The sequence below is a fragment of the Hafnia alvei genome (assembly GCF_964063325.1).
Lineage (GTDB): Bacteria > Pseudomonadota > Gammaproteobacteria > Enterobacterales > Enterobacteriaceae > Hafnia > Hafnia alvei_B.
The window spans coordinates 4315165-4372835 of the sequence record NZ_OZ061315.1 but is presented as its reverse complement, the minus strand read 5'-3'; the positions used below and the strand labels follow the sequence as shown (position 1 = coordinate 4372835).

Here is a 57671-nt window from a genome sequence, read left to right as displayed (position 1 = left end):
CTTCCACCGCGCGATAAGGCGCAGGTTCCGCGAGCGTTGCACCGTTTAGCTGGGTTTGCGCAATCGGGAACAGGGTGTCATTAATCAGCGTGGATTTACCTGAGCCAGAAACACCGGTGATACAGGTGAAAAGCCCCACAGGCAGCGTTAGCGTAACGTCCTTCAGGTTATTTCCGCTGGCACCAATCAGCTTAAGTACTTTGGTGGCATCGGCAGGAACGCGTTCCGCAGGCACCGCGATTTCACGTTTACCGCTAAGGAACTGGCCGGTGAGGGACTCAGGCACCGCCATGATCTCATCCACCGAGCCTTGAGCAACGACTTCGCCGCCGTGCACGCCCGCACCTGGGCCGATATCAATCACGTAATCGGCTGCGCGAATGGCGTCTTCATCGTGCTCCACCACAATCACGGTGTTACCCAGATTGCGCAGGTGGATCAAGGTTTCCAGAAGTCGCTCGTTATCACGCTGATGTAAGCCGATTGAAGGCTCATCCAGCACGTACATCACCCCAACCAGACCTGCGCCGATCTGACTTGCCAAGCGAATACGCTGCGCCTCACCGCCGGAAAGCGTTTCGGCAGAACGGGACAAGCTCAAGTAGTTCAGGCCTACGTTAACCAAGAACTTCAGTCGGTCGCCGATTTCCTTCAGGATTTTTTCGGCAATCTGCGCACGCTGGCCCTGCAGTTTCAGATCGCGGAAGAACGTCAGAGCATCACCAATGCTAAGATCTGAAATCACAGGCAGCGTGGTGTTCTCAACAAACACATGACGTGCTTCTTCACGTAGACGAGTGCCGTGGCACGATGCGCATGAACGGTTGCTGATGAATTTCGATAGCTCTTCGCGTACCGCAGAAGATTCTGTTTCTTTGTAGCGGCGCTCCATATTGTGCAACACGCCTTCGAACGGATGGTTGCGCACCGTAATGTCGCCACGGTCGTTGATATATTTAAACTCAATCGACTCTTTGCCGGAGCCATACAGCACGGCTTTCTGCGTTTTAGCATCCAAACTACCGAACGGCGCTTCCACATCAAAATGATAATGGTCTGCTAACGATTTCAGCATTTGGAAATAGTAGAAGTTACGACGATCCCAGCCGCGAATTGCGCCGCCGGCCAGTGATAGCTCGGCGTTTTGCACCACGCGATCGGGATCGAAATATTGTTGTACGCCCAAGCCATCACAGGTTGGGCAAGCCCCTGCTGGATTGTTGAATGAGAACAAACGTGGTTCAAGCTCACGCATGCTGTAGCCACAAATTGGGCAGGCAAAGTTTGCAGAGAACAACAGCTCAGGCGCTTTAGCGTCATCCATATCGGCAACAATCGCGCTGCCGCCAGACAGCTCTAGCGCTGTTTCAAAGGATTCCGCTAAGCGTTGTGCCATGTCATCGCGTACTTTGAAACGATCGACCACCACTTCGATGCTGTGTTTCTTCTGAAGCTCCAGCTTGGGAGGATCGGAAAGATCGCACACCTCGCCGTCGATGCGAGCGCGGATATAGCCTTGTGCCGCCAGATTTTCCAGCGTTTTAGTATGCTCACCTTTGCGATCTTTGACGATCGGTGCCAGCAACATCAGACGCTTACCTTCCGGCTGCGTCAGCACGTTATCAACCATTTGGCTGACGGTTTGTGCGGCTAAGGGAACATCATGATCCGGGCAGCGTGGCTCACCAACGCGGGCAAACAGCAGACGCAGATAGTCATGGATTTCAGTGATTGTCCCCACGGTTGAACGCGGGTTATGTGAGGTAGATTTCTGCTCAATGGAAATTGCCGGAGACAGACCCTCAATGTGGTCAACGTCTGGCTTTTCCATCAAAGAAAGAAACTGACGCGCATAGGCAGACAACGATTCGACATACCGGCGCTGGCCTTCAGCGTACAGCGTATCAAACGCCAGAGAGGACTTGCCTGAGCCTGATAGCCCGGTCACAACAATCAGCTTGTCGCGAGGAATGATCAGATTAATATTTTTCAGGTTGTGGGTGCGAGCACCCCGTATTTCTATTTTATCCATTAACGACTTCCCGGATGAAGAACCCATCTCATTAGGCTTACCTACCGCTGTTTGCTGATAAATCGTACACAGCGGGCAACAGCGGAGTACCTATTGGGATAGGCTCTGGATAATCTTGGTCTGCGTAGCGTACTCGGTCGCTTAAAATACGCTAAGACCAGTAACGGCGCGGCCTGCTGCGATATTTGGCGAGTTTAGTAGTACACAACGATGCTTGAAACGATCAATTATGGCACAATAAAACCTGAATGAATATCCAGTATATGAATGCAAAATTGTTCTATGCTTAAACAATTAAGGAATCCACTTCACAGAAGCGAACAGTGATGCTGTTAGGGCTCTGGCGTGATAGAATTAACGGTTTAGACTACGCGCTATAATTATTTTTAGTGTGTACAAATTTACTTCATCAGGAGAATCGAAATGGCCAGCAGAGGCGTTAACAAAGTGATTCTTGTCGGGAATCTGGGTCAAGATCCAGAAGTCCGTTATATGCCGAATGGTGGTGCTGTAGCCAATATTACTCTGGCCACCTCCGAGACTTGGCGCGACAAGCAAACCGGCGAACAGAAAGAAAAAACCGAATGGCACCGTGTAGTGTTGTTTGGCAAGCTGGCAGAGGTTGCAGGTGAATATCTGCGCAAAGGTTCTCAGGTTTACATCGAAGGTGCTTTGCAGACCCGTAAGTGGACCGATCAGGCTGGCGTTGAAAAATACACCACTGAAATCGTCGTAAACGTTGGCGGCACCATGCAAATGCTGGGTGGACGTCAAGGCGGCGGCGCTCCTATGGGCGGCGGTCAGGCACAAGGGCAGCAGGGCGGTTGGGGTCAGCCTCAGCAGCCACAGGGCAATCAGTTTAGCGGCGGTTCTCAGCCAGCGGCTCGCCCACAGAATGCGCCGGCAGCTCAGCCACAAAGCAATGAACCTCCAATGGATTTCGATGACGATATTCCATTCTGATTTCTGTTAAAGAAATCAGCTCATAGCCCTGCATTGCGGGGCTTTTTTTTGAGTGGAAATCGAGAATGAAATATATCTCGGGTTTGGTTTTAGGGAGAAGGCAATGATTAGACGTATTTCATGGATCGCCGGTGCAGGCTCATGGCTGCTACCGCTGGTATTGCTACTGTGGCAGTGGCTGACAGAAGGGCAGCATCAGGCAACGGTATCGCCAGAAGCTTATAACGCATGGAAGATGTCAGTGCTGTTTGCCGATTTTAGCTTTGCAGGTGCTCTGTCTTTGCTGGCAGTGTTGCTGGGGGCTATGGCGCTAGCTAAAACGAAAGAGGATGAGGTTTTGCATCCGGGCAAGCGCATGCTGGAATTACTGGTTTTAGCTCTGCCGATGATGCTCTGCCTGTTCATTATGGGGATGTTGTTGGTTCACGGTTAACACGATCTGCGCATTGGCTATCGTGCTAAATGTGGGATGTGGGCAAGCCCCTGCACAGCATTAGCGCAAGGGGCTCAGTGCCTAAAGTGACGTAAGTTCGTATTTTTTGATTTTCCGATATAGCGTCGCAATACCAATACCAAGTTCGTCTGCGGCCTGTTTTTTATTATTGTGGCGGCTCAGCGCTTCACGGATCATCTGCCGCTCCATATCTTCAAGCCCTGTTGCGCCGTGCTCTTCACATGCCGCCGCGCTTTGATAGGGGACATCCTCTCGGTAGCTGCGTATTACCTGCCCATTGACCAAATTTGGAGGGAGCAGCGAGATATCAATCACTTCTCCGCTTGGAACCACGTTAATCAAATATTCCATCAGGTTGCTGAGTTCGCGCACGTTGCCCGGCCAGCGGTAAAGCTTGAGCAAAGACATCACTTCTGGCGCCATGCCCGGATAAACAATACCGATACGTTTGGTGTGTAGATTTAAAAAGTAATGCACCAGTAGTTCAATATCACCTTGGCGCTCACGCAGCGGCGGCAGCGTCATGGGAATAACGTTTAGACGATAATAGAGATCTTCGCGGAATTTTCCGTCGGCAATGTATTGCTCAAGATTTTGGTTAGTAGCGGAAATAATTCTGATATCCACGGGGATCGGTTTACTGGAACCAATCGGTTGAACCTCACGCGATTCAATCGCACGCAGTAACTTAGCCTGCAGCGTCAGAGGCATATCCCCAATTTCATCTAAAAAAAGTGTTCCATTATTGGCCGCCTGAATCAGGCCTATTTTCCCATTCGCCGAAGCACCGGTGAATGCGCCTTTAACATAGCCAAATAATTCACTTTCTAGCAGTTGGTCTGGAATAGCTGCGCAGTTGATGGCAATAAATGGTTTGTTATTACGATCGCTCAGTTGATGTATAGCACGCGCCACCACTTCTTTACCGGTTCCGCTTTCACCAACCACGAGAATGCTGGATGGGCTGGGGGCAACGCGGGTGATCAGACGCTTTAAGGTACGAATTGGGCGACATTCCCCAACCAAATGTTCAATACGTGGGTCGTCAGGATTAAAATCAACGTTCATCGGTGAATGAGATTGATGAAATGCCATTAAAAAAAGCTGGTGGTCTTGAATATCATGCAGCTGACCAATAATAAGTTCCTGTTGTTCATCAAAGGAAATAATATGTTGCAGATGGCCGCTGGTATAATTTTGTTGAAAAGTAAGTGGCCTGATATTAAAGGTTTTACCCATAATTTGATCTTGAGACGCATTAAGCTGTTTTAATGCCGTGGGATTAGCAAATTTAGCTCTATTCTCATTATCAATAACCAGTACGCCTTGGTCCATATTCTCAATTAGGCTCATGAGTATTTTATTTATTCCGTCGCTACCTCCTTGGTTTTCTAGGAGCTTAGAGACAAAAAGATTGGATATATGGCGTACGTAGTCAGAGAATTCATGAATATTATCTTTTATTCTCTCTTGTTGTTCAGGCGTAAATGCCACCAAGCTGATCACTCCGATGCAGGCGTTTTGAAAAATAATAGGGATCCCAAGAAAAGCCTTCTCTTTGCAGCTGTCTTTGCTGGTACAGCCGTCACAAACCGGATCGAATCGCGAATGGATAACAACTTTTTCCTGCTTTGTATCAAGAACATATCTAAGCAATCTTGAGTTGCTATTGAGTTTTCGGCCAAAAAATTTCCCGTAGGGGCCAGTGCCCGATACTCGCGTCATATTGGCATCAACGATTTCGACTTCCAATTGTAAGACGCTGGCGAGCATTTTTGTGAAGCGTAAGATCGTCGGCTGAATTTGCATCAATATGGACTGAGCATTTATGGGTGTCATAATCAGAACCTTTCTCTAACGCTAAATTATTCGCGTTTATGGTTAGCGGGAATTATGTCCTTTTCACCCTACGATAATACATGAATAGAAAGTGTGGTTTGATAAACATCAATTGCCTTTTCTTAACTAGGATGAGTTTCTGTTGTTGGCATCACACTTTATTATCAAACTGATAAGGATATGGTTTTTGTTATCATTCTGGGTTGTCACTAAGCTGAGAATAACGTTTTTCTTTGCGGTGCTTGCAAAGTGAAATAGCTTTCTTAGTGAGTTAATAATGTAACTATTACTAATATTCATAACTTCACATGCTGATTTTGAATAAATAATGAGGCTTAGCTCACATTATCCCTCCTATTTCATACGTTATCTCTCCATTAATCACAGCTTGGCATAGTTATTGTTTAAGAGTTAACAGTCGCTATTCACGGCGAGCGTTGAACCACCCGCCATACGTGCGCCATAGCAGATTAAATCAAACGCCAATCACTTACTTTGTAGGGCCATAAGATGAGAACAGTTAACGAATTAATCAAGGATATCAACGCGCTTAAGTCGAATCTGCATGAAAAAGATTTTCTGCTGACCTGGGAGCAAAGCCCAGATGAGCTGAAACAGGTTCTGGATCTGGCCGAAGCATTAAAAACCATGCGCGCAGAAAACATTGCGACCAAGATTTTCAATAGTGGTTTAGGCATCTCCGTTTTCCGCGATAACTCCACAAGAACCCGTTTTTCTTATGCTTCCGCCCTGAATTTGCTGGGATTAACCCAACAAGATCTGGATGAAGGCAAATCACAGATTGCGCATGGTGAAACCGTGCGTGAAACCGCGAACATGATCTCTTTCTGTGCCGATGCCATTGGTATCCGTGATGACATGTATCTTGGCGCAGGTAACGCTTATATGCGCGAAGTGGGTGCCGCGCTGGATGAAGGCTATGAACAAGGGGTTCTGCCACAGCGTCCGGCATTGGTAAACCTGCAATGTGACATTGACCACCCAACGCAGTCGATGGCCGATCTGGCTTGGCTCCAAGAGCATTTCGGCAGCTTAGAAAACTTAAAAGGCAAAAAAATTGCCATGACGTGGGCGTATTCACCAAGCTATGGCAAACCACTTTCTGTTCCGCAGGGCATCATCGGTCTGATGACCCGCTTTGGTATGGATGTCACGCTGGCTCACCCAGAAGGCTATGACCTCATTCCAGACGTGGTGGCGGTGGCGAAACAAAACGCTGAATCCTCTGGTGGTAGCTTCCGTCAGGTGAACTCCATGGCTGAAGCCTTCAAAGACGCGGATATCGTTTATCCGAAATCTTGGGCTCCTTACAAAGTCATGGAAGAGCGTACCGAACTGCTGCGTGCGAACGATCATGACGGTCTGAAAGCGCTGGAAAAACAGTGTCTAGCAGAGAATGCCAAACATAAAGATTGGCACTGCACCGAAGAGATGATGAAGCACACCAAAGACGGCGAGGCGCTCTATATGCACTGCCTGCCAGCGGATATCTCCGGCGTGTCTTGTAAGGAAGGCGAAGTCACCGAAGGCGTCTTTGAAAAATACCGTATTGCTACTTACAAAGAAGCCAGCTGGAAGCCTTATATCATCGCCGCCATGATCGTTGCGCGTAAGTTCTCGAAACCGGGTCTGGTGCTAGAGCAGCTGCTGAAAGAAGCACAAAAGCGTATCAAGTAATACTGTCTGCACCGGCGCATCTGTCGATGCGTCGGTATCTCCGCCTCTGGCGGATACTCTCCTGATGAGGATGGGTTATGTCTGTTTTCTCTATGAAAGTGGATATTGCGCAAAACCGTTTTTTCAACGGTGAAACGTCTCCACTTTTCTCACGCGCAGAAGCGCAAAAGGCCCGCGCCTTCCACAAAAAAATAACGGGTTATCAACCTACGCCGCTCTGTTCTTTAGATGAATTGGCTCAGCTTTTTGGCGTTAATAAAATTTTAGTCAAAGATGAGTCTCAGCGTTTCGGTTTGAACGCTTTCAAAATGTTGGGTGGGGCTTACGCGATTGCACGTTTGCTGTGTGAAAAATACCAAATTGACATCAATACGTTTTCTTTCGAAAAGCTGAAGTCGACGCTGACAGAAAAAATGACATTCGCCACCACTACCGATGGCAACCATGGGCGCGGTGTGGCATGGGCCGCTCAGCAACTTGGCCAAAACGCCGTTATTTATATGCCGAAAGGCTCCGCACGTGAGCGCGTAGATCATATCCGCAATCTGGGTGCGGAATGCATCGTGACCGATATGAACTACGACGACACGGTGCGTTTAACCATGAAAACCGCCCAAGAACGCGGCTGGGAAATCGTGCAAGACACCGCGTGGGAAGGGTATACCAAGATCCCTACGTGGATTATGCAGGGTTATTCCACGCTGGCCGATGAAGCGGTCGAGCAAATGCAGTCGATGGGCATTCAGCGCCCAACACATGTCTTTTTACAGGCGGGCGTAGGCGCAATGGCTGGTGGCGTTTTGGGCTATCTGGTTGATGTCTTCGGCGCCGAAAAACTGCATTCCGTGATTGTTGAACCCGATCTTGCCGACTGTGTTTTCCGTTCAGGTTTAAAAGGTGAAATCGTCAACGTGGGCGGCGATATGGCGACCATTATGGCTGGTTTAGCCTGCGGTGAGCCAAATCCGCTCGGATGGCCACTGCTGCGCAACTGCGCCACTCAGTTTATCTCCTGCCAAGACAAAGTGGCTGCGCTAGGTATGCGCGTTCTCGGTAATCCATTGGGAAGCGATCCGCGCATTGTTTCTGGTGAATCCGGTGCCGTTGGGCTGGGCGTCTTGGCCGCTGTTCATCACCATCCAAAACGTGAAGAGCTGATGCAACAGCTGGGTTTAAATCATGATTCTGTTGTGTTGCTGATTAGCACGGAAGGCGATACCGACGTTAAACATTACCGAGAAGTCGTTTGGGAAGGGAAACATCCCGCCTGTAGCTGAAAGCGATGAAATTAACGACTTTTTGACCTTTATTTTCTCGCCGTAAGCGAGCTAACACATTGGAGTTTAAGAAAATGGCTAAGCAAGTTCCTTTCGAAATGGTGTTGGAAAAAGCGTATCAGTACAAAGATGAAATGACCCGCTTTCTGCGCGATATGATCGCTATCCCAAGTGAAAGCTGTGATGAAAAGTTAGTGGTGCAGTGCATTAAAAAAGAGATGGAAAAAGTCGGTTTCGATAAAGTCGAAATTGACCCAATGGGCAATATTCTGGGTTATATCGGTCACGGACCGCATCTGATTGCAATGGATGCCCATATCGATACCGTTGGGATCGGCAATATTAAAAACTGGAGCTTCGATCCCTATCAGGGAATGGAAGATGATGAGCTGATTGGTGGGCGTGGTGCATCGGATCAGGAAGGCGGCATGGCATCGATGGTTTATGCCGGTAAGATCATTAAGGATCTGGGGCTGGAAGATCAATACACGCTGCTGGTGACCGGTACTGTTCAAGAAGAAGACTGTGACGGCCTGTGCTGGCAGTACATTATTGAGCAATCTAAAATCCGTCCTGAGTTTGTTGTTAGTACTGAACCTACAGATTGCCAAATCTATCGCGGCCAGCGTGGACGCATGGAAATTCGCGTGGACGTGCAGGGCATCAGCTGCCACGGCTCTGCGCCAGAACGCGGTGACAACGCCATTTTCAAAATGGGCCCGATCCTTAACGAATTAAAAGAACTGTCGAACCATTTAGGCAACGATGATTTCTTGGGCAAAGGGACGTTAACCGTATCTGAAATTTTCTTCACCTCGCCAAGCCGTTGCGCCGTTGCTGATAGCTGCGCAGTCTCCATCGACCGCCGTTTAACCTGGGGTGAAACATGGGAAGGGGCACTGGACGAGATCCGTGCGCTGCCAGCAGTGAAAGCGGCAAACGGCGTGGTATCAATGTACAACTATGAACGACCTTCTTACACCGGTTTGGTATATCCAACCGAGTGCTACTTCCCAACATGGAAAGTGGAAGAAGACCACATCACGGTGAAAACCCTGAGCAAAGCCTACGAAGGGCTGTTTAACAAAAAGCCGGTTGTAGATAAGTGGACCTTCTCGACAAATGGCGTTTCTATCATGGGTCGTCATGGCATTCCGGTTATCGGTTTTGGCCCAGGCAAAGAGCCAGAAGCGCATGCACCAAATGAAAAAACCTGGAAAGACCATTTAGTGACCTGTGCTGCCATGTACGCCGCCATCCCTCTGTCTTACCTTGATGAACTGAAAAAATAATTAGCGTTTATTGCGTAACCCACTCCCGCCGAAATTTGGCTGGAGTGGTTTTTTCAGTATGGCATTCAAGGAAACCGAACCAATGAAAAAGCTGATTAAGAATGGCGTAGTGGTTAGCGCAGACGGTGAGGTTCGTCAGGATCTGCTTATCGAGAACGGAGTGATTGCACGTGTGGCAGCACACATCTCCGACGATGAGGCTGAAGACATCATCGATGCCAATGGGTGCTACGTGATGCCCGGAGGAATTGATGTCCATACGCATTTTAATATCGATGTTGGAATAGCCCGTAGCTGTGATGATTTTTTTACCGGCACACGCGCAGCGGCCTGCGGCGGTACAACAACCATTATTGACCATATGGGATTTGGGCCAGCGGGATGCAATTTGCATCACCAGCTAAACGCTTACCATCAATATGCGGCGGGCAAAGCCGTGGTGGATTACAGTTTTCACGGGGTGATCCAGCATATTGACGACGACATTCTCAATGAAATGTCATCCATGGTGCATGACGAAGGGATTAGCAGTTTTAAGCTCTATCTGACGTACAACTACAAGCTTGGCGATGCTGATGTGCTGCGCGCTTTGCAGCAACTACATAAGGTTGGCGCGTTGGCGACGGTGCACCCTGAAAATGATGCCGCGATTGCGCTACGGCGCGAGCAGTTTATCTCCGAAGGCAAAACGTCGGCGATGTACCATGCATTGAGCCGTCCGCTCGAGTGCGAGGCTGAGGCCATTAGCCGGATGATTAATCTAGCCCAGCTCGCAGGAAATGCACCGTTGTATATCGTTCATCTCTCCAACGGATTGGGACTGGACTATTTACGATTAGCGCGAGAACGGCACCAGCCTGTTTGGGTGGAAACTTGCCCGCAATATTTGCTGTTGGATGAACGTAGCTATCAACGAGAAGATGCGTTGAAGTTTATTCTCAGTCCTCCGCTACGTAATCATCGAGAGCAAGACAAATTGTGGTGCGGTATTGCTGACGGCGCTATTGATACAGTTGCGACCGACCACTGCACTTTCCCTTATCAACAGCGCATTACGATGTCGGACGGGAATTTTACCCGCTGCCCAAACGGCTTGCCCGGCGTCGAAAATCGTATGCAACTGTTGTTCTCTGAGGGTGTGATGACAGGCCGGATTTCGCCTGCGCGTTTTGTGCAGCTAACCAGTACCAATCCTGCTCGCTTGTTTGGCTTGTGGCCTCAGAAAGGCAATCTCTCTGTGGGGGCTGATGCTGATGTCATCATTATTGACCCACTGAAAAACGTTACCATTGAACACGCTCATCTCCATGATAATGCTGATTATTCACCCTATGAAGGCTATCGCTGCCAAGGTGAAATCATTGCCACGCTTTGCCGGGGTGAATGCGTATACCAAGACAAAAAATTTACCGGGCAGGCTGGCTTTGGTCGCTTTATTCACCGCCAACCTTTTGCTCAATCCACCATTATTTAATCGTTTAACTTACGTCACCAATATTTGCGAGGGATAGGATGAAAAAGAAAATTGTGCTTGCGCTGGGCGGCAATGCGTTAGGTGAAGGACTCGCCGAGCAAATGCAGGCGGTAAAATCGACGGCGAAAGCGATTGTGGATTTGATTGCTCATGGTCATCAAGTGGTGGTGACGCACGGCAATGGCCCACAGGTGGGAATGATCAATCAGGCGTTTGAAGCAGCGGCGAAAACGGAGGCACATACGCCAATGTTACCCATGTCTGTTTGTGTCGCGCTCAGTCAGGGCTACATTGGTTACGATCTGCAAAACGCGCTGCGTGAAGAACTGCTAGATCGTGGGTTACATACACCGGTTGCCACGATTATTACGCAGGTCATCGTTGATGCCAAAGATCCGGCTTTCGCTAACCCAACTAAGCCAATAGGCTCTTTCTTCTCGCAAGAAGAGGCGAAAGTGCTGACGCAAAATGGCTACATCATGAAAGAGGATTCAGGCCGTGGCTATCGTCGCGTTGTGGCTTCGCCAAAACCGGTTGATATCGTGGAGAAAGAAACAGTGGCCGCGATGCTGAATGCGGGACAGGTCGTGATCACGGTCGGCGGTGGCGGCATTCCTGTTCTGCGTGAAGGCAACCACTTACGTGGAGCGGGAGCGGTTATCGATAAAGACTGGGCGAGTGCCAAACTGGCTGAAATGATCGACGCAGATATGCTGATTATCTTAACCGCGGTAGAAAAAGTGGCGATTAACTTTGGTAAGCCTAATGAGCAATGGCTCGATCAATTGAGTATCGCAGATGCTCAGCGCTTCATTGAAGAGGGACATTTCGCCAAAGGTTCGATGTTGCCTAAGGTTGAAGCGGCGGTTTCATTTGCGGAGTCTCGGCCTGGTCGCCAAGCTCTGATTACCGTGTTGAGTAAAGCCCAACAGGGCATTGAGGGAAAAACCGGAACGGTGATTTCTCATTAAATTGTGAGGCAGTAAGTTCGCTCCATCTCTTTTCTTGATTCCATGCCTGAATAAAGAAAAAAGATGGAGCGATTGAGAAAGAACAAATTAGTGTTTGCGATCCAGTTTCATCATGGCTTCCAGAACCGCACCACCAATAGCACGCGCCTTATCCGAAACGGTAGTGTAGTCAGCCTCAGCGCCGCGCGGATCGATATCGCCAATTTTAAATCCGGCGCTCACTTCTAACCCTTCGCTTAATAAACCTCGCACCATCCCTGACAGCGGAGCAAACACCGGTGTTTCTCCGATATGCCCCATCACATCGCCTTCTTTAACTAAATCACCCAGCGCAACGCAGCAATGCATGATGCCTGAAGCGGGAGCACGAATAACACGGCGCGTGGTGTGACCGGCAATATTGCCGGGGACTCCGGTATTTGGTTGGGTATAACCTTGATAGATGACGCGGCCAAGATAGTGTCCACGGTTGGTTTCAATGACGGCGCCACAGTCATGCCCAGCATTAAATCCGGGGCCCAGAGCGACAGTTATCGGTGCCATATCTTTGTGGGTGCCTAAGTTTTGTTTCGCCAAAATAGCATCAACTAAAAAACGTGGTTTGAGTTCGCTGAGATAGCTGGCTTGCTCATCAACAAGCACGGGGATTTCAGCGCGATCAAGTATGCTAAAGGCCTCGTCGACGCTGCCTGCTTTTCTCGCCGTTACGCTTTCAACCGTCATTTCGTTATCGAAAATAGCCTGAGCAAACGCGACGGTTCGGCGGATGACGGTAGGCTTGGCAATGTCTAACATGATGACATGGAAACCGGCATGATAAAGCCGTAACGCGACGCCGGTGGCGATATCGCCAGACCCTCGAATGACGACGAGTTTGTCGCGTTTCAATCTCACATCATCCTGCTTTAACCCGCCAGCGGCATGATTTTTTATCTGTAATACTTCAGCCATGATGCTGACGGCAATCTCTTCTGGCGTTTCTGCTCCGATGTTGTAGCCAATCGGGGCATGCAGCCGTTCAAGATGCTCTTGCGTGATGCCCTGCTGACGCAATGCTTGTGTGAACGTTTGCACTTTTCTGCGGCTCGCAAGCAGGCCGAGATAGCTCACCGGCTTTTCGATTAAGACATCAAGGGCTTCTTTGTCTTGGCTGTTGGTTGCAATGATGACGAAGTTTTCTTTTTCGATATTTAGCTTTTCAATAGCTGCGCTGAAGGTCTCTGCATGAATCAGCGTAGTGCCCGCGGGAAACAGCGCCGGATCAAGACTGGAAGCGTAGGTGTCAGCAACGTGCAAATCGAAACCGAGCAGAGCTGCGGCCTGAGCAATCGCCCGGTTAACATGCCCCGCACCAATTAAAACTAAGCGGGGGCGGAGCCCATGAACGTCAATATAAACCGACATAGCCCCGCCGCAGTCAGAGCCGACGGCATCTTGACCATTACGCGCCATGCGTCCATGAAAAACACGTGCTTTGCGTTCAGATAAGGCTTCGAGTGCCTGATCAATGACCAGACGCTCGACCATGCCGCCACCGATAGTGCCAACGATGCTGCCATCGGCCAATACCAGCATTTGGCCTGAGTGGCGCGGTGTTGAACCTCGACTTTCAATAATCTGCGCTAAAGCAAAGGGTTTGTTTTCTGCTTCCAGTCGTGCTGCTTGTGCAAAAATGTTCATAGCAACCTCAAGATCCCCGTAATTATTCGTCAATTCCTTTGTGTGGTATGCGACTGACATAACTGGTGTGTAATTGGAGGTGATTCTTGAACTGCGCCAATCCAAATGGTGTCGAGCTCGGGCCGTGCATCTAGCAGAGCGGTCAGTAGGCCCAATAGCGCATTATCAATCTGATAAAGTCGATTAATAAACCAAACCCGTAGCGCTCGCGGCGGTGAGCCTTTGAACATTCCATCGGGGTGAGCAATGAATCGCTCAAATACCGAAATATTTAACCTATCTCCGGCTTTTATATCGCAAAGATCGGCAAAAATCGGCCAACGATGGATCTGTTCAGGGTCAGCGGGATTATTAATGACAAGGCCTCCAGTCAGTGCAATGACACATCTACTGCTTTGGGGGATGCAAGGTTCATGCCCTGCTGGTGCTTTGAGTAATCGCTGATGGGCGCCGTCTGCTTCAACTAAGATGACATCAAAGAGCTGAGCGGCTTGTAGCATGTCAGCTTGCTCAGTGGTAATACCTGAAACTTTGTGGGTGGCCGCGTTATATTCAGTGAATAGTGCTACGATCTTGGAGGCGCAAGGCGATGTTTCTTTCAACCCAACGAGAGTGTGCCAATATTCTTTTTCAATGATAGTGTGGGCCTGTGAGGCTTCTGGAAGAAACATATGCGTGGTGGTGGTGATTAATACGCTGAGGCCTTGCTGAGAAAATCGCTGGGCAAGCCAAAATAGCGTACTGGTTTTACCGCCGGCGCCAATGAGGCTGATCAAATATGACTTATTATTTTTTACGCTGAAAAGCACATCATTAAATAGTACGTCTTTATCAGAATTCATAAGCATTCATTAAAGGTTATGCAGAGAGGGAATGATGAATCAGAAAAGAGGAAAACATCCGTACGCGAATATATCTCCGGTTGAGAATTTGAAACCGCGTGAAAATGTTGACTGTATCATTACCGCTGCGGGCCTTTCCTCTCGAATGGGGCAATGGAAAATGATGCTACCTTATAAACAAGGAACAATTCTTGATTCAAGTATAGAAAATGCGAGGCAGTTTTGTAACCGTATTATATTAGTTGTTGGGTATCGCGGTGATGAACTGTATGAGCGTTATAATACTGAGAGTGATATCACAGTTGTTGCAAATAATAATTACGTCAGCGGATTATTTTCTTCTATACAGGCGGCAGGTCCGATCGTTAAAACAGATTATTGCTTTATCACTCACGGTGATATTCCTTGTTTGAACCGTGAGATTTTCCATCAGGTTTGGCTTAAACGTGGGCCATACGCGCTGTTGCCCTGTCACCAAGGAACGCCGGGACACCCCGTATTGCTGCCTCAAAGCATCATAAAACGAGCTTGCCAAAATGATGTGTCTGTATCATCAATGCGCGAGTTTTTGCTCGCGGGAGAGTATCGCTATCTTAATATGCCGCAGCCGCAAACGATTATGGATATAGATACACCAGAGGCATATCAACGATTACTAAAAATATAATGTATACGGCCGTGGGTTATTTTATTTCTTGCTGGATGTTTAGTAAGGAATAGATGTTTTAATTCTGTTTATCGATTGCGCTCTCACTTTTAAAAGTAGCGCTCATTATTTTTTATCAAACTGATATTGTATTATTCTAATTTGATAATTTATTCTTGGGTTAGATAATTTGCTAATTATTTGTTGCTGCCGCATTGATTTATATTCTCATTTGTTTAGTGAGCGATTTCACAAATAAAAAACACTATTCGAGTTGGCTCACGAAATTAGCTTTTTTCTTATGGCTAGAAAACCTTTGGCTCGATTGTTGCTCCCATATCTCCTATCCGTAGAGGATTGATAATCCTCTGCCATTTTACATTTGAGCATGTCGCAGCAAGGAGATAGTCATGGGAGATATTATGCGCCCCGTTCCTTTCGAGGAACTTTTGACGCGTGTTTTCGACGAGTATAACGAAAGCCACTCAATCTTCGGGATACCGGAACAGCAGTTTTATCGCAAAGACAATGACCGACTCATCAAGGTATTTGGCGAAACCTGTGAAACCCCTATGGGACCAGCCGCTGGGCCACATACACAGCTTGCGCAAAATATCATTGTGTCTTGGTTGACCGGTGGGCGCTTTATTGAGTTGAAAACGGTGCAAATTCTTGACCGCTTAGAGTTAGACAAACCGTGTATCGATGCTGAAGACGAATGCTTTAACACCGAATGGTCAACGGAATTCACGCTGCAAAAAGCCCATGACGAATACTTGAAAGCCTGGTTTGTTTTGCATTTACTCGAAGCTCTTTTTGACCCTCGCACGCAGGGCGAAGCCAAGTCATTTATCTTTAATATGAGCGTTGGCTATAACCTTGAAGGCATCAAGCAACCCGCCATGCAGAACTTTATCCACAGCATGATGGATTCTACCCAACATCCGAAATATGCCGAATATCAGTCCGTTCTGTCTCATTTCATCCGCACACAACTTGAATCGCGTTCAGCGCAGCTCAGCCAACTGCCGCAGCAAATTCCCGCGCAAATGGTTCATGGGGTCACGCTCTCAACCATGCACGGTTGCCCGCCGAATGAAATTGAGGCTATTTGCCGCTACATGCTGGAGGAGAAAGGGCTCAATACCTTTGTTAAGTTGAACCCTACGCTGCTTGGCTACCCTCGCGTACGTGAAATTCTCGACACCTGTGGCTTTGATTATATTGGCCTGAAAGAAGAGTCCTTTGAGCATGATTTGAAGCTAGAGCAGGCCATTTCGATGCTGCAAAGATTGACTGCCTTAGGTCAGCAAAAGCAACTTTGCTTTGGGGTGAAACTGACTAACACGCTCGGCACCATCAATCACAAAGGCGCGCTGCCGGGTGAAGAGATGTATATGTCTGGACGCGCGCTGTTCCCTCTGTCCATCAACGTGGCTGCCGTCTTATCGCGAGCGTTTAACGGTGAACTGCCGATCTCGTATTCCGGCGGTGCGAGTAAATTTAATATTCGCGATATTTTTGATACTGGTATCCGGCCTATCACGATGGCAACGGATTTGCTCAAGCCGGGAGGATATCTACGCCAGCTAGAGTGCATGCGTGAGCTGGATCAGTCTGATACGTGGGGCATGACCAAAGTCGACGTTGAGCGCTTAGAAGCTCTGGCGAAGAAAGCCGTTAGCATGGAATACACCCAGAAACATTGGAAAGCGCAGGATCGGATTGATGCGGGTGGCCCACTGCCGATGACCGATTGTTATGTGGCACCGTGCGTGACCGCCTGTGCGATCAAACAGGATATTCCCGAGTATATCCGTTTGCTTGGCGAACAACGCTACGCCGATGCATTAGAACTGATTTATCAGCGCAATGCGCTGCCTGCCATTACCGGACACATCTGCGATCACCAGTGTCAGTACAACTGTACCCGTATGGACTATGACAGTGCGCTAAACATTCGCGAGCTGAAAAAGGTGGCCTTGGAAAAAGGCTGGGATGAATATCAGAAACGCTGGCATAAACCTGCGGGCTCTGGCTCTAAGCATCCGGTTGCGGTGCTAGGCGCAGGGCCAGCAGGGCTTTCTGCGGGATATTTCTTGGCGCGGGCGGGCTATCAGGTCACTTTGTTCGAGCGTGAAGCCAACGCGGGCGGGGTGGTAAAAAACATTATTCCTCAGTTCCGTATTCCGGCTGAAACTATCCAGCATGATATCGATTTTGTTGCCGCACACGGGGTGAAATTTGAGTTCGGCTGTGATCCTGCATTAACCATGGATAAGCTGACTCAGCAAGGTTTCCGCTACGTCTTTATTGGGGTCGGAACCGACAAAAATAGCGGCGTGAAACTGGCGGGTGACAACCGCAACGTTTATAAATCACTGCCGTTCCTGCGTAGCTATAACCGTGGCGATAAACTCTCTTTAGGACGTCACGTTGCCGTTGTCGGTGCGGGGAATACCGCCATGGACTGCGCGCGTGCGGCGCTGAAGGTCCCCGGCGTAGAAGACGTGACCGTTATCTATCGTCGTACCTTGAATGAAATGCCAGCCTACCGCGAAGAGTATGAAGAAGCGGTTGAAGACGGCGTGAAGTTTATGTTCCTGACTAATCCAGAGCAGTTTGATGCCGATGGCACGCTAACCGCGCGGGTGATGGAGCTCGGCGAACCCGATGAGAAAGGCCGCCGCCGCCCAGTGGCAACGGATAAAACCATCAAGCTACGCATGGATGCGCTGATTACCGCCATTGGTGAACAGGCCGACTGCGCGGCGCTCAGTGCGATGGGCGTGCCATTAAATGCCGATGGTTGGCCTGCGGTAAACACCGAGACCGGCGAAACTCCGCGCCCTAACGTGTTCTTAATTGGTGATGTGCAAAGTGGCCCTTCTTCCATCGTAGCGGCTATCAGTACTGCTCGCCGCGCGACTGACGAAGTGCTCAAGCGTGAAAATATCCAGACTCATCACGGTGATAAGCAGTGGTCTAATGTCGATCCGGCCGAGATTTATCAACGTAAAGGCGCGATCAGCGTGTTGATGGTGGATAAAGAAGAGCGCGAAGCCTTTGTAGCTCAGGAAGCGCAGCGCTGTTTGGAGTGTAACTATATCTGTAGCAAGTGCGTTGATGTGTGTCCAAACCGCGCCAACGTGTCTATTGCCGTTCCAGGGTTCCACGATCGTTTCCAAACCCTACACTTAGATGCTTATTGCAACGAGTGCGGTAACTGCGCGCAGTTCTGCCCGTGGCAGGGGAAACCCTACAAAGACAAAATTACCATCTACAGCCTGCCAGAAGATTTTACCAACAGCACCAACCCAGGATTCTTTGTCGATAACGATAACGTCAGCGTACGACAAGGTAAGCAAATCTGGCATCTGCATATTGATAAACAAGGCCAGCTTGATGATGTTCCACCTGAGTTGGAAGACATGTGCCGCATCATTAGCCATGTTCACAATCATCATCACTATCTGCTTGGCCGAGTGGAGGTTTAATTATGCTGATCCTAAAAAATGTTACGGCGGTTCAGTTCGAACCTGCTTCGGTACAACACGGTATTGATATTGCGATTGAAGGCTCGCTTATTAAAGAGGTGGGCAGCCAGCTGGTTGCCAAATATCCGCAGGCGGACGTGAAAGATATGCAGGGTAAATGGGTTATGCCGGGCATTGTGTGTGCGCATAACCATTTTTACTCCGGATTATCGCGCGGAATTATGGCCAATATCGCTCCTAGCCCTGATTTCATCTCCACCTTGAAAAACCTGTGGTGGCGCTTAGACCGCGCTTTGGATGAGGAGTCGCTTTATTACAGTGGGCTAATTTGCTCGCTGGAAGCCATCAAAAGCGGCTGCACCGCCGTTATCGATCACCATGCTTCGCCCAACTACATTGCGGGGTCATTAAATACGCTGCGTAAGGGGTTTATTAAAGCAGGGCTGCGCGGTATGACCTGCTTTGAAACCACCGATCGTAACGGCGGCAATAAAGAGCTTCAGGCGGGAGTAGAAGAGAACATTGCCTTTGCTCAGTTGATCGATAGTGCGAAGAAACAGGGGAATGAACCCTACCTCGTGGAGGCTCATATCGGTGCTCATGCGCCCTTCACCGTGTCGGATGCGGGGCTAGATATGCTGCGTGAAGCGACTAAAGCCACGGGGCGTGGCCTACATATTCACGCGGCGGAAGACAGCTATGACGTATCCCACAGCCACGATAAGTATGGCAAAGATCTGATTGTACGCTTGGCGGAGCACGATCTGATCGACGCCAAAACGCTGGTGGCGCACGGTCTGTATCTCTCTGAGGCAGACATTCAGATCATCAACCAGCAGGATGCGTTTTTGGTGCACAACGCCCGTTCCAATATGAACAATCACGTTGGCTATAACCAGCGCATTGGCGAATATAAAAATGTGGCTTTGGGAACGGACGGCATAGGCTCCGATATGTTTGAAGAGCTGAAATTTGCCTTCTTTAAACATCGTGATGCCGGAGGCCCAATGTGGCCAGACAGTTTCACGCGTTTCTTATGGAATGGTAATCGCTTACTGGAACGTAACTTCGGTGCTCACTTCGGTTGCTTAGCTGCGGGCTACAAAGCCGATCTTACCGTGTGTGATTATCCAGAGCCAACGCCGCTAGCAGCCCAAAATATTGGCGGACATCTGGCATTTGGTATGGGATCGGGCAGCGTCCGCAGTGTGATGGTTGAAGGACGCTTCGTTTATGAAAACGGTCAGTTCCCGTTTGATGTAACGCCAATCTATGCCGAAGCCAGCAAGGTGGCGGCACGGTTATGGAAGCGGATGGATGAGTTAGCATAACTGTTATACCGCCCCTTATTAGGGGCGGTTTGTCCTTCTAAGGGCAAATAACAAGAGGATGAAAAATGATTGAGCAATTTTTCTGGCCAGAATCCATTAAGCAGGCGCTTGAACTCAAGCACCAGTTTCAGGATGAGGCGGTCTATTTTGGCGGAGGTAGCAAGTTAAACGCGACGCCGACCAAAACGACAAAGAAGTTCGGCATCGCTTTATCAAAACTCGGGCTTGATAAGGTGAGTTTGCAGCAGGAAAAACTACACATTGGTTCTCAAGTCACGCTACAGAAGCTGATTGATACCCCGTTGGTCCCCGATGCGCTGCGTGATGCTCTGGGATTTATCTACTCTCGCCATCTCCGTAATCAAGCCACCCTAGCAGGCGAAATTATCGCCAAGCAGAAAGAACGCGTTCTACTCCCCGTGTTGTTAGCGCTTGATGCGCTAGTGGTGGCGGCAGCAGGCGAAACTCTCCGTCTAGAAGAATATCTGGATAACGATCGTGACGATCTTCTGCTGGAGGTGATCCTTCCCGATCCTTATCAAAACTGTTCAACGCGTAAGATCGCACGTTCTGCCGCTGGCTTAGCCGTGATAACCGCGGCGGTAGCTACCGGCTCCAATGGTGAAATGAAAATTGCCCTTGATGGCGTGTCTGAACGAGCAATACGACTGCGTGACGTAGAGTCTCGCGGCCTGAGTGATGATGCATTAGAGAAGGCCGTGAGCGATGCCATTTCCCCACGTGCTGATATCGGAGGCAGCGAAGCATACAAGCGCTATATCGCGGGTGTTGTCGTTGCAGAACTGTTGGCTGACTGTCAGCAGATGAGTGAGGAAAAGTGATATGAATATTCGCTTTACGCTAAATGGTACCCCTCGCACGTTGTCATGTGAGGCGGGGGATAACGTGCAGAAAGTCTTGTTCAATCTAGGCCTACATTCTGTACGTAACAGTGACGATGGGTTTGGGTTTGCGGGTTCCGATGCCATTATTTTTGACGGTGTGGTGGTTAACGCTTCACTGCTGATCGCCGCCCAACTTGAGGGAACAGTGGTCCGCACCGCAGAATCACTGGGCACGTGGAATCAACTTAGCCCGGTACAACAGGCGATGGTTGATGTGGGGATTGTGCAATCAGGCTATAACGATCCCGCGGCTGCGTTAATTCTTACCGAGCTGCTTGAGCGCATCCCGTCACCAACGCGAACTCAGATTGATGATGCATTATCGGGATTATTTAGCCGCGATGCGGGCTATCAGCAGTTTTATCAGGTGGTTGAATTAGCACAGGCACGCATGGCCGATCCTTTCTGCCAGCAGGAGATCGCACCGGAGTTTCGCGATGATTTGCAGGTGGTGGGCAAGCTCTGCCCAAAGGTCGATTCTGCCAAAATGGTGCAGGCTAAACCTTGTTACGTTGAAGATCGTGTTCCTGCCAATGCCTGCATTATCAAGATGCTGCGCAGCCCGCATCCGCACGCGCTGATTACGCATTTAGACGTGAGTAAGGCAGAAGCATTGCCGGGTGTGGTACATGTGATTACGCATTTGAACTGCCCCGATATTTATTACACGCCGGGGGGACAAAGCGCGCCTGAACCTTCTCCGCTCGATCGTCGTATGTTTGGTAAGAAGATGCGTCATGTGGGCGATCGTGTGGCTGCGGTCGTGGCCGAAAGCGAAGAGATTGCGCTGGCGGCATTAGCGTTGATAGACGTCAGCTTTGAGGTGTTGAAACCGGTCATGTCGATTGATGAGGCAATGGCCGACGGTGCACCGCTTGTTCACGATGAACCTATTGTTTATGTGAACGGCGCACCGGCTGACCTTGAGGTGCAGAATCGGGGCTCGGCGACGCGGGGCGAGCACATGATTATCAACTTCCCGATTGGCGCAAAACCACATAGCAATATTGCCGCAGGCGTTCACGGCCGTATTGGGGATGTTGAAAAGGGATTCGCTCAGGCGGATGTCGTGATTGAACGCACGTATGAATCGACCCAAGCCCAGCAATGCCCGACAGAAACCCATGTCTGCTTCACCTATATGGACGGTGAGCGGCTGGTGATCCACGCGTCTACACAAGTTCCGTGGCATGTTCGTCGTCAGGTGGCGCGTTTAGTTGGGCTGAAACAAAATAAAGTCCACGTTATCAAAGAGCGTGTGGGTGGGGGATTTGGCTCCAAGCAGGACATTCTGTTAGAGGAGGTCTGTGCATGGGCGACCTGTGTGACGGGGCGTCCGGTCTATTTCCATTACACTCGCGAAGAAGAATTTATCAGTAACACCACGCGACACGTTGCCAAAGTGAAAGTGAAAATTGGGGCAACGAAAGAAGGTAAGCTTACCGCCATTGATATGGATTTCCGCGCCAACACTGGCCCTTATGGCAACCATTCGTTAACGGTTCCCAGCAATGGCCCCGCGCTTTCATTGCCTCTCTATCCTTGCGACAACGTCAATTTCCAAGTGACGACCTACTACAGCAATATCTGCCCAACCGGTGCCTACCAAGGCTACGGCGCGCCAAAAGGAAACTTTGCGCTAACCATGGCGCTGGCGGAGTTAGCTGAACAGCTCGATATCGATTTGCTGGATATGATCGAACTCAACCGTGTAATCGAAGGACAAGAGCTGAAAATATTAGGCGCGATTGGCGAGGGTAAAATGCCAACGTCGGTGCCAACGGCGGCGAGCTGTGCGTTAGAACCGATTTTGCGTAAAGGACGTGAGCTGATGAACTGGGGAGAAAATAAGGCTCCACAGGGGGATTGGCGAATCGGTCAAGGTGTGGCGATTATCATGCAGAAATCCGGTATTCCAGATATCGACCAAGCGAACTGCATGGTGAAACTGGAGTCTGATGGCACGATTATCGTTCATTCAGGCGGCGCAGACATCGGCACCGGATTGGATACGGTTGTCACTAAACTTACCGCAGAAGTGTTGTGTTGTTCTCTGGCTGATGTGCATGTTATTTCGGGTGATACCGATCATGCGCTCTTTGATAAGGGGGCTTATGCGTCCTCGGGTACGTGTTTCTCCGGCAACGCTGCCAAGAAAGCGGCTGAAAATCTGAAAGAAAAAATTCGCTTCCACGGGGCCCAAATGTTGGGTGAGCCTATCGACGATGTGGTGATCGTCAGCCCAAGCATCGTGCGGGGCAAGCAGGGTGAAGTGAGCTTCGCTGAGATTGCACATAAAGCGGAAACGGGAACGGGCTTTGGTACGCTGGTTGCCACCGCGTGTTATATCACGCCAGATTTTGCTTTCCCGTTTGGCGCAAACTTTGCTGAGGTTGCGGTCAATGTGCGAACCGGTGAGATTCGGCTCGATAAGTTCTATGCATTGCTCGACTGTGGTACGCCGGTTAACCCAGAACTGGCGTTAGGGCAAATCTACGGCGCTTCTATGCGTGCCATCGGACACAGCCTGACAGAAAAGCTGTTTTATGATGAAAACGGTAGCCCTATAACGCGCGATCTACAGACCTACGGGGCTCCAAAAATTGGTGATATCCCACGCGATTTCCGCGCATTTCTCGTGCCCAGCGACGATAAGGTTGGCCCATTCGGCGCTAAATCCATTTCTGAAATCGGCGTGAACGGCGCAGCGCCAGCGATAGCGACGGCGATCCACGATGCCTGTGGTGTTTGGTTGCGAGAATGGCACTTTACACCGGAAAAAATCCTCCGAGGACTGAATAAACTCGAGGCGTAAGCGTAATAAGGTGCGGGGAAATCATCTCCGCACCTCTACGATTCAATAGTTAACTAAGCATGAGCTTTAGTCTGGATTCAATTTAATCTGGGCAGGGTTTCTGCATGGTTTTTCCCGCATTTATTGAATCAGATATTCAATTTCTCAGTGGAGTAGAAAATGTCTGATGTACAGCAAGTTGCAGATAAAACCGTTAAAAATGAGTCCTTATCTTCTGGGGATTCAGAGCTTATTTATCATCTTGATGATAAGCCGCCGTTGCATGAAATGTTGATCGGTGCGGTGACGCATCTCCTCGCCATTTTTGTCCCCATGGTTGCTCCTGCGCTTATTGTCGGCACCGCGCTAGGGTTATCTCCAGAGGTCACCGCCTATTTAGTTTCTATGGCGATGATTGCCTCGGGAATTGGTACTTTCATCCAGGTAAATCGATTTGGTCGTGTAGGGTCAGGATTACTCTCCATTCAATCGGTCAATTTTTCGTTCGTGACCGTCATGATTGCGCTGGGGGGCTCGATGAAAAAAGACGGGCTCGACGAACAGGCGATTATCTCCGCCTTACTTGGCGTGGCCTTTGTCGGTGCTTTCCTCGTTGTTGCCTCGTCGCAGGTTCTTCCCTATCTCAAACGCGTGATCACACCGACCGTTAGCGGCGTTGTGGTTCTGATGATTGGCCTTAGCCTGATCAAAGTCGGCATTATTGATTTTGGCGGCGGTTTACCCGCCAAAGGCGATGGCTCCTTTGGTAGCTATCAAAATCTCGGTCTGGGTTTTCTGGTGCTTTGCGTGGTGATCGGTTTTAACTGCTGCCAGAACGCGCTGTTGCGGATGGGGGGGATCGCCATCGGTTTAATCGTGGGGTATGTCTGTGCGTTGTTTATGGGTATTGTCGATTTCTCGACCCTAAAAGATCTGCCGATTATCACTATCCCTCAACCGTTTAAATATGGTTTCTCGTTTGATTTTCATGCCTTTTTGGTTGCCGCTACCATCTATCTTTTAAGTATTTTGGAGGCGGTGGGCAGCATCACGGCAACGGCGATTATTTCTGAACGTCCCATTGTGGGGGAAGAATATGATCGGCGATTATCCGGCGGTGTGCTGGCGGATGGTTTGGTTTCGGTGATCGCCTGTGCTCTGGGTTCTTTACCGCTGACCACGTTTGCGCAAAACAACGGCGTGATCCAAATGACCGGCGTAGCTTCACGACATGTGGGGAAATACATCGCGGCGATATTAGTGATTCTGGGCCTGTTTCCGGTTATTGGGCGTTTCTTTACCACCATCCCCGCGCCTATTTTAGGCGGCGCAATGACACTGATGTTTTCGATGATTGCCCTCGCAGGGATAAAAATTATTCTGTGCGGCGGTATGGATCGGCGTGAAACCCTGATTGTGGCGACAGCTTTGGGGATTGGGCTGGGCGTTTCCTACGATCCGCAAATCTTTCGTATCCTTCCTGATTCTATCTATGTGCTGTTTGAAAATCCTATCTGTGCGGGCGGCGTGACCGCCATCATTCTTAACCTGCTGATCCCAAGAGTGAATAAGCGTGGTCAAGAAGATGAGTTGGAAGAACTGATTAAGCCGGTGACTGAGAATTTTACTCAAGCGAAATAGCGGTTTGTCACTCTGACATGCTAATGGAGAAAACATCATGTCTGAACAACATGCTTTGAAAGCGATACGCGGTAATTTTTTAGATATCGTCAAAACAGTAGAGCAGCCTGAGGAAATTGAATCTCATCTGCGCTTTATTGAAGACGGCTTAATGTTGCTCCGCCGCGGGAAAGTTGAGTGGTTTGGCACATGGCAGGAAGGAAAGCATCTGATTCCAGAGGGCATCCGCGTGCGTGACTACAGCGGAAAAATGATCGTGCCCGGCTTTGTGGATACCCATATTCACTATCCGCAAAGCGAAATGGTGGGCGCTTATGGTGAGCAGTTGCTGGAATGGTTGAATAAACATACGTTCCCCGCCGAGCGACGTTATAACGACATTGAATACGCCCGCGAAATGTCAGCTTTCTTTATCAAGCAGCTATTGCGCAACGGCACCACCACGGCGCTGGTATTTGGCACGGTTCACCCCGAATCGGTTGATGCGCTGTTTGAGGCCGCGCATAACATCAATATGCGAATGATCGCGGGCAAAGTGATGATGGATCGCAATGCTCCTGATTATTTGCTCGATACCGCTGAAACCAGTTATAGCCAAAGCAAAGCGCTGATTGAACGCTGGCACCACAATGGGCGTTTGCTCTATGCCATTACGCCGCGTTTTGCTCCAACGTCGACGCCAGAACAGCTGGCAATGGCGCAGCGACTGCGTGAAGAGTATCCCGATACGTATCTCCATACCCACCTTTGTGAAAATAAAGACGAAATTGAGTGGGTAAAAGCTCTGTATCCAGAACGGAAGGGCTATTTAGACGTTTACCATCACTATGGGCTAACCGGTAAAAATAGCGTTTTTGCGCACTGCGTACATTTAGAAGAGCCAGAATGGGACTGTTTGCGCGATACCGGATCGTCTATCGCGTTTTGTCCTACGTCGAATTTGTATCTCGGCAGCGGCTTGTTCAACTTGAAAAAAGCGTGGCATAAACAGATTAAAGTCGGCATGGGTACGGATATTGGCGCCGGAACCACTTTCAATATGCTGCAAACGCTGAATGAAGCGTACAAGGTGATGCAGCTTCAGGGCTGGCGAATGTCTGCCTATGAGGCGTTTTATCTGGCGACCTTAGGCGGTGCCAAAGCATTGGGGCTTGATGACATTATCGGTAACTTCAATATAGGCAAAGAGGCTGATTTTGTGGTTTTAGAGCCAACGGCAACGCCGTTACAGCAGCTTCGTTACGATAACTCTGTGACTCTCATGGACAAATTATTCGTGATGATGACGCTTGGCGATGACCGTTCGATCTACAGAACCTACGTCGATGGACAATTAGTGTACGAACGCACCTAAAATGTCGATATCTTTAGTTGAAATGACGGTTTATAGGCCAGATAATCGTTTGCCTTAAATAACCGTCCCATTTTTATAACTGATGTGCTTGATGGGGTAATCGTTTGCTTTGTGGTTTTGTAGCAAGCTATAGATACCGCAAATGGATATTGCAAAGTTACGGTAATAAGAAAAACGCAGGTTCAGGCGTTAGCAATCTTGAACAACATTATTGTCATCATGCGCAATGTTAAAACACTCAGAGGACATCAATATGTCTAGCAATTCATCTCAAGAAGGGTCAGCGGGTAAATCGGGCGGTTCGCTTGACGCTTACTTTAAAATTTCTGCTCGTGGAAGCAGCGTTCGCCAAGAAGTGCTGGCGGGGGTTACCACTTTCCTTGCCATGGTGTATTCCGTTATCGTCGTGCCGAGCATGTTGGGTAAGGCTGGATTTCCCCCAGGAGCCGTGTTCGTTGCAACATGCTTAGTGGCGGCTTTTGGTTCCTTACTGATGGGGCTGTGGGCGAATCTGCCAATGGCCATCGGGTGTGCGATTTCCCTGACGGCGTTTACCGCGTTTAGTTTAGTACTCGGGCAGCACATCAGTATTCCAGTGGCTTTGGGCGCCGTATTCTTGATGGGTGTTCTGTTTACCCTGATTTCGGTCACGGGGATACGTTCGTGGATATTGCATAACCTGCCAATGGGGATTGCCCACGGAACGGGAATTGGTATTGGCCTATTCCTGCTGTTGATTGCCGCGAACGGCGTGGGTTTAGTGATTAAAAACCCACTTGAAGGGCTGCCGGTGGCACTGGGGGCATTCACTTCTTTCCCTGTGATGATGTCCCTGCTGGGGCTGGCCATTATTTTCGGTTTGGAAAAACTGAAAGTCCCAGGCGGCATTCTGCTGGTGATTATTGGTATTTCAATCATCGGACTGATTTTTGACCCAAGCGTGAAGTATCAGGGGCTGTTCGCATTGCCAAGCCTATCTGCTGCCGATGGTTCATCGCTGATCTTTAGCCTCGATATCATGGGGGCATTGAAGCCGGTGGTGTTGCCAAGCGTGTTGGCGTTGGTGATGACGGCGGTTTTTGATGCGACCGGTACCATCCGTGCGGTGGCTGGTCAGGCAAACCTGCTGGATAAAGACGGCCAGATCATCAGCGGTGGCAAGGCGTTAACCGCTGACTCAGTGAGCAGCATTGTCTCTAGTTTTGTTGGCGCGTCCCCTGCTGCGGTGTATATCGAATCGGCGGCGGGTACGGCAGCAGGCGGTAAAACCGGACTCACGGCTACCGTTGTTGGCGTGTTGTTCCTGCTGATTTTATTCCTGTCCCCGTTGTCCTATTTGGTTCCGGGATACGCAACGGCACCGGCGCTGATGTATGTTGGTTTGCTGATGTTGAGTAACGTTTCCAAGCTAGACTTCAATGACTTCGTTGATGCGATGTCGGGTCTGGTATGTGCGGTGTTTATCGTACTGACCTGTAACATCGTTACCGGTATTATGCTGGGCTTTACCACCTTAGTGATTGGTCGTATTTTCTCTAATGAGTGGCGCAAGCTGAATGTGGGCACGGTAATTATTGCGATTGCGTTAGTGGCATTTTATGCAGGTGGCTGGGCAATTTAAGTTTGCTGCGTGAAAACCGATAACGTTTAGAAGAGCGCCTTAGGGCGCTCTTTTTTTTAAGTGATGAGCGCTTGCGGTCGCTATCTTCAACAGAAATAATACCATTGGTTACTTTCAGGTAATTCTCAGCCTATTTGCACACTTTCTCCTTTAGGACAAAAATCATAAGGTGATATGTTTGAAAGGGTATTTATAAGCAAAACGCGGTTGTATTTTGTAGTGAGACTAAGGAAAGCATGGAAATCTTCTTTACTATTCTGATCCTGATCCTAGTGGTGTCCTTATCTGGGGTGGTAACGCGTATGTTGCCGTTCCAAATACCGTTGCCGCTGATGCAGATTGCTATCGGGGCTCTGCTGGCATGGCCGCATTTTGGCCTGCACGTCGATTTTGACCCTGAACTTTTCCTCGTACTGTTTATTCCTCCGTTGTTATTCGCTGACGGGTGGAAAACGCCAACGCGAGAGTTTTTACACCACGGGCGTGAGATTTTAGGTCTGGCGCTGGTGCTGGTATTAATTACGGTGGTTGGCGTCGGATATTTCCTGCACATCCTACTGCCTGAAGTTCCTTTGGTGGCTGCGTTTGCTCTGGCTGCTGTGCTCTCTCCTACTGACGCCGTGGCGTTGGGGGGGATTGTGGGCAAAGGTCGCATTCCAAAAACCATTATGGGCGTGCTGGAAGGCGAAGCCCTGATGAACGATGCGTCTGGTCTGGTTGCGCTGAAGTTTGCTATCGCCGTTGCAATGGGAACGATGGTCTTCACCGTAGGCGGTGCGACTCTTGAGTTCCTTAAGGTCGCTATTGGTGGTCTGTTCGCCGGTGTTGCTGTGACATGGTTATACAGCAAATCGCTGCGTATCATGAGTCGCTGGTCCGGTGATGATCCTGCCACGCAAATTGTATTCTTGATGCTGCTGCCGTTTGCCAGCTATCTGATTGCTGAACACGTAGGTGTTTCCGGTATTTTGGCCGCGGTTGCCGCGGGGATGACCATCAGCCAATCGGGCGTGATTCGTAATGCTCCGTTGACGATGCGCCTGCGCGCTAACAGCGTTTGGGCAATGCTCGAATTCGTGTTTAACGGCATGGTGTTTATCATGTTGGGGCTACAACTGCCGGGAATTTTGGAAAGCTCCATTATTCAGGCGGAGCGCGATCCTACCATCCAGACATGGTTCTTGTTCACCGATGTTGCGTTAGTGTACGGCGTGCTGCTGGTATTACGCTTCCTGTGGCTATGGTGCATGCGTCGCTTAAGTTTACGCTTCATGAAACGTAACCCGCTGCAGTTTGCCAGCTATAGCCTGCGTGATCTGTGGATTGCGTCGTTCGCGGGGGTACGCGGTGCCATTACCTTAGCTGGTGTGCTCTCCATTCCGTTGTTTTTGACCGATGGCACGCCATTCCCTGGTCGATATCAGCTGGTGTTTATCGCCACCGGGGTGATTTTATTCTCGCTTATCGTCGGGGTTGTCGTGCTGCCATTGCTGCTGAAAGGCATGGAGGTCAACGACACGAATACCTACCGAGAAGAAGAGACGATGGCGAAATCGGTTACGGCAGAAGTCGCGATTGAAAGCCTGAAGAAAATGCAGGAACGCTTGGAAGTCGATACCGAAGAAAACATCGATCCTCAGTTGCTGACAGAGGTGAGCTCGCGCGTGATCGGGAGTTTGCGTCGGCGCATTAGCACCAAGGAAAACGCCGAAGAGATGCGTAAGGTTGAAAACCTTGAACGTCGCTTCCGTTTAACCGCGCTACGCGCTGAGCGCGGTGAGCTTTACCACCTGCGTGCCACACAAAAAATCAGCAATGAAACGTTGCAGAAACTGCTGCACGACCTTGATTTGCTGGAAGCGTTGCTGGTGGAGAAGAGTGGGTAAGGTATCTTTATGTATGTGGGGGCGGTGTAATGTTTCGGCCACCGGTAAGTATTAAAACTCCTATGTAATCATTGATGTTGGTGTCCGACAAGGGAGTACCAGAGCGTACTCCCTTGACCCGCGCTCTTTTTACCGAGTCGTTTAGCCGACCGGTTTCGGAGCGTACATCCTGTACGCCCTCAGCCTGCCACCAGCATCCCTGCTGGTGGCTCTAAAATTCATTTCATCTTACAGAGAAAGACAAAAGGTATTTTTGTCTTGGTAGAGAGAGCCGCCGGTACAGGGATGTACCGGCGGAGTTTGGGGCGCCCTGGATGGGCGATACCAAACCGGAGCGGAGATGGCGTCTCGGATAAAAGCGCGAGGATTGAAGGGGCGCGCGCTGGCGCCCCTCATCGATCGCCGACCTCAGTGGTTACATGGAAACACTGCTGCTAGTGGGCGAGCTAAATTTGATTCTCATCCAACATAAGTCTGGCGAACCTTACACCTGATCTTACATATTATTTTTAGATAAAAACCTTACTTCAACGTTATCCACTCGGGATGCATTTCCCCGTTCGGCCAATATTCACGGCAGCGCGCGATCCACGCTTGAGCGCTGTGCGACAAATATCGCCCCTCACACCAAATCAAACCCAGCTCCCACATCAGTTTTGGCTCTAATGGCAGCCAAAGTAGGGTCTTTGGATCGAGCCGTTGGCAGATAGGCTCTGGCAAAATTGCGATGCCTACGCCAGCCTGAACCATGGCGGCGAGAAAGTCCCACTGCCCGCTGCGAACCGCAATCTGTGGCGTCACGTTATGAACCGCAAAGGCCTGCATTAGCTGTTTATAGAGCGCGAAATCCTCGTTGTAGATCAGGATATTCTGCTCAGCGAGTTCGGGCATAGCGATGCTGGTGCGCGATAGCCACTCTTCGGTGCGAGGGACTAAAACGCACAGCGGATGGCTGAACAGCGGTAGCGATGCGATGGCGGCATCGGTATCTCCTGAAAGCGCCGTTAAGGCGAGATCGAGTTCACCCGATAACACGGCCTGTTCAACGGTAAGCCCGCCAAATTCGGAAATAATCAGCTCGATTCCTGGATAGTTATGGCGAAATTCATTAATTAATCCGGCCATTTGGGTACCGACCATCGGTGGAATACCTAACTTAAGCTGGCCGCGTTTCACCGTGCTGATATCTTCTAGCTCTGATCTTAATTGGCTAAATTGATCCAGTATGGTTAGGCCGCGTTGATAAACTGCTTGCCCACTGTCGGTAAGATGTAAACGGCGTCCTTCACGGATGAGCAGCGTGCATCCCAGCTCATCTTCCAGATGGCGGAGCATTTTGCTGATGGTTGGCTGGGTAACAAACAGTTTTTCCGCCGCGCGGGTAAAGCTTTGTTGGCGTACCACTTCTACAAAATAGCGCAGCGTTCTGACATCCATGGTGTCTCCATAAGAGCATTTTGTTGATGGGATAACAAAGTATGCCAATTTGGCATAATGGCAATAATATTAATTCATTTTATGCAGGTATTGTTTACTGCCTATACTGTGCGCTCATTCACACTTTTCTCATTCTGAGGTTACCATGTCTCTGGCGTTGCGCTCTTGCGCACCGTTCGTCCTAAGCCGTTTACAGGTGCCTGTTCAGGTCGCTTTGTATGCTGCATTGTTTTTAGCTGCACAATGGGTGGTGGTTCAATTCCACCTTCCTCTTCCCGCCAATATCGTGGGTATGTTGATGCTGCTGGCGATGATCGTTTTACGCGTTTTGCCCATCAAGTGGGTAAAGGCGGGTTCGCGTTGGTTATTGGCTGAAATGTTGCTGTTTTTTGTTCCTGCCGTGGTTGCGGTGGTGAATTACGCTTCGTTATTAATGGTAGAAGGTTGGCGGATTTTTGCCGTGATTGCAGTCAGTACCTCATTGACGCTCGGTTTGACGGCGCTGGTGGTAGATCGGGTTTATCGTTTTGAAATTTACCTACAGCGTAAAAAGCAATCGGCCGCCTATAAGCGAGATCGCGCATGAGTAGTTTAAGTATCAGTGTGCTTTGTCTGTTGATGACGCTAGCGCTCTATTTTGCCAATAAGAAAATATACCGTCGTATTCATACCATTTGGATGATGCCGCTGGTTTTGACACCGCTGATTTTAGTGCTGTTTTTGGTAGTCACACATGTTTCCTATCAGGATTATATGGGAGAGAGCCATTGGCTGCTTTGGCTATTGGGCCCTGCCACTATCGCGTTTGCGGTACCGGTTTATGAAAACATGGCTGTGATTCGCCGCCACTGGATGTCGTTAAGCGCAGGCGTTATTACGGCAACGGTCGTGGCGGTGAGTAGTTCAGTTTGGTTGGCTCGGCTGTTAACGTTGCCAGAGGAAGTACAGCGCAGCTTGGCTGTGCGTTCAATCACCACGCCATTTGCGTTGGAAGCGGCTAAGCAACTGGGCGGGCAACCTGATTTGGTCGCGCTGTTTGTGGTGATCACCGGCGTTTTCGGCATGGGCGTTGGCGATATTTTATTCCTACGTTTGGCGGTGCGCAGCGGTATGGCGAAAGGGGCAGGATTGGGGGCCTCGTCGCATGGCGCAGGAACCGCGAAAGCCTATGAGATAGGACAGACCGAAGGCGTGGTTTCAAGTTTGGTTATGATGTTAGCGGGGGTGGTTACCGTGGTTTTGGCCCCGCTGATCGGCCATGTGATGTGGTCATGAATTTTAATAATAAGCCTGTATAAAACAGCGCTATAGCTGCAAGAGTTTGCCTCTGCCTAGCACCCGCACGGCAGAGGTTTTTTTTGCCCTATTTTCAGCGCTGCTATTGGAACATTTTTTCCAAATACTGGCTGAGACGCGCGCGTGAAGTGAATCCGTGTGGAATACCAACGAATGCGGTATCTACCGCATGGGGATCCTGAGGGAAACGCGTATAGGCTACGCTGCTGCGTAGTGGCTCTGCGGGATGCGCAAATTTCAGACTTTTCTGCCCGAGCGCAGGGTGGATAACCAGTGCGGTTCGGCCCATTCTGGCCTCACGGTTAACATAGACATAGTGATCGCCTTTATGAAAACCATAAGCTTTATCGGTCACGTAATCTCTAATAAACCCAGTTCGTTCAAGTACCTGTGCGACTTCGTCAGGGCGTAAATACATGCTGACTCTCCCATTGTTCTCTCTTATAGGCACAGACCATAGCGGATTGAAAATGTGGGACAACCGGACTTTTCTGGAAGAGAGATCCCGCATGGCGCTCTGCGCAATGAGAATGATTAGCCCTGTTATGTGAAGCGTGGCAAGAACATAAGTCTGATACCTATCTACACTAAGCCTCGTAAATTCCATTCGGTAACCCTTCAATTTGTATAAGGAAACGGGCAAATGAAAAAAACAACTAAGGGCTTTTTCTCATTGAGCGCATTGGCGTTATTTATTCCGCTGGCGGCTCAGTCTGCGGATGTTTCTTCCGCTGCGCCTGAAGGTTACCAGCTAGAACAGGTTCTGATTTTCAGCCGTCATGGTATCCGTGCGCCGCTGGTGGGATATGGCGATATTTTGGCAGAATCGACGCCACATCAATGGCCAGTATGGAAAACGGAAGGAGGATTGCTGACGCCTAAAGGGGCCGAAGTGGAAACACTCTTTGGCCAATATATGCGTGATTGGCTCGCCCAAACCGGTATTTTGCCTGCGGGCGCTTGCCCAACCGACGGTGCCGTATTTGTTTATGCTAATAGCCTGCCTCGCACCATTGATACCGCGAAAAGCTTTGTTAGCGGGGCATTTCCCGAGTGTTCACTCAAAGTGAATCATCAGGCCAAAATTGGCACTATGGACCCGACGTTTAACCCAATAATCACTGCTAAAGTCACGGATGAGTTTAAACAAAAAGCTATCGAGTCGATTAACCAACATGCGGGACAGGGCGGGATAGAAGGCCTTAACGAACGCCTGAAACCTAACTATGCGGTACTTCAGCAGGTAATGGACTACGGACAATCGAAGGTCTGCACCGAGAAGAAAACCTGCTCGTTGGCTGAACAGCCAAATACGATCAATATCGTTCAGGATAAAGAGCCCGGTATTACGGGTCCGCTACGCGTAGGAACCGGCGCATCTGATGGATTTATGCTGCAGTATTACGAAGGATATCCGCTGAAAGAGGTGGCTTGGGGACAAATTACCGATGAAAAACAGTGGCAGCAGTTGGAGGAGATAAAGAATCTTTATCATGAAACCCTGTTTGGTTCCTCGGCGGTAGCCCAAAATGCGGCGGCACCTTTGATGCGTTTCGTTAGCGCAACGCTGGTGGGAACGCCAGATAACAATGTGCTGGCGGCAGACGCCCATAAAGCGAAGGTTGCGGTGCTGGTGGGGCATGATTCCAACATCGCGTCTTTGCTAGCCGCCATGAAAACAGCCGATTATGAACTGCCTAAGCAGTATGAGAAAACCCCGATCAGCGGGAAAATTGTTTTCCAACGTTGGCATGATAAAAACCACAATCGGGATTTGATGAAGATTGAATACGTATATCAGTCAACCGATCAAATCCGCAATGCTACGCCGTTATCATTATCATCACCGGCCCAGCGTGTGATTTTACAAATCGATGGCTGTAAAATTGATGCTAACGGTTTCTGCCCAATGGATGATTTTAAAACCGCGATAGCGAAAGATATTCAAGGACAGTAAAGATAATCTGCCTGAGCACCGTGCATATTTTTCGTGCTCAGGCATTAAGCTTGTTTAGGAGCGCATTTATGCTCTCGAATCTGAGATACTTTGTCATCTCTATGATGTTCTGATACTTTGTCACGATAACTTGTTACTGGATACTCGTATGTTTACCCATATCGCCTTATCGACGCTGAATGGCTTGGAATTGATGGTATATAACTATGTCATCAAAAATAAAGATAAGGTGATGTATATGACTATCCGTGAGTTAGCGGATGAAGCGGATGTTTCCACCACCACCATATTACGCTTTTGCAAGAAAATGAATTGCAGCGGTTATTCTGAGTTTCGTATTCGTTTTAAGCTTTATCTTGAACAAGAAGAGAAATTATTATTGACCTCCGGGGCGAGTGAAATAATGAGCTTCTTTAAAAGTATTCACAATGATGAGTTTGAAGCACTTATTACGCGCACGGCGGAACAAATTGCTGAGGCGGAAAGAATAATATTTGTCGGTGCCGGCACGTCGGGCACGTTAGGGAAATATGGCGCACGTTTTTTCTCTAACGTCGGTAAGTTTAGTAATTATATTGACGATCCCTATTATCCTATTAGCACGGATATGTATAAAAATGCGATTGCGATTATTTTATCTGTTTCTGGTGAAACGCCGGAAATATTAAAGTTGGCAAGTCAGTTTAGCCTGCATCACTGTAAAATTATCAGCATTACCAACAGCGAAACCTCTTCTTTAGCGCGCATGGCGGACTTCAATCTTTCCTATCACATGCCACAAATCCTGATCGCCAGTGAATATAATATCACCACTCAGGTTCCTGTTATTTATATGCTAGAGGCAATAGGAAAGAAATTAGCAAAGAATATCTCTAGTTAATAATTGAGACATTGATCTATTAAAAAACAACGTGTTTCTTTAACGTGACAAATCACATTTGTGTTTTTTTGTTATATCGTGACATTACTTAATTCTTTGCTACTATCCGAATTATAAATCATGAATATTCCCCTGCCGTTTATTAAAAGGGGTTTCTGTTCCTACAGAAGGACTCATTCTATGGCAATTAATTATGCGGACTCGGCCAAGGAAATTGTAAAATTAATTGGTAGCGATAATAATGTGATTAATGTCACACATTGTGCAACGCGTTTACGATTTGTATTAAAAGATAATTCTCAAGTAGATAAAGAAACCCTTAAGCGTGTTAAAGGCGTTATTACGGTTATTGAGTCTAGCGGGCAATTACAGGTAGTGATTGGTAACCATGTGGGTGATGCCTACCGAGAAGTGCTAAAGCTGATTCAGGTGGATGAAAATGCCGCCGTCAGCGCACCTAACGTCGGTATTGTTAGCCGTCTGATGGATATCATTTCCAGCATTTTTGCGCCTTTTCTCTACCCGCTTGCCGCATGTGGTGTTCTGCAGGGGCTGATTTCGCTGTTTGCCGTTTTAGGCTGGATGGATCCTGCCAGCGGAACCTATCGCATCTTGAACTTCGTTTCATGGACCGGGTTTACTTTCCTGCCTGTGATGGTGGCTTTTACCGCCGCGAAGAAATTTAACGTTAACCCATTTACTGCCGTTATTGCCGCCTGTGCGCTGGTTTGTCCTGACTACATGAGCATGCTGACAGCCAACAAGATCCTGCTGGTGAATTCTGCCGATCCGGCAATGCAGGAACTGATGAAAGAAGCGGTGAGTAATCCACAGATTGCCCGTGTTTTAACCGAAGTCGTAGGTATTCCGCTTAGCGCAGATCCACTGACGTTTTTAGGCATGCCGGTGCAGTATTTGAGTTACACCTCGGCGGTTATTCCGATCATTTTGATGGTGTGGATGATGTCGTACGTGCAGCGTTTCTTTGAACGTATTCTGCCGCTGGTGATCCGCAATCTGTTCACGCCGATGTTCTGTTTGGCGATTATTGTTCCTCTGACACTGCTGGTATTTGGCCCGATTGGCAACATGATTGGCGGCGCCATCGGCGGGGTTTACAACACGCTTTATCATCTCAGTCCTGTGGTCGCCGGTTTTGTGGTTGGCGCACTGTGGACACCGTTAGTCACCTTAGGCGTGCATTGGGGGATTACTCCGGTCACCGTCGGCAACTACGCTACCTTGGGCTACGACACCTTTACCGGTCTGCAAGCCTCAGCCGTGTTTGCCATGGCGGGCGCAGTTCTAGGCGTTTACCTGAAATCTAAAGATGCCGAGATGAAGCGCGTTGCGCTATCTGCGGGGATGACGGGTCTGTTCGGGATTACTGAGCCTGCAATTTATGGTGTGGCACTGCGTTTAAAACGTCCCATGGTGTGTGCTTGCATGGCGGGTGCGGTCGGAGGCGCCATTGCCGGTTCCTTCAATGCGGTATCGTGGAGCTACTGTATTCCTGGGATCGCGGTGCTGCCGGTGTTCTTCAAAGAAGGGCATCTGCCTCAGTTCCTCGGTTTCGTCCTGTCGATAAGCGTGGCCTTTGTCCTTGGTGCCGTATTTACCTGGTTTGCCGGATTTAAAGAGGAAATTCCAGCAGCAGTGACAGATACCAAAGCAGCGGCGCAGCCTGAAGTCGCTTGATTACGTAACAAAATTCATTAAAGAAGAGAGCAACAGCATGAAACAACAACGGTTACCGGATGATTTTCTGTGGGGCGGCGCGGTCGCGGCTCATCAGGTTGAAGGCGGCTGGGATCAGGGCGGCAAAGGGCCAAGCATCGTTGATGTCTTATCCAGCGGATCGCATGGCGTCGATCGCGTGATCACCGATGGCATCCAAGACGGTTACCTTTATGCCAACCACGACGCGGTTGATTTTTATCATCGCTACAAAGGTGATATCGCGCTGTTTGCTGAGATGGGCTTTAAATGTTTTCGTACCTCAATTGCGTGGTCGCGAATCTTCCCCAACGGGGATGAAGTAGAACCGAATGAAGCGGGGCTACAGTTTTACGATGACATGTTCGATGAGCTGTTGAAATATGGTATTGAGCCAGTAATTACGCTGTCGCATTTCGAAATGCCGTGGCATTTAGTTAAAGAGTACGGCGGTTGGAAAAATCGCAAAGTCGTTGATTTCTTTGTCCACTTTAGCGAAGTAGTGATCAAGCGTTACCAGCATAAAGTGAAATACTGGATGACGTTCAACGAGATCAATAACCAGCGTAACTGGAAAACACCGCTGTTTGGTTATTGCTGCTCTGGTGTGATTTACACCAATGAGCCTAACCCCGAAGAGTGCATGTATCAGGTACTACATCACCAGTTCGTTGCCAGCGCACAGGTGGTGAAGTTAGGGCATGATATTAATCCTGCGCTACAAATCGGCTGTATGATTGCCATGGTGCCGCTCTATCCGTACTCGTGCCATCCTGATGATGTGATGTATGCGCAGGAAGCGATGCGTGAGCGTTTCCTGTTTGGCGATGTGCATATGCGTGGCTATTACCCTTCGTACATTCTTAAAGAGTGGGAACGCAAAGGGTATCACATTGAAATGCAACCGAATGACAAACAGATTCTGTTAGATGGATGCGCGGATTACATCGGCCTGAGTTACTACATGAGCAATGCGGTGCAGGCAAACTCGGCGGGAACAGGAACGGCGCTGGCGGGTTTTGAGGGCTCGGTGCCGAATCCGCATGTGAAAGCGTCAGAGTGGGGATGGCAGATCGATCCTGTTGGCCTGCGTTACACGCTGAACATTTTGTATGAGCGCTACCAGAAACCGCTGTTTATCGTTGAGAACGGGTTTGGTGCGGTAGACAAAGCTGGTGCCGATGGGCAAATTCACGATGATTATCGTATCGCGTATTTAAAATCCCACATCGAACAGATGAAAAAAGCGGTAATCGACGACGGCGTTGAGCTGATGGGATATACCCCATGGGGTTGCATCGATTGTGTTTCTTTCACGACCGGCCAATACAGTAAGCGCTATGGCTTTATCTACGTTGATAAACATGATGACGGCACCGGCACACAAGAGCGTGCTAAAAAGCAAAGTTTCGATTGGTATAAGCAAGTGATTAAGAGCAATGGTGAGACGCTGTAGCGGATTGATTTAAATAAAAAAACAAAAAAGCCATCTGCAAATAGCCGATGGCTTTTTTATGTCTTCAAATCAGACGATTTTATTTTTTGCTGAGTGAATTGAAGATGGTGAACTGCTTGCACACATAGGTTTGACCACCCATTGTCAGATTGTATAAGTCATTGCCCGGTGTGCCCGGATAGCCCATTTTGATGCCGAAATTGATGGTGGTATTCGATGGATCTGGCGTGAACTGTTTGGTTTTCTCATCGTAATTAGACAGCACATACTGCACTTTCTCGCTCTCGTCGTCAGTACGATTCCCGTAATAAATCTGCGATGCCTTGCTGATAGGATCGGTAATTTGCAACACCATCACATTCTCGTTGCTGATGGCGCTGGAGAGCACTTTAAACCCGCCGCAGGTGGTATAGCCTACCGCATGATAGTTGCCGATCATCGGCTGCGCTGGCGTTGCAGCCAAGCTGGCGAACGGTGAGAGAACGAATAAGGCTAACAGTGTTTTCTTCATGAAATTGTTCTCAATGGTTAAAAATTAAACTATTCAGCGTGTTAAGCTAATTCGCTTTTATTTGGTCAGTATTTGGACAGCAGTAACTTGGACAACAGATTCTATAAAATCTTCGATATCTGTCCAATTTGCACTGCAAGAATTTATGTCTAGAGGCCGGGGATTGGGAAGCTTTTCTCGTAATTTTAAAGGTAAAGATATATAAATAATCTATAATTCAAATAGATGCTGTGATGAGTGTTATTGTCTGAATATTTCAAATTGAAAACATCAGCAACACTTTTTAGGAATCAATGACGTTCAGTATTGCGCTCAGTAGCGAAAAAACGCTTCCCAATTAAGGTAATGCGTCTTTTCGATTGCTTTATCCGGCAATTAGTCCTGCATCAGAGCACTCCGACCGCCGTCCATCACAATGGTGGTGCCTGCGATAAACCCAGCGGCGGGGCTGGATAAGAACAGGCATAGTTCGCCCACTTCTTCAGACGTTCCAATACGGCCAACAGGATGTTTGGCGATCGTTTCCTGCCGCGCTTTTTCTCCGTCGCCGTGTGAGTCAAACCAAACCTGATTTCCCGCAGTATCAATAAAGCCTGGCGCGATCCCTACGCTGCGAATGGCCGGGCCCCATTCAATGGTGAGGCTTTGTACCAGCGAGAGTAACGCGCGCTTAGTGATGTTGTAAGGCGCACAGCCCGGCATGGTTGAAAAGGCATGGTTCGAGGTCATCACCAGAATAACGCCCCGTGATTTCTCTAACATCCCACGGCAGCACTTCGCCATATACCAGTGTGAACGTAGGTTAAGATCGAGATTGTGGTGCCAATCTTCCAGTTCACAATCAATGCCTTTGAAGACGTTTTTACCCGCGTTGGAAACCAGTACGTCAAGACGACCAAAACGAAGCTCAACGGCGGCAACAAATTCGCTGATACTTTCGGTGCGGGTGATATCAACCGAGTAGTAACAAAAATGCTCGGGATAGTGCTCTAAGAGCGCTTTGGCATGAGGGGCTTTTTCCAATGAAGAAAAAGCACAGCCAATGACGATATCGCCGTTTTTTAAGAATGATTGCGCGATGGCGTGGCCGATGCCTTGGCTGGCTCCGGTCACGATGACAACGCGCGGCTGCTGGGCTGGTGTAGACATAAATACTCCGTAAGCTTAAAGAGCAAATGTTGAAATGAAACTGTCGATCATCAGACGATCTTGCTCTGTCAGTGACCAACCAGGGTGGCGACAGTAATCACTGGCGATGATCCCCCGGCGCTGTAGGATCGTTTTCTCCACCTGAATGATGTATTCGCAGTGCGTCATCCAGCGCTGGATCCACGGCAATAGTTGCTGATGTAATTCCTGCGCGGCGGCTTTTTCCCCTTGCTGCCAGCGTTGATAAATCTGCACATAAATTTCACTAAAGGAGCAACCCGGCATCACGCCTTTGCCTCCTGCCTCGAGCATTTGCAGCATATAAAGCCCTGCATAACCGTTGAGAACGCAGGCCTGCGGTGCCTGTTGTAAAAATTCGCGTGTGTAATCCACCGGCGGATTGCATTCAATTTTAAATACCGCGTGTGGATAGCGAGTGGCGACGTCGGCTAATTGTTCGGGCGTGATAGCCAGCCCGGTTTCGCCCGGCGCGTATTGCACCATAACCGGAATGTTGACCGCTTCTAGCACTGAGAAAATATGATGTGAAATCGCTTCAGGGCTCGGTTGTAGAAAGAATGGCGGCAACAACATTAAGGCGTCTGCCCCCCGCTTTTGATAGTCGCGAGCTCGCTTTACGGCAACCTCAGTGCTGTGGTCGGTGACCGAAATAGCGCGAAAAATGCCGCTGCCACGAAGGTCAGATAAAAACTGATTGGAAAGCAGCAAGCGCTCGTTGTCATCCAGTTTAGGAAACTCACTGGCGATGCCAAATAGGGTTAATCCTTGAATTCCCGTTGCTGCCAGATGTTCTAACATGCGGCTAAAGCTTGAGTAATCAGGCTCGCCCTGTGGCGTGAAAGGCATGGCTGCAATTGGATTGACGCCATAGATATCAGTTGGTTGATACATGATTACTTACTCCTCATCTCGGTCTGCAAGCACGGCACCTTGTGCCGCAGGTAGCGCCCAGCGGCGGTATAAACGCAGGAATCCGCGTGGTACCTGTTTTTCAATCGGTATCCAATGTTGACGGCGTTTTGCCAACGTGGCTTGGTCAACGTTCAACGTGAGCTCGCGGGTCGGAATATCGATGGTGATGCTGTCACCATTCTCCACCAGCGCCAGATCGCCACCGTCACTGGCCTCAGGTGAAATGTGGCCGACAAACAGCCCACGGTTGGAACCTGAGAATCGGCCATCGGTGATCAGCGCGCAGCTGTCAGAAAGCCCTATGCCCTCTAGATATTTCATAGGCTTATACATTTCTGGCATACCTGGCCCGCCTTTAGGCCCTTCATAGCGCAGAACTAGCACGCTGCCAGAAGCGATCTCGCCGGAAAGAATGGCATCAACCGATTCCTGTTCGCTGTTGAACACCACCGCAGGGCCGGTGAAGGTCATCAGGTGTTCAGGCACGGCGGCTGGTTTGACGACGCAGCCGAGCGGCGATAAGTTGCCATGCAAGACTGCCACGCCAGCCTCATTACGTACCGGAATGGCCAATGTGTGAATGACTTCGGGGCGATGACTGGCGGAAACCTGAGCCAGCCATTCGCCTTTGGTTTGTCCATTTACGGTGAGCGCGTTGAGATCCATCAGCGACGCGATCTCTTTTTCAACCGCAGCGACGCCGCCCGCCTCCCAGAAATCGATCATGTCGTATTCTGATGCTGGGTAGAGCGACGCGACGAGAGGAACCTGATGGCTTAACTTATCGAAGTCGGAGAGGGGGAGATGGCCGTATTCCCCCTCGTAGTGGATGGCCTGCAAATGCAGGATCGCGTTGGTTGAACCGCCGGTTGCCAGCAGATAAATCATGGCGTTGCGGATTGACTGCGGCGTGATAATTTGCCGTGCATTGACACCGCGCTTGACTAAGTCAACGGCGGTTTGCCCCGTGCGGAAAGCGCATTCGCGGCGCGCTTGAGATATGGCAGGAAGCATGGCGCTGCCCGGCAAACTCATTCCCAAAACCTCTGAGATACTGCACATGGTATTGGCGGTGCCATACATGGTGCAGGAGCCCGGACCGGGTTCAGCGATGTCTTCGATATGTCGGAATTCGGCTGCGTCAATTTCGCCACGTTTTTTCCAGCCAATGGCCTCGGTAACGATATTGCCGTCCCAATGCTTGCCGTGATATTCCGCTGGATACATTGGACCGCCGTTAACCAAAATAGCCGGAATATCTAGGCGCGCTGCTGCCATGAGCATCGCGGGGACAATTTTGTCACAGGAACCGAGCAGCACCATGCCGTCAAAACGGTGGGCGCGCATCATCACTTCGATTGAGCTGGTAATGACTTCGCGGGCCGCAAGAATATAACGCATGCCCAAATGACCTTCGGCGATACCGTCGCAGGGCGCGATGGTGCCAAAGACCATGCCAACGCCGCCGGCTTCATCAATCCCCTTTAGCACTTCGGCGGTAAGATCATTGAGATTCGCATGACCAGCCGTGGCGTTGGTATAGCTGTTCACGACCGCAATCACCGGACGCCGTAACTGCTCATCCGTATGCCCCATTGATTTGTACAGCGCGCGCTTAAGCGCACCGTCATCACCGCTTAGTACTGGGTTAAAATGACCATCACCACAGGTGCCACAGTTTTTACATCCACTCATAAACTGCCTCTTTTCAATAACGATACAACGCCCACCGTGCTCTGCATTCAGGATCTGCCTGCATCACGGCGAGGATTAACCAGCTTGGCTGGTAACAAAAACATTAGGGGGGCGCACAGCAATAGAAATGCGGCGAGGATATACAGCCCAACGTTGGTGCTGCCGGTGTTGTCTTTAAGCCAACCAAGAACCGTTGGGCCAAAGAATCCGGCCAGATTACCCACCGAGTTAACTAATGCGATGCCCGCAGCGGCAGCGGTGCCAGACAGCAACGTACCGGGAAGGCTGATATAGGTTGGGATCAGCGCTAACGTGCCGGACATCGCCAGACATATCCACGCCATCATCCATACGGTTGAGCCGCTGCAATATGCGCTGAGCGTAAGCCCCACTGCGCCCAGTACCGCAGGAATGGCAATATGCCAGCGCCGCTCGCAGTGCAGATCGGAGTGACGGCTGTTCCACACCATGAAAATGGCACCGAAAACATAAGGTAGCGCGGCGAGTAAGCCGATATGGAAATCGTCACTCACACCGGAGCTTTTAATGATCGAAGGGAGCCAGAAATTGATGCCGTAGTAGCCAATATTGAAGCTGAAAAAAATCAGCGCCAGTAGCCAGACATAGCCATTACGAAACATCATTTTCAGGCTTTGTGGTGGCTTGCCGGCGTTCGCTTTCAGATTGCGTTGACGGTCGGTTTCAAGATCGTCGCTGACGACCTGTTTTTCGTCATCGCTAAGCCAACTGGCCGATTTCACGTCGTTGTCGAGATAGCGTAATACCACGAAGGCCAGCAAAAATGAGGGGATTGCTTCGACCACAAACAGCCATTGCCAGTTATGCAGGCCTTCAACGCCTTCAAACGCTTTTAGAATAAAACCAGACAGCGGGCTACCGATGATGGTGGATAGCGGTGTGACGAGAATAAACAGCCCCAGCGTGCGAGCTGAGCGCCATGACGGAAACCATAGCGTGAGATAAAACACGATGCCGGGGAAGAATCCTGCTTCTGCCACGCCGAGCAAAAAGCGAAGCACGTAGAACTGAGTGGGGGTTTTTACGAAGATCATCAATGCAGAGAGAATGGCCCAACTGATCATGATCCGCGCGATCCAAAAACGCGGGCCAAAACGCTGCATCAGCAGATTGCTCGGTAGCTCAAACAGAAAGTAGCCGATAAAGAAGATCCCCGCGCCAACGCCGTACACGGTATCGCTGAAGTTGAGTGCGTCCTGCATATGCAGTTTGGCAAAGCCGACGTTCACGCGATCTAAATAAGCGAAGAAGTAGCACAGGATTAAAAAGGGGATGAGGCGGCGGGTTATTTTGTTATATACCGCGGCGATCCTTTTTTCATTTTCAGAGGTATTACTGATGTCCAAAGCTGTCATGGGTGACCTCGACGAAACAAAAATAATCGTGAATTAAAAAATAATCGTGAGTTAGAGCGCGCTGCCGATGCTTCTCAGCGGTGAGCCAGACATCAGTTTTTTCTCGATGTTTTCCAACGAGATATTTTTAGTTTCAGGGACAAAGAGCAGGGTAAGTACGATGCAGACCACGTTGAGTCCGGCATAGAGCCAAAACGTGCCCGCGCTACCGATGGTGTCGATGAGGGTGAGGAAAGTGGCGCCAATGATCATATTGGCGATCCAGTTGGCCATGGTGGAGCAGGTGACACCAAAATCACGGCCTGCCAGCGGTTGGATCTCGGAGCAGAGTACCCAGATAAGCGGGCCTGCGCTCATGGCGAAGCCGACGATAAAGATCAGTAATAGCGTCACGGCGGTATATTGCTCTGTGGCGCTGGTGATGCCGACAAAGAACATATAGCCCATAGATGCCATGCAGATCGCCATCACGCTAAAGCCGAGTTTGAGGATCGGTTTACGTCCCCAGCGATCCACCAAGCCAATCGCAATAAAGGTGGCGAGTACGTTGGTGAGTCCGGCAATAACAGTTCCCCACATTTGCTGCTCGGTAGAGGCAAATCCAGCAATGGCAAAGATCTTCGGTGCGTAATACATGATCACGGTCATGCCGGTGAACTGCTGCATAAACTGCAACAAAATGCCAAGGTAGGTGGAGCGGCGGAAATGGCTATTGGCGCGAAATAGCTGCCAACCGCGCTGCTTTACCTGCACGCTTTGGCGAATAGCTTCGAGTTCGGTATGGGCTTCCGTGCGGGTGGAGCGAAGCAATAACAGAACTTTTTCAGCTAGCGCATGTTTGTCTTTCATCATCAGCCAGCGAGGACTTTCCGGCAGCGTCAGTACGCCGAGAAACAGGATCAGTGCGGGGATGGTGATAACCCCAAGCATCCAACGCCAGTTGCCGCTGGCGCTGAGCGCCGTATCGGATAAAAAAGCGGCCAAAATCCCAATAGTGATCATCAGCTGATACAGGGAGATCATGCTGCCGCGGATGTGTTCTGGCGCAATTTCAGAGAGATAGAGCGGGGCCACAAATGAGGCCACGCCAACCGCCGCGCCGAGTAAAAAGCGCGAAATAATCAGCGTCTGCAAATCCCCCGCCAGCGCACAGCCAATCGAACCGACGACAAATAAAACAGAGCCGATGAGCAGCGTTTTTTTACGTCCAATTCGGCTACACAGCGGGCCACTGCATAGTGCGCCGAGTGCCGCGCCTAACATCATGATGCTGACAACCATCTCCTGCTGGTGGCTGCTAAGGGCGAATTCTTTGGCTAAGAACGGGAGCGCTCCGGCAATCACGCCCATATCGAGGCCAAAGAGCAGGCCAGCCAATGCGGCTAAAAAACAGATCAGCAATGTTTGCCGATTGGTGTGGGGTACAGACTGCGGAATTGAATGCGTAGTCATGGTAAGCCTCTAAAATAATTAATTGTTTTAATGAGTATTTAGGGTGAACAGCGTGGCTCGTTGTCCGGTGTAGGAGGTTTGATAACGTAAAAGTGCACCTTCAATGTTTGCAGGCTCGACGAGCCCATCAAACGCTGAAGTGATGTAGAGATCGCGTAAATCCGGCCCGCCAAAGGCGCCGCTTGTCGGTTGAGTGACGGGGAGTGAATGAGTGGCCAACCATTCAGGTGCGGCATCGCCCAAGTGGTAAGCCGTAATACAGGAACTTCCCCAGCAGGCATTGAGCAATATTCCGTTATGCGTCAGCGCTGAACCGTCGGCCATCAATGAGGAAATCGGCCATTCGTGGAGCGTGGTTTTGCTCATACGTTGAGCATCGCAGCGGCAAAAACGATGGCGAAAAGTATCGGCAAACTAAGCGTGTTCGCCGTGCCAGACCAACGTATTGGGAACATGCTGTCCGCTGAGCATTATTTCCGGCTGGGTGCTGCCGTAGGCAAATCGATACCAACTGCCGATGGCTACCTGAGCGTTTTTGTCCATGGTGCTGAACCACAGCGATCCATCGGGCGCAATGGCTGCTTCATTCGGCCGTGTTTGATTATCTTCAGGCCAAGCACACAATGCGCGATGGCTTTGTTGGCGATAGTCGTACAGCATGACGCCCTGCGTGGTGACCAATAGAAATTGCTCAGGCTCGGTGGTGAGCAACGCGGCGCTACAGAGAAAAGGTAATTTGTGGATCTCAATACGTTCATCCTGCTGCGGCCAAAACCGCAGCAGGCGGTGCTGCAAAATATCCACCCAGATGAGTGACTGAGAGCGGAAACACCACACCGGAGACTCCCCGAGCATGGCGCGGTAATTGCCGACGATAGACGGGTTTTGCAGCGCGTTTGAGGTCATTTTTTATCTGCCTGATGCCAAGCGCCGTGATAGGCCAGCGCTCGTTCACGTAGCGTGGTTAGCGAAATGCCTGGCTGATATAAGCCGCCACCTAAGCCAAAACCACGCGCGCCAGACTGCCTGTAGCTACGCATTTGCTCGGCGTCAGGATTAATGCCGCCCACAGGAAGACAAACGGCTTCTGCGGGTAAAACGGCTCGCATCGCTTTGACGATGGCTGGCGTTATCAATTCCGCGGGGAAGAGTTTCAGCGCACTGGCACCGGCACGCAGCGCAGTAAACGCTTCACTCGGCGTTGCAATGCCGGGCAGACTGGTAAGCCCTAACTCACAGGTGGCGCGGATGACCGAAGGATCCATGTTCGGTGAAATAATTAGCTGCCCACCGGCGTCAGCGACCTGATGAACCTGATGCTCGGTTAGCACCGTTCCTGCACCAACGAACCCACGGCTACCGACGGTCTTCGCCATAATCTCAATAGACTCGAATGGCTGAGGGCTATTAAGCGGCACTTCCAAATAGGTAAAACCGCATTCAAGCAGCGTTTCCGCCACGCCCTGTGCTTCTTTGGGCGTAACCCCACGCAGAATAGCGATTAGCGGCAATGAACACTGCTGCCAGCGAGATGCAAAGCTGAGATAGTTCATGCAAATGCTCCGTCTAAGGATTGATAGATTTTGTTCATGCCGTGGATAAAGCAGCTATCACCATCGACAGAGGTCAACGTGATACCCATCAGGTTGGCTGCGCGCGTATAGCGCTCAGAAAGTGCGGGTGAACCGACGATCCATGCTTGGGTTTCAGGCAGCGCTGCCAGCTCAGAGCCAATGAGCAATCCTGATAGATAGCTAGCAACCTGAGCCGCGCTGATTGCACCGCCGAGTTTTAACGTGCGTGCAGAGAAGAGGGCGTTGCTGAGATAAGGGGCGGTTTGTGCATTCTTCACTCCAAGGGTAAAGGCGGAGTTATCTGCACCAGATTCAGGTACATCCTTGCCTAGTAGTGAATGATTCAGCATGACGGCGTAGATTTCGCCGGTCATAAAGGTGTTGAAGTGCAGAATATGGTCGCGCTCAAGCGTGGCATGCTTGCTGTGCGTGCCCGGCAGAATAACCAGATGGTGTTCCTGCGGGTATTGCGCTGCCAATCCAATCAGCTGAATTTCTTCACCACGCATGACATCCGGTAAACCGAAGGCGTTGAAACCACAGGCTCCGGCGACAATTCGACAGGGGCTTCCCCATGAGGTAACAACCTGCGCGGTTTGCTGAGCAAAGCGTTGGCCGCTGGCGGGCAATTCAACATAGGGCACTTCTTGCCAGCCCTGCTGTGAACCAACCATCCCAGCCATCAACAACGGAAGTTTAGGGCGTTGCGCCAACCACGGTGCAATCAGAGATAAAAGCGTCGCGTCAAATTGCCTATTGGGTATGCTAAGTAGCCCGCAGTGCGCGCTGACGGAATCAATGCATTGGTTATTGTTCATCAGGAACGCACGAAAATTCGAGGTTCCCCAATCGATAGCAATCCAGTGGTTATTCATTCTTGACTCACAAAATGCCAATTCTTGTATGACAAGAATAATGGCGAATAAATAACCTTAGATCTGTGAGGGAGATCGAAAGTTAGTTACGAGTGAGGAAGAACGATGAAAAAAGCTTAGAAAAAGTGCTGATATTTTTCTGGGATTTCACGCCAAATATGCTTATGGGCTGCGCTCAATAGGATGTGACGCATACATTCACGGGCTGTATTGGCCTGTTTTAAGCGGATTGCTTCAAACAAATCGCGATGTTGTTGGACGGCATCTTGGGTTAACTGAAGATCGTCTTCCAGCGTCTGCTTGAATGACAGCAACATGGCGGCAGAAAGAGCGTTGCCCACGGAGGCGAGAAAAGGGTTATGGCAGGCGCGCAGCACCGCAGTATGGAAGGCCAAATCGCCGCGTTCAAACTGTTCTGCGGAGTTATTTTTTTGCCCCGCCTGCATGGTGCTCCAAGCATCTTCGATGGCGGCTAAATCATGTCCGTTGGCATTCAGCGCCGCCATTGCTGCAACGTCGGGTTCGAAAATGAGACGCGTGAGCATCAGTTGTTCAACCAGTTCGGATTCAATGCCAACGTCTTCTAGCCATGAGAGCACTTCGGCATCCAGAAAGCTCCACTGCTCACGTGGTGTGACCGTGCTACGGCGTTTGGCCTGAATCAGCAGCATTCCTTTGGCCCCCAATACCTGAAGCGCATTTCTTACCGAGGTTCTCGATGCGTCGTATTGCTGTGCCAGCTCATGTTCACCTGGGATCGCCATGCCTTCAGCCAGTTCGCCACGAATGATGCGAATAGCCAGATCACGAGTGATTGATTCAGAAACAGAGGACGTTGGTTTGCTCATGACTTTCTCGGTGGTCACTGTAAGTAGAAAATAGGGTTCAGATTGAACGGGATAAACATCATGCTCGGGCTATCTTAGCATTGTTACTTCTGGGGGACATTAGTGAGAAATGAAGATGTTACAGATGAACAGATAGCAAAAAGGCGCTTTATCTTGCGATAAAAGCGCCTTTTTTCAATACGTTAACTGATTAGTATCAGTTCATGCCGTATCTTGAAAAATTATGTTTTTCTTCGTTCGCCGCTGCCATGTTTTTTATTGGTTACAAGTTAAATTAATTTACGCATACGGGCGTCTATAATTTTGGTGTCGTATTGTATGTTTTCTTATTACTTTTCTAATCAGGCATTCAGCCACGATGATGAGTGGGATCAGAATTATAGAATCCATAACCAAAAGTACCAGCACATAAGCCTCATCTTCAGAGCTATTGATAGACGAGATGTAAGGCAAGTTTCCTATGGTAGGCCAATGAGCATCTACCCATGAATTAAAAATGCGAAAGCTACCAAATATGAATTCAGCCAATAGGTAGGCAGTAAACCGAGAAAAATACACCGCAAACCTAGAAAAAATACAATGCACTATCTCTCCTGACGCTGAGATTTTAACGCAATGAGCTTCCTAAGCAGAAATTCAGAAATGAAAACTGCAGGTATCGCCAATACAGAGGACACAAGAATCAGCACCAAAAAGTAGGCATTATCTTCTGCATTATTTATTGAAGAGATATAGGGTAAATTACCAATGGTAACCCAATGAGAATCTACCCAGTGATTGAACACGTGTGACTGAAGTGGAATACTAAATCTGGCCACCTGAATAGAGGTGATATCATCGCCTCATAGTCAAAACAGGTGACATTATGACCGGACGTAACAGACGCAATTTTAGCCCCGAGTTTCGCCTCGAAGCTGCCCAGCTTGTACTCGATCAGCACTACAGCGTTGCCGCCGCTGCAACAGCAATGAATGTCGGTAAATCCACGATGGATAAATGGGTTCGCCAGCTTAAAGAAGAACGCGCAGGGAAATCCCCAAAGGCCTCTCCGATGACGCCTGAGCAACTTCGCATTCGTGAATTAGAAAAACGACTACAACGTGTTGAAATGGAAAACGATATATTAAAAAAGGCTACCGCGCTCTTGATGTCAGACTCCCTGAACAATTCTCGTTAGTTGAGAAACTCAGGACGCGGTTTCCTGTTGCCTTTATTTGCAATGTGTTCGGGATCCATCGCAGTAGCTATCGGTACTGGCTAAGCCGACCGCAGAAACCTGATGCAAAACACATCGTTATACTTAGCCTTGGTTCGTGAAGTTCATCATGCCAGTAATGGCTCTGCGGGGGCCCGGAGCATTGCCGATATGGTCAGCGCAAAAGGTGTTCCGTTGAGTCGCTGGCGGGCCAGTAAGATAATGAAAGAGCTGAATATTATTAGTTGCCAGCAACCGGAGCATCGCTACAAAAAAGCCACAAAAGAGCATGTGGATATCCCTAATCATCTGGATCGCCAGTTTGCAGTAACGGAACCTAATCAGACCTGGTGCGGCGACGTGACCTACATCTGGACGGGCAAACGCTGGGCTTATCTGGCGGTTGTTCTGGATTTATTTTCTCGCAAGCCAATAGGCTGGGCGATGTCGTTTTCTCCGGACTCAGTTCTGACAGGAAAAGCATTAACGATGGCCTGGGAAACCAGGGGAAAACCGGCTGACGTTATGTATCATTCTGACCAGGGAAGTCACTATACCAGCAGGGAATTCAGACGGTTATTGTGGCGTTATCGTATAAAGCAAAGCATGAGTCGACGAGGGAACTGCTGGGACAACAGCCCAATGGAACGATTTTTCCGCAGCCTGAAATCAGAATGGGTCCCGAACTGTGGATACGCTAATTTTAGCGAAGCAAATAGATCAATAACGAATTACATCATTGGTTATTACAGCCAGCTCAGACCCCACCAATATAACGGTGGCTTAACACCCAATGAATCAGAGCGATTGTTCTGGAAAAACTCTAAAACTGTGGCCAGTTTTTGTTGACCACTTCAGACATTCCCACTGCATTGACGAAAACCAGATAAGCCACAAATCGCATGAGATAAAGAGCAATCCTGTTAAACACACGGCACATTCATATCTCCTAGTACCGTCACTTCTCCATAAGCTCGCAAGCTGCTACCTGATATTGGCTGCATATGGGCAGCTAATAAAGCATGTCTTAGGGTCTGAAAATCATGCTGATTAAAAAAGGTTATGCAGCCGTCAGAATATCCAGAGCTATCCGGCCTCAATGGATGCAGGCGAAAATTTCCTCTATGGGTATAGTCTAACCATGTACCATCATCTAAAACACCATCTTGTCGATATAGCGCAAACCATTCATCATAATTATTTCCAGTCCATAGCGTCTGAAACTCATTTCTAACCCTTGTACGAATGCCTCCCCTTGGCCGGTCTACAATCCAATACTTACCCGTAGGTATTGCGCCGTTCTCTCTGCTAGCACAGCCCGCTTTATTGGTATAAGGGGCTAACCCAGTAAATATAGGAAAGATGCCAACACCGGCACAGTACAACAAGATTGTTTTCCCATCGGGTGAAACCTTATCTAGATCCATTTGGCAATAAATCATAAATCGCCTCACGCTACTGCGTTTGAGTTCCATTCATCGGTATAAGTGATATTGCCATCTAAATATTTCCATGTGATTTTAGCGTATCTCATACCTAACGATTCTCGAGGTGTGGACAGCTGCCCTTCTGGTGATTTGAAATTATGCATGGTTGGGTGAATGCTGGTTATTCTCACATTCTCCATGGTCATGTTTAAGAATTCTTCCTCCAGCCCTGCGCCGTTAATTCGATACCATTTAATGATCGCCTTCTGGATGTTTTGTCCGGTGGATACTGCGCGGTATAGGTAAGGCGTGGATTTATCAAAATCCTTTTCTATACTCATCACATTGTGAACGCGAGCAGAGGTTAACCGCCCTGTGTTGCCATCGGTCGGAACGGTCAGGCCGTGGTTGAAACTTTGAATTTCAATACTACCCTCACGACCGACAACCTCAGAGCCGCCCGTGATTAGAGCGCCGTTGTTATCGTATAGCCATAAATGAGCGGGAACAGACATTTTATGAACTCCAATAGATGTGAAAAATTTATGCTATCGAAATAAAAAAATAATCTTTGTAACTTATTATGAGTACTTAATAATGAATAAAAATTTTATGAATATGGTAAGTGCATGTCATTTTTATCATTAATTACTTATTTCTTTTGGCGCTGGCAGATGTGCATTGAAAACTACCAATCACATATTTATGCCTCAGACATTGGGATAGAAAACTAACAGAAAAATTGCGTAGTCCTGTATAGAAATCATACTAGTGCTAGGGGGGCTAATCGCTGATGTAACAGAACGGCCTATCACGTCAAATTTTTATACCCGCGAAATTAAAAATTCAGATCACGCCATAAAACACTCACATTTTCCCGTGAAGCACCTGGCGGGGTACTCCTAATAAAAAAGGCGCTAATCCAATCAAGGAAAAGCGCCTTTTTTCAATACGTTAACTGATTAGTATCAGTTCATGCCGTATTTTTTCAATTTCTTACGCAGAGTTCCGCGGTTAATTCCCATCATCAGCGCAGCGCGGGTTTGGTTACCGCGAGTGTACTGCATCACCATGTCTAACAGTGGCTGTTCTACTTCAGCCAGTACCAGCTCATACAGATCATTAACGTCCTGACCATTCAGTTGAGCAAAGTAGCCTTTCAGGGCTTGTTTAACCGAGTCACGCAGTGGCTTTTGAGTCACCTGGTCCTGGGAGTTTACGGTAGAAACGGTCAGTACGTCAGAATTTACGCGTTGTTCGAACATAGTTCTGTCAGCTCTTTTTTTACGCTAAGATTTTCGAAATATGCCTCCAACGCCTCCAGCTGTTCGCTGGCATCCTCTATGGCGTTGAATGTGCGCCGAAACTGGTCACATGGGGCGTGCTCTTGGAGATACCAAGATACGTGCTTGCGGGCAATGCGAAATCCCTTACCAGAACCGTAAAAATTATGCAGTTCTTGTACATGCCCTAATAACAAGTGCTTAACTTCCTCCAACGGCATGGGCGGAAGCAGCTCCCCTGTGTCCAGATAATGCTGGATTTCCCGGAAGATCCAGGGTCTCCCCTGAGCGGCACGTCCTATCATCAGAGCATCGGCTCCGGTGTAGTTGAGTACCTCTCTGGCTTTATGCGGGTCAGTTATGTCTCCATTCGCGATAATCGGGATGGAAACACTCTGCTTAACTGTCCGAATACTGTCGTACTCCGCCTCGCCGTTGAATAAGCAAGCACGTGTTCGGCCATGAATAGTCAGGGCCTGAATTCCGCAGCGTTCAGCCAATTGGGCAATCTCAACACAGTTACGGTGTTCTGGGCTCCAGCCCGTGCGAATTTTTAGCGTTACCGGTACATCCACAGCGTTAACCACCGCGCTGAGGATTTTTTCAACCAAGTCGGGATACTGCAAAAGCGCAGAACCCGCGAGTTTGCGGTTCACTTTTTTCGCTGGGCAACCCATATTGATATCAATGATCTGCGCGCCGCTATCAGCGTTGATTTTGGCCGCAGCAGCCATGTCATCAGGGTCACACCCGGCAATTTGCACGGCTCGGATCCCAGGTTCGTCTAAATGCACCATACGCAGACGCGACTTATCTGTCTGCCACACTTCCGGATTGGAAGAGAGCATTTCAGAGACAGCCATCCCTGCACCCATTTCATAGCAAAGCGTTCGAAAAGGGCGATCGGTTATGCCGGCCATAGGCGCAGCAATAAGGCAATTTTTAAGTTCAATGTGTCCAATGCGCATAGACAAAGACTGACCATACTGTGTCCGCAAGGGCGCGTATATTACGCATTTTTGCTTGGATATGAAAGGCCAAACTTTGAACAATCCTCTGTTGTAGATCAATGAAATCGCGGGCTGAGGGCTGGTGTTTGATTATTTTTGTTGTTTAACATATGGTTATATTGCAATGGTTAAAAAATGCTCTTTTGTTTTTTACCTTTAGTATTCGTTGTTTTAACGTGTTTTTGGCTGCGCTAGCTAAACAAATTGCTGATTAAAGCAGCAATAATGGCGCTATAAATGGGATGCGTATCGCATTTTAGAGGATGATATGGACAGTGAAATTGCATTATTTTGGTCGAAAATAGTACAAGTACACCCAGATTTAGCTGGCCGTCCTTATCACGTTGAACAGTTTGGTTCGCCGGGTGAGTTAGCGCAGCAGCTTGCAGACCTTATCGTCAGCGGCGAAAAATATGCTACCTGCGGTGCTTTAGTCGAGTATCAGCACCAAGGAGGCACCATTCCTCACGTGGGTTACCTGACGATTGTGTTAGATGGGCGTGAAAAGCCCGTGGCAGCGATAGAAACCACGCAGGTATCTTTGCGTCGCTTTCGTGATGTAGATGCTGTAATAGCTGCGGCAGAGGGGGAAGGGGATAAGTCTTTGGCTTATTGGCGGCAGGCTCACCAGACATTTTTTGAAACGTCCCTCGAGGCAATAGGTAAAAACTTCACTGAGGATATGTGGCTGGTCTGCGAGTATTTCCGGTTACTAGGTATTGCTGAAACAAAAACAGCGCCTGAATAGGCGCTGTTTTTAACGGTGGTTCGTTGTGAACGTGGGAATATCGCTTAGCGGCGAACACCGGTAATGCGGCACCACTCTTCGCGCTCCGCGACCGGATCGATAATGAATTTATCTTCGTACGCTTCTGCAACGCTTGGCGCCTGAGTCGCCAATACGCCAGACAGGCCCAAATGGCCGCCTGATGTTGGCAGATCGCTGATTAACGGCGCCAGTTCACGCAGCGGGCCTGCGAGGATATTAGCGACGACCACATCGGCACTCAGATCGGCTGGCTGATCTTTTGGCAGATAAAGCTCTAAACGTTCAGAAACGCCGTTACGCTGGGCGTTATCGCGGCTGGCTTGAATCGCCTGCGGATCGATGTCGATCCCAATGGCGCGTGCTGCACCCAATTTCAGCGCGGCGATAGCCAAAATACCTGAGCCACAGCCGAAGTCGATCACGGTTTTGCCTTCCAGATCCAAACCATCCAGCCATTGTAGGCAAAGAGCGGTGGTTGGATGTGTACCCGTACCGAACGCCAGACCCGGATCCAGCATTACGTTCACCGCGGTTGGATCGGGAACATCGCGCCAGCTTGGGCAGATCCACAGGCGACGACCAAACTGCATGGGATGGAAGTTATCCATCCACTCGCGTTCCCAGTCTTTGTCTTCGATCTGTTCGATTTTGTGGTGGAAGCCTTTACCTAGCGCGGGATCGTTTTCCAGAATCGCAACAATCTCTTTCATATCGGTTTCAGCATCATACAGGCCGATAACGTCGGTATCGCCCCACAGCAGGGTTTCACCCGGCAGCGGCTCAAACACCGGATTGTCATGAGTATCTTGGAATGTAACGGATACTGCGCCGCTTTCTATTAGCGCGTCACTTAGTGATTCAGCCTGATTGCCGGTCGTATTGATTTTGATTTGAATCCAAGGCATCTCGAAGTCTCTATTTTGAATTTAATTCAGTGACAGCGGACGTGGACGCACCACGTTCGCCAAAAAAGTTTCCGATCCAGAATGCCGCCAAGCTGATTAACAGTGACGGAATGATCGGATGTAAGCCGAATATGTGCCAGTCGGCGGTGGCGAGAACGGTATAGCACGCGGCACCGGCAATCATAGAGCTAAGCGCACCGTGCGCATTAGCGCGCTCCCAGTACAGGCCCAGAACCAGTGGCCATAGGAATACCGCTTCGAGACCACCAAACGCCAGCAGGTTCAGCCAGATGATCATCTCAGGTGGACGCCACGCGGCCAGCAGCAATAGCAGACCTAAAATCAGCGTAGACAGACTGGACATTCTTGCCAAACGCTTTTCATTTTTGAGCGCGTGAGGCTGCATTCCCAAGTACAAGTCTTTGACGATGGTCGCCGATGATTGTAACAGCTGAGCATTAATGGTGGACATGATCGCAGCCATCGGCGCGGCCAAGAAGATACCCGCAGCAAACGGCGGCAGGACCTTCACCATCAGCGTTGGAATAACCAGATCGGGCACTTTGAGATCGGGCAGAACCGCACGGCCAAGCGCACCGGCTAAGTGCATGCCAAACATCAGAATGGCAACCACGATGGTGCCAATAATAATGGCGCGGTGTACCGCTTTGCTGTCTTTATATGAAATACAGCGCACGGCGGTGTGTGGCAGGCCAATCACGCCAAAGCAAACTAATACCCAGAACGACGCCATAAACGGCGCACTCAGAATATCGTCGGCCCCTTCCGGTGAAACCAGTTTAGGGTCGATATTTTTCAGGGTATCTACGGCGGCGTGCAAACCCCCTGCGGCGTGAATAACACCGGCAAGCAGAATGATGGTGCCGAGCAGCATGACTAGGCCCTGCATGGCGTCGTTAAGCACGCTAGCACGGAAGCCGCCCACTGAAGTATAAAGCGCAATACTGACGCCAAAAATTAGCAGACCGGTGTCGTACGGAATACCCGCTGCGGTTTCCAGCAGGCGTGCACCACCAATGAATTGCACGGTCATGGCGCCGATGAAAGCGACCAGCAGGCTAAGGCTCGCCACCCAAACTAATAAGCGGCTTTTATAGCGGGCATAAAGCATGTCATTGAGCGTAACGGCATCATATTTGCGTGCCAGGATAGCGAATTTTTTGCCGAGAATGCCAAGCGACAGCCAAACGGCAGGCAGCTGTATCATCGCCAACAGCACCCATCCTAGCCCATATTTATAGGCTGCACCGGGCCCACCGATAAACGAGCTGGCGCTGATATAGGTGGCGGTTAGCGTCATCGCGAGCACGAAGCCGCCCATTGAACGATCGCCAATGAAGTAATCGTTGAGGAAGTTGCCCTTTTGGCGACGACGATAGGCATATACCGATAAACCAAATACCAATAATAGGTAGCCTACCAGCGGTAAAATGACATCAGTCTGCATCATTGTTCCCTAAAGGTATGTCTTTAAAAATCAGGCGAACCATCGCCCAGCACAGCAAAATAAACACCAGCGGCAACAGTAAACAGGCCATTTCAAACCAGTGTGGTAATCCTGTTATGCCCTGTAAGTTGTTTGGGATATATGCGGCAGCGATCCATAGCACCATATAAGCAATGGTTAGCCACAAAGCCCAGCGTGCTTCACGGTTCGCCTGCGAAAAGCGTGCATCCATGGGGATCTCCCC

The 57671-nt window shown here is 49.4% G+C and carries 45 protein-coding genes and 2 pseudogenes (1 of these 47 running past the window's edge); 24 read left to right on the top strand and 23 right to left on the bottom strand.

What is annotated here, in order from left to right; translation table 11 throughout:
• Window positions 1-2032, bottom strand: partial view of an excinuclease ABC subunit UvrA gene (gene uvrA / locus AB3Y96_RS20285; protein WP_072310222.1) — the 5' portion only. It extends 800 nt beyond the left edge of the window; 2032 of the gene's 2832 nt are visible here — the first part of the coding sequence; the start codon lies at window positions 2030-2032; its stop codon lies beyond the left edge, outside the window.
• Between the two features lie 423 nt (window positions 2033-2455).
• Between uvrA and AB3Y96_RS20280 the strand changes: the two genes are divergently transcribed.
• Both AB3Y96_RS20280 and AB3Y96_RS20275 read left to right on the top strand, forming a co-directional pair.
• Window positions 2456-2995 (top strand): single-stranded DNA-binding protein, encoded by a 540-nt coding sequence (locus AB3Y96_RS20280; RefSeq protein ID WP_043488863.1) that lies wholly within the window; start codon window positions 2456-2458, stop codon window positions 2993-2995.
• Window positions 2996-3098: 103 nt separating this feature from the next.
• Window positions 3099-3428 (top strand): 1,4-dihydroxy-2-naphthoate prenyltransferase, encoded by a 330-nt coding sequence (locus tag AB3Y96_RS20275; RefSeq protein WP_367300082.1) that lies wholly within the window; start codon window positions 3099-3101, stop codon window positions 3426-3428.
• An 81-nt stretch (window positions 3429-3509) separates the two neighbouring features.
• On the opposite strand, the gene AB3Y96_RS20270 is transcribed toward AB3Y96_RS20275, so the two are convergent.
• On the bottom strand, window positions 3510-5288 hold the full coding sequence (locus AB3Y96_RS20270) for a sigma-54-dependent Fis family transcriptional regulator (RefSeq protein ID WP_072310220.1): 1779 nt from the start codon (window positions 5286-5288) through the stop codon (window positions 3510-3512).
• A gap of 510 nt (window positions 5289-5798) precedes the next feature.
• On the opposite strand from AB3Y96_RS20270, the gene ygeW reads away from it, so the two are divergent.
• From ygeW to arcC, 5 genes are all read left to right on the top strand, one after another.
• The gene (ygeW, locus tag AB3Y96_RS20265) at window positions 5799-6986 is read left to right on the top strand and encodes a knotted carbamoyltransferase YgeW (protein ID WP_072310219.1); all 1188 of its coding nucleotides are present in this window, start codon (window positions 5799-5801) and stop codon (window positions 6984-6986) included.
• 77 nt (window positions 6987-7063) lie between these two features.
• Window positions 7064-8263: a diaminopropionate ammonia-lyase gene (dpaL, locus tag AB3Y96_RS20260; RefSeq protein ID WP_072310218.1), complete on the top strand. Its 1200-nt coding sequence runs from the start codon at window positions 7064-7066 to the stop codon at window positions 8261-8263.
• Between the two features lie 74 nt (window positions 8264-8337).
• Entirely contained in the window at window positions 8338-9555 is a 1218-nt protein-coding gene (locus AB3Y96_RS20255; RefSeq protein WP_367300081.1) for a YgeY family selenium metabolism-linked hydrolase, read from the top strand.
• An 82-nt stretch (window positions 9556-9637) separates the two neighbouring features.
• Window positions 9638-11029 carry a dihydropyrimidinase gene (gene hydA / locus AB3Y96_RS20250; RefSeq protein WP_072310232.1) on the top strand — a complete coding sequence of 464 codons (1392 nt, stop codon included), beginning with the start codon at window positions 9638-9640 and terminating at the stop codon, window positions 11027-11029.
• Window positions 11030-11067: 38 nt separating this feature from the next.
• Complete coding sequence (gene arcC, locus AB3Y96_RS20245; RefSeq protein WP_072310217.1) at window positions 11068-12000, top strand: carbamate kinase; 933 nt, start codon at window positions 11068-11070, stop codon at window positions 11998-12000.
• Between the two features lie 87 nt (window positions 12001-12087).
• Here the strand turns inward: arcC and yqeB are convergent, their stop codons facing one another.
• Together yqeB and yqeC are read right to left on the bottom strand one after the other, a co-directional pair.
• Entirely contained in the window at window positions 12088-13680 is a 1593-nt protein-coding gene (gene yqeB / locus AB3Y96_RS20240) for a selenium-dependent molybdenum cofactor biosynthesis protein YqeB (protein WP_367300080.1), read from the bottom strand.
• 29 nt (window positions 13681-13709) lie between these two features.
• The gene (yqeC, locus tag AB3Y96_RS20235; protein ID WP_367300079.1) at window positions 13710-14522 is read right to left on the bottom strand and encodes a selenium cofactor biosynthesis protein YqeC; all 813 of its coding nucleotides are present in this window, start codon (window positions 14520-14522) and stop codon (window positions 13710-13712) included.
• 31 nt (window positions 14523-14553) lie between these two features.
• Between yqeC and AB3Y96_RS20230 the strand changes: the two genes are divergently transcribed.
• The 9 genes from AB3Y96_RS20230 to AB3Y96_RS20190 all read left to right on the top strand — a co-directional run bounded on the left by AB3Y96_RS20230 (window position 14554) and on the right by AB3Y96_RS20190 (window position 30197).
• Entirely contained in the window at window positions 14554-15189 is a 636-nt protein-coding gene (locus tag AB3Y96_RS20230) for an NTP transferase domain-containing protein (RefSeq protein WP_072310214.1), read from the top strand.
• Window positions 15190-15578: 389 nt separating this feature from the next.
• Window positions 15579-18665 (top strand): putative selenate reductase subunit YgfK, encoded by a 3087-nt coding sequence (gene ygfK / locus AB3Y96_RS20225; RefSeq protein WP_367300078.1) that lies wholly within the window; start codon window positions 15579-15581, stop codon window positions 18663-18665.
• Window positions 18666-18667: 2 nt separating this feature from the next.
• Window positions 18668-19996 (top strand): putative aminohydrolase SsnA, encoded by a 1329-nt coding sequence (ssnA, locus tag AB3Y96_RS20220; protein ID WP_367300077.1) that lies wholly within the window; start codon window positions 18668-18670, stop codon window positions 19994-19996.
• A gap of 65 nt (window positions 19997-20061) precedes the next feature.
• The gene (gene ygfM / locus AB3Y96_RS20215) at window positions 20062-20838 is read left to right on the top strand and encodes a molybdopterin-dependent oxidoreductase FAD-binding subunit (RefSeq protein ID WP_367300076.1); all 777 of its coding nucleotides are present in this window, start codon (window positions 20062-20064) and stop codon (window positions 20836-20838) included.
• A 1-nt stretch (window position 20839) separates the two neighbouring features.
• A complete protein-coding gene (locus tag AB3Y96_RS20210; RefSeq protein WP_367300075.1) occupies window positions 20840-23716 on the top strand; it encodes a molybdopterin-dependent oxidoreductase Mo/Fe-S-binding subunit in 2877 nt (958 codons plus the stop codon).
• 159 nt (window positions 23717-23875) lie between these two features.
• Window positions 23876-25336 (top strand): uracil-xanthine permease family protein, encoded by a 1461-nt coding sequence (locus AB3Y96_RS20205; protein WP_367300074.1) that lies wholly within the window; start codon window positions 23876-23878, stop codon window positions 25334-25336.
• Between the two features lie 37 nt (window positions 25337-25373).
• On the top strand, window positions 25374-26690 hold the full coding sequence (guaD, locus tag AB3Y96_RS20200) for a guanine deaminase (RefSeq protein ID WP_072310208.1): 1317 nt from the start codon (window positions 25374-25376) through the stop codon (window positions 26688-26690).
• A gap of 253 nt (window positions 26691-26943) precedes the next feature.
• The gene (locus tag AB3Y96_RS20195) at window positions 26944-28311 is read left to right on the top strand and encodes an NCS2 family permease (protein WP_040045600.1); all 1368 of its coding nucleotides are present in this window, start codon (window positions 26944-26946) and stop codon (window positions 28309-28311) included.
• Between the two features lie 236 nt (window positions 28312-28547).
• Window positions 28548-30197 (top strand): Na+/H+ antiporter, encoded by a 1650-nt coding sequence (locus tag AB3Y96_RS20190; protein ID WP_072310207.1) that lies wholly within the window; start codon window positions 28548-28550, stop codon window positions 30195-30197.
• 522 nt (window positions 30198-30719) lie between these two features.
• Here AB3Y96_RS20190 and AB3Y96_RS20185 read toward each other — a convergent pair.
• A complete protein-coding gene (locus AB3Y96_RS20185) occupies window positions 30720-31634 on the bottom strand; it encodes a LysR family transcriptional regulator (RefSeq protein ID WP_367300073.1) in 915 nt (304 codons plus the stop codon).
• Window positions 31635-31779: 145 nt separating this feature from the next.
• Between AB3Y96_RS20185 and AB3Y96_RS20180 the strand changes: the two genes are divergently transcribed.
• Both AB3Y96_RS20180 and AB3Y96_RS20175 read left to right on the top strand, forming a co-directional pair.
• Window positions 31780-32220, top strand: coding sequence for a CidA/LrgA family protein (locus tag AB3Y96_RS20180; protein WP_072310205.1), 441 nt, complete (start codon window positions 31780-31782; stop codon window positions 32218-32220).
• Window positions 32217-32909: an LrgB family protein gene (locus AB3Y96_RS20175; protein WP_072310204.1), complete on the top strand. Its 693-nt coding sequence runs from the start codon at window positions 32217-32219 to the stop codon at window positions 32907-32909. Before AB3Y96_RS20180 ends, AB3Y96_RS20175 begins: the two co-directional genes overlap by 4 nt.
• 103 nt (window positions 32910-33012) lie before the next feature.
• Here the strand turns inward: AB3Y96_RS20175 and AB3Y96_RS20170 are convergent, their stop codons facing one another.
• Window positions 33013-33348, bottom strand: a complete 336-nt coding sequence (locus AB3Y96_RS20170; protein WP_025798499.1) for a DUF2002 family protein — start codon at window positions 33346-33348, stop codon at window positions 33013-33015.
• 225 nt (window positions 33349-33573) lie between these two features.
• On the opposite strand from AB3Y96_RS20170, the gene agp reads away from it, so the two are divergent.
• The 4 genes from agp to AB3Y96_RS20150 all read left to right on the top strand — a co-directional run bounded on the left by agp (window position 33574) and on the right by AB3Y96_RS20150 (window position 38939).
• On the top strand, window positions 33574-34887 hold the full coding sequence (gene agp, locus AB3Y96_RS20165; RefSeq protein ID WP_072310202.1) for a bifunctional glucose-1-phosphatase/inositol phosphatase: 1314 nt from the start codon (window positions 33574-33576) through the stop codon (window positions 34885-34887).
• Window positions 34888-35035: 148 nt separating this feature from the next.
• Entirely contained in the window at window positions 35036-35767 is a 732-nt protein-coding gene (locus AB3Y96_RS20160; protein WP_072310201.1) for a MurR/RpiR family transcriptional regulator, read from the top strand.
• 180 nt (window positions 35768-35947) lie between these two features.
• Entirely contained in the window at window positions 35948-37465 is a 1518-nt protein-coding gene (locus AB3Y96_RS20155) for a PTS transporter subunit EIIC (RefSeq protein ID WP_367300072.1), read from the top strand.
• Between the two features lie 37 nt (window positions 37466-37502).
• Window positions 37503-38939 carry a 6-phospho-beta-glucosidase gene (locus AB3Y96_RS20150; protein ID WP_367300071.1) on the top strand — a complete coding sequence of 479 codons (1437 nt, stop codon included), beginning with the start codon at window positions 37503-37505 and terminating at the stop codon, window positions 38937-38939.
• A gap of 79 nt (window positions 38940-39018) precedes the next feature.
• Here the strand turns inward: AB3Y96_RS20150 and AB3Y96_RS20145 are convergent, their stop codons facing one another.
• The 10 genes and pseudogenes from AB3Y96_RS20145 to AB3Y96_RS20100 all read right to left on the bottom strand — a co-directional run bounded on the left by AB3Y96_RS20145 (window position 39019) and on the right by AB3Y96_RS20100 (window position 49370).
• On the bottom strand, window positions 39019-39450 hold the full coding sequence (locus AB3Y96_RS20145; protein ID WP_072310198.1) for a hypothetical protein: 432 nt from the start codon (window positions 39448-39450) through the stop codon (window positions 39019-39021).
• Window positions 39451-39825: 375 nt separating this feature from the next.
• Window positions 39826-40599, bottom strand: coding sequence for an SDR family NAD(P)-dependent oxidoreductase (locus tag AB3Y96_RS20140; RefSeq protein ID WP_367300070.1), 774 nt, complete (start codon window positions 40597-40599; stop codon window positions 39826-39828).
• 15 nt (window positions 40600-40614) lie between these two features.
• On the bottom strand, window positions 40615-41511 hold the full coding sequence (locus AB3Y96_RS20135; RefSeq protein ID WP_367300069.1) for a dihydrodipicolinate synthase family protein: 897 nt from the start codon (window positions 41509-41511) through the stop codon (window positions 40615-40617).
• A gap of 6 nt (window positions 41512-41517) precedes the next feature.
• Window positions 41518-43227, bottom strand: coding sequence for a dihydroxy-acid dehydratase (gene ilvD, locus AB3Y96_RS20130; protein ID WP_367300068.1), 1710 nt, complete (start codon window positions 43225-43227; stop codon window positions 41518-41520).
• Between the two features lie 47 nt (window positions 43228-43274).
• On the bottom strand, window positions 43275-44621 hold the full coding sequence (locus AB3Y96_RS20125; protein ID WP_367300067.1) for an MFS transporter: 1347 nt from the start codon (window positions 44619-44621) through the stop codon (window positions 43275-43277).
• A 51-nt stretch (window positions 44622-44672) separates the two neighbouring features.
• Window positions 44673-46073, bottom strand: coding sequence for a sugar porter family MFS transporter (locus AB3Y96_RS20120; RefSeq protein ID WP_367300066.1), 1401 nt, complete (start codon window positions 46071-46073; stop codon window positions 44673-44675).
• A gap of 27 nt (window positions 46074-46100) precedes the next feature.
• Window positions 46101-46928: pseudogene (locus tag AB3Y96_RS20115) on the bottom strand (SMP-30/gluconolactonase/LRE family protein).
• A 47-nt stretch (window positions 46929-46975) separates the two neighbouring features.
• Entirely contained in the window at window positions 46976-47626 is a 651-nt protein-coding gene (locus AB3Y96_RS20110) for a 2-dehydro-3-deoxy-6-phosphogalactonate aldolase (RefSeq protein ID WP_367300065.1), read from the bottom strand.
• Entirely contained in the window at window positions 47623-48522 is a 900-nt protein-coding gene (locus tag AB3Y96_RS20105) for a 2-dehydro-3-deoxygalactonokinase (RefSeq protein WP_367300064.1), read from the bottom strand. Before AB3Y96_RS20105 ends, AB3Y96_RS20110 begins: the two co-directional genes overlap by 4 nt.
• 116 nt (window positions 48523-48638) lie before the next feature.
• Entirely contained in the window at window positions 48639-49370 is a 732-nt protein-coding gene (locus tag AB3Y96_RS20100; RefSeq protein ID WP_367300063.1) for a FadR/GntR family transcriptional regulator, read from the bottom strand.
• Between the two features lie 865 nt (window positions 49371-50235).
• Here AB3Y96_RS20100 and AB3Y96_RS20095 point away from each other — a divergent pair.
• Window positions 50236-51414: pseudogene (locus AB3Y96_RS20095) on the top strand (IS3 family transposase).
• A gap of 74 nt (window positions 51415-51488) precedes the next feature.
• On the opposite strand, the gene AB3Y96_RS20090 reads toward AB3Y96_RS20095, so the two are convergent.
• From AB3Y96_RS20090 to dusB, 4 genes are all read right to left on the bottom strand, one after another.
• Window positions 51489-51992 carry a DUF2778 domain-containing protein gene (locus AB3Y96_RS20090; protein WP_367300062.1) on the bottom strand — a complete coding sequence of 168 codons (504 nt, stop codon included), beginning with the start codon at window positions 51990-51992 and terminating at the stop codon, window positions 51489-51491.
• Between the two features lie 23 nt (window positions 51993-52015).
• Window positions 52016-52507 (bottom strand): Hcp family type VI secretion system effector, encoded by a 492-nt coding sequence (locus AB3Y96_RS20085; protein WP_367300061.1) that lies wholly within the window; start codon window positions 52505-52507, stop codon window positions 52016-52018.
• A 453-nt stretch (window positions 52508-52960) separates the two neighbouring features.
• Entirely contained in the window at window positions 52961-53257 is a 297-nt protein-coding gene (fis, locus tag AB3Y96_RS20080; RefSeq protein ID WP_004097144.1) for a DNA-binding transcriptional regulator Fis, read from the bottom strand.
• A complete protein-coding gene (gene dusB / locus AB3Y96_RS20075) occupies window positions 53239-54243 on the bottom strand; it encodes a tRNA dihydrouridine synthase DusB (RefSeq protein WP_040045618.1) in 1005 nt (334 codons plus the stop codon). The genes fis and dusB overlap by 19 nt, the downstream gene beginning before the upstream one ends.
• 310 nt (window positions 54244-54553) lie before the next feature.
• Here dusB and AB3Y96_RS20070 point away from each other — a divergent pair, with 310 nt between their 5' ends.
• Window positions 54554-55033 (top strand): ASCH domain-containing protein, encoded by a 480-nt coding sequence (locus AB3Y96_RS20070; RefSeq protein ID WP_367300060.1) that lies wholly within the window; start codon window positions 54554-54556, stop codon window positions 55031-55033.
• Window positions 55034-55077: 44 nt separating this feature from the next.
• On the opposite strand, the gene prmA is transcribed toward AB3Y96_RS20070, so the two are convergent.
• From prmA to AB3Y96_RS20055, 3 genes are read right to left on the bottom strand one after another with little or no spacing between them, the layout of a single operon-like run.
• Window positions 55078-55959, bottom strand: coding sequence for a 50S ribosomal protein L11 methyltransferase (prmA, locus tag AB3Y96_RS20065; protein WP_367300059.1), 882 nt, complete (start codon window positions 55957-55959; stop codon window positions 55078-55080).
• A 10-nt stretch (window positions 55960-55969) separates the two neighbouring features.
• Window positions 55970-57427 (bottom strand): sodium/pantothenate symporter, encoded by a 1458-nt coding sequence (gene panF / locus AB3Y96_RS20060; protein ID WP_367300353.1) that lies wholly within the window; start codon window positions 57425-57427, stop codon window positions 55970-55972.
• Window positions 57417-57659 (bottom strand): YhdT family protein, encoded by a 243-nt coding sequence (locus AB3Y96_RS20055; RefSeq protein ID WP_040045621.1) that lies wholly within the window; start codon window positions 57657-57659, stop codon window positions 57417-57419. Before AB3Y96_RS20055 ends, panF begins: the two co-directional genes overlap by 11 nt.
• Window positions 57660-57671 lie beyond the last annotated feature (12 nt).

Coding starts and splice junctions, on each gene's coding strand:
- AB3Y96_RS20280 (WP_043488863.1), top strand. CDS start 2,456: ATGGCCAGCAGAGGCGTTAACAAAGTGATTCTTGTCGGGAATCTGGGT.
- AB3Y96_RS20275 (WP_367300082.1), top strand. CDS start 3,099: ATGATTAGACGTATTTCATGGATCGCCGGTGCAGGCTCATGGCTGCTA.
- AB3Y96_RS20270 (WP_072310220.1), bottom strand. CDS start 5,288: ATGACACCCATAAATGCTCAGTCCATATTGATGCAAATTCAGCCGACG.
- ygeW (WP_072310219.1), top strand. CDS start 5,799: ATGAGAACAGTTAACGAATTAATCAAGGATATCAACGCGCTTAAGTCG.
- dpaL (WP_072310218.1), top strand. CDS start 7,064: ATGTCTGTTTTCTCTATGAAAGTGGATATTGCGCAAAACCGTTTTTTC.
- AB3Y96_RS20255 (WP_367300081.1), top strand. CDS start 8,338: ATGGCTAAGCAAGTTCCTTTCGAAATGGTGTTGGAAAAAGCGTATCAG.
- hydA (WP_072310232.1), top strand. CDS start 9,638: ATGAAAAAGCTGATTAAGAATGGCGTAGTGGTTAGCGCAGACGGTGAG.
- arcC (WP_072310217.1), top strand. CDS start 11,068: ATGAAAAAGAAAATTGTGCTTGCGCTGGGCGGCAATGCGTTAGGTGAA.
- yqeB (WP_367300080.1), bottom strand. CDS start 13,680: ATGAACATTTTTGCACAAGCAGCACGACTGGAAGCAGAAAACAAACCC.
- yqeC (WP_367300079.1), bottom strand. CDS start 14,522: ATGAATTCTGATAAAGACGTACTATTTAATGATGTGCTTTTCAGCGTA.
- AB3Y96_RS20230 (WP_072310214.1), top strand. CDS start 14,554: ATGATGAATCAGAAAAGAGGAAAACATCCGTACGCGAATATATCTCCG.
- ygfK (WP_367300078.1), top strand. CDS start 15,579: ATGGGAGATATTATGCGCCCCGTTCCTTTCGAGGAACTTTTGACGCGT.
- ssnA (WP_367300077.1), top strand. CDS start 18,668: ATGCTGATCCTAAAAAATGTTACGGCGGTTCAGTTCGAACCTGCTTCG.
- ygfM (WP_367300076.1), top strand. CDS start 20,062: ATGATTGAGCAATTTTTCTGGCCAGAATCCATTAAGCAGGCGCTTGAA.
- AB3Y96_RS20210 (WP_367300075.1), top strand. CDS start 20,840: ATGAATATTCGCTTTACGCTAAATGGTACCCCTCGCACGTTGTCATGT.
- AB3Y96_RS20205 (WP_367300074.1), top strand. CDS start 23,876: ATGTCTGATGTACAGCAAGTTGCAGATAAAACCGTTAAAAATGAGTCC.
- guaD (WP_072310208.1), top strand. CDS start 25,374: ATGTCTGAACAACATGCTTTGAAAGCGATACGCGGTAATTTTTTAGAT.
- AB3Y96_RS20195 (WP_040045600.1), top strand. CDS start 26,944: ATGTCTAGCAATTCATCTCAAGAAGGGTCAGCGGGTAAATCGGGCGGT.
- AB3Y96_RS20190 (WP_072310207.1), top strand. CDS start 28,548: ATGGAAATCTTCTTTACTATTCTGATCCTGATCCTAGTGGTGTCCTTA.
- AB3Y96_RS20185 (WP_367300073.1), bottom strand. CDS start 31,634: ATGGATGTCAGAACGCTGCGCTATTTTGTAGAAGTGGTACGCCAACAA.
- AB3Y96_RS20180 (WP_072310205.1), top strand. CDS start 31,780: ATGTCTCTGGCGTTGCGCTCTTGCGCACCGTTCGTCCTAAGCCGTTTA.
- AB3Y96_RS20175 (WP_072310204.1), top strand. CDS start 32,217: ATGAGTAGTTTAAGTATCAGTGTGCTTTGTCTGTTGATGACGCTAGCG.
- AB3Y96_RS20170 (WP_025798499.1), bottom strand. CDS start 33,348: ATGTATTTACGCCCTGACGAAGTCGCACAGGTACTTGAACGAACTGGG.
- agp (WP_072310202.1), top strand. CDS start 33,574: ATGAAAAAAACAACTAAGGGCTTTTTCTCATTGAGCGCATTGGCGTTA.
- AB3Y96_RS20160 (WP_072310201.1), top strand. CDS start 35,036: ATGTTTACCCATATCGCCTTATCGACGCTGAATGGCTTGGAATTGATG.
- AB3Y96_RS20155 (WP_367300072.1), top strand. CDS start 35,948: ATGGCAATTAATTATGCGGACTCGGCCAAGGAAATTGTAAAATTAATT.
- AB3Y96_RS20150 (WP_367300071.1), top strand. CDS start 37,503: ATGAAACAACAACGGTTACCGGATGATTTTCTGTGGGGCGGCGCGGTC.
- AB3Y96_RS20145 (WP_072310198.1), bottom strand. CDS start 39,450: ATGAAGAAAACACTGTTAGCCTTATTCGTTCTCTCACCGTTCGCCAGC.
- AB3Y96_RS20140 (WP_367300070.1), bottom strand. CDS start 40,599: ATGTCTACACCAGCCCAGCAGCCGCGCGTTGTCATCGTGACCGGAGCC.
- AB3Y96_RS20135 (WP_367300069.1), bottom strand. CDS start 41,511: ATGTATCAACCAACTGATATCTATGGCGTCAATCCAATTGCAGCCATG.
- ilvD (WP_367300068.1), bottom strand. CDS start 43,227: ATGAGTGGATGTAAAAACTGTGGCACCTGTGGTGATGGTCATTTTAAC.
- AB3Y96_RS20125 (WP_367300067.1), bottom strand. CDS start 44,621: ATGACAGCTTTGGACATCAGTAATACCTCTGAAAATGAAAAAAGGATC.
- AB3Y96_RS20120 (WP_367300066.1), bottom strand. CDS start 46,073: ATGACTACGCATTCAATTCCGCAGTCTGTACCCCACACCAATCGGCAA.
- AB3Y96_RS20110 (WP_367300065.1), bottom strand. CDS start 47,626: ATGAACTATCTCAGCTTTGCATCTCGCTGGCAGCAGTGTTCATTGCCG.
- AB3Y96_RS20105 (WP_367300064.1), bottom strand. CDS start 48,522: ATGAATAACCACTGGATTGCTATCGATTGGGGAACCTCGAATTTTCGT.
- AB3Y96_RS20100 (WP_367300063.1), bottom strand. CDS start 49,370: ATGAGCAAACCAACGTCCTCTGTTTCTGAATCAATCACTCGTGATCTG.
- AB3Y96_RS20090 (WP_367300062.1), bottom strand. CDS start 51,992: ATGGATCTAGATAAGGTTTCACCCGATGGGAAAACAATCTTGTTGTAC.
- AB3Y96_RS20085 (WP_367300061.1), bottom strand. CDS start 52,507: ATGTCTGTTCCCGCTCATTTATGGCTATACGATAACAACGGCGCTCTA.
- fis (WP_004097144.1), bottom strand. CDS start 53,257: ATGTTCGAACAACGCGTAAATTCTGACGTACTGACCGTTTCTACCGTA.
- dusB (WP_040045618.1), bottom strand. CDS start 54,243: ATGCGCATTGGACACATTGAACTTAAAAATTGCCTTATTGCTGCGCCT.
- AB3Y96_RS20070 (WP_367300060.1), top strand. CDS start 54,554: ATGGACAGTGAAATTGCATTATTTTGGTCGAAAATAGTACAAGTACAC.
- prmA (WP_367300059.1), bottom strand. CDS start 55,959: ATGCCTTGGATTCAAATCAAAATCAATACGACCGGCAATCAGGCTGAA.
- panF (WP_367300353.1), bottom strand. CDS start 57,427: ATGCAGACTGATGTCATTTTACCGCTGGTAGGCTACCTATTATTGGTA.
- AB3Y96_RS20055 (WP_040045621.1), bottom strand. CDS start 57,659: ATGGATGCACGCTTTTCGCAGGCGAACCGTGAAGCACGCTGGGCTTTG.